52 protein-coding genes and 5 tRNA genes (1 of these 57 running past the window's edge) are annotated in these 56,624 nt (G+C 71.3%); 38 read left to right on the top strand and 19 right to left on the bottom strand.

All coding sequences use genetic code 11. The features are described 5' to 3' along the window. The 7 genes from AOK22_RS39125 to AOK22_RS09460 form a co-directional block, all read right to left on the bottom strand. Window positions 1-178, bottom strand: partial view of a DUF742 domain-containing protein gene (locus AOK22_RS39125; protein WP_063795224.1) — the start only. 413 nt of this gene lie to the left of the window's left edge; 178 of the gene's 591 nt are visible here — the first part of the coding sequence; its start codon is at window positions 176-178; its stop codon lies beyond the left edge, outside the window. Between the two features lie 95 nt (window positions 179-273). Further along, on the bottom strand, window positions 274-687 hold the full coding sequence (locus AOK22_RS09485; RefSeq protein WP_030787419.1) for a roadblock/LC7 domain-containing protein: 414 nt from the start codon (window positions 685-687) through the stop codon (window positions 274-276). 10 nt (window positions 688-697) lie between these two features. After that, window positions 698-3,919, bottom strand: coding sequence for a nitrate- and nitrite sensing domain-containing protein (locus AOK22_RS09480; protein ID WP_055698154.1), 3,222 nt, complete (start codon window positions 3,917-3,919; stop codon window positions 698-700). 339 nt (window positions 3,920-4,258) lie between these two features. Next, on the bottom strand, window positions 4,259-4,843 hold the full coding sequence (locus AOK22_RS09475; protein WP_055698153.1) for a GTP-binding protein: 585 nt from the start codon (window positions 4,841-4,843) through the stop codon (window positions 4,259-4,261). Then, the gene (locus AOK22_RS09470) at window positions 4,824-5,228 is read right to left on the bottom strand and encodes a DUF742 domain-containing protein (RefSeq protein ID WP_055698152.1); all 405 of its coding nucleotides are present in this window, start codon (window positions 5,226-5,228) and stop codon (window positions 4,824-4,826) included. Before AOK22_RS09470 ends, AOK22_RS09475 begins: the two co-directional genes overlap by 20 nt. 143 nt (window positions 5,229-5,371) lie before the next feature. Beyond that, window positions 5,372-5,785, bottom strand: coding sequence for a roadblock/LC7 domain-containing protein (locus AOK22_RS09465; protein ID WP_055698151.1), 414 nt, complete (start codon window positions 5,783-5,785; stop codon window positions 5,372-5,374). 9 nt (window positions 5,786-5,794) lie between these two features. Continuing rightward, complete coding sequence (locus AOK22_RS09460) at window positions 5,795-9,574, bottom strand: sensor histidine kinase (RefSeq protein WP_055698150.1); 3,780 nt, start codon at window positions 9,572-9,574, stop codon at window positions 5,795-5,797. Between the two features lie 597 nt (window positions 9,575-10,171). Between AOK22_RS09460 and AOK22_RS09455 the strand changes: the two genes are divergently transcribed. The 9 genes from AOK22_RS09455 (at window position 10,172) to AOK22_RS09415 (ending at window position 14,145) form a co-directional block, all read left to right on the top strand. After that, the gene (locus AOK22_RS09455; RefSeq protein WP_107101905.1) at window positions 10,172-10,351 is read left to right on the top strand and encodes a hypothetical protein; all 180 of its coding nucleotides are present in this window, start codon (window positions 10,172-10,174) and stop codon (window positions 10,349-10,351) included. Window positions 10,352-10,453: 102 nt separating this feature from the next. Next, window positions 10,454-11,239, top strand: a complete 786-nt coding sequence (locus AOK22_RS09450) for a fumarylacetoacetate hydrolase family protein (RefSeq protein ID WP_055698148.1) — start codon at window positions 10,454-10,456, stop codon at window positions 11,237-11,239. Beyond that, complete coding sequence (gene gltX, locus AOK22_RS09445; RefSeq protein WP_079036454.1) at window positions 11,232-12,704, top strand: glutamate--tRNA ligase; 1,473 nt, start codon at window positions 11,232-11,234, stop codon at window positions 12,702-12,704. Before AOK22_RS09450 ends, gltX begins: the two co-directional genes overlap by 8 nt. A gap of 97 nt (window positions 12,705-12,801) precedes the next feature. Next, on the top strand, window positions 12,802-13,530 hold the full coding sequence (locus tag AOK22_RS09440; RefSeq protein ID WP_055698146.1) for an HAD family hydrolase: 729 nt from the start codon (window positions 12,802-12,804) through the stop codon (window positions 13,528-13,530). An 88-nt stretch (window positions 13,531-13,618) separates the two neighbouring features. Further along, a tRNA-Gln gene (locus tag AOK22_RS09435) sits at window positions 13,619-13,690 on the top strand. A 38-nt stretch (window positions 13,691-13,728) separates the two neighbouring features. Further along, a tRNA-Glu gene (locus AOK22_RS09430) sits at window positions 13,729-13,801 on the top strand. 62 nt (window positions 13,802-13,863) lie between these two features. Next, window positions 13,864-13,936, top strand: a tRNA-Glu gene (locus AOK22_RS09425). Between the two features lie 21 nt (window positions 13,937-13,957). Continuing rightward, window positions 13,958-14,029: transfer RNA gene (locus AOK22_RS09420), tRNA-Gln, on the top strand. Window positions 14,030-14,072: 43 nt separating this feature from the next. Then, window positions 14,073-14,145: transfer RNA gene (locus tag AOK22_RS09415), tRNA-Glu, on the top strand. Between the two features lie 40 nt (window positions 14,146-14,185). On the opposite strand, the gene AOK22_RS09410 is transcribed toward AOK22_RS09415, so the two are convergent. Then, the gene (locus tag AOK22_RS09410) at window positions 14,186-14,878 is read right to left on the bottom strand and encodes a MerR family transcriptional regulator (protein WP_055698145.1); all 693 of its coding nucleotides are present in this window, start codon (window positions 14,876-14,878) and stop codon (window positions 14,186-14,188) included. 106 nt (window positions 14,879-14,984) lie between these two features. Between AOK22_RS09410 and AOK22_RS09405 the strand changes: the two genes are divergently transcribed. Beyond that, on the top strand, window positions 14,985-15,470 hold the full coding sequence (locus AOK22_RS09405) for a DUF4188 domain-containing protein (RefSeq protein ID WP_208606382.1): 486 nt from the start codon (window positions 14,985-14,987) through the stop codon (window positions 15,468-15,470). Window positions 15,471-15,611: 141 nt separating this feature from the next. Here the strand turns inward: AOK22_RS09405 and ndgR are convergent, their stop codons facing one another. Then, window positions 15,612-16,328 carry an IclR family transcriptional regulator NdgR gene (ndgR, locus tag AOK22_RS09400; RefSeq protein ID WP_055698144.1) on the bottom strand — a complete coding sequence of 239 codons (717 nt, stop codon included), beginning with the start codon at window positions 16,326-16,328 and terminating at the stop codon, window positions 15,612-15,614. 179 nt (window positions 16,329-16,507) lie between these two features. Here ndgR and leuC point away from each other — a divergent pair, with 179 nt between their 5' ends. The 4 genes from leuC to AOK22_RS09380 all read left to right on the top strand — a co-directional run bounded on the left by leuC (window position 16,508) and on the right by AOK22_RS09380 (window position 19,888). Beyond that, window positions 16,508-17,932 carry a 3-isopropylmalate dehydratase large subunit gene (leuC, locus tag AOK22_RS09395; protein ID WP_055698143.1) on the top strand — a complete coding sequence of 475 codons (1,425 nt, stop codon included), beginning with the start codon at window positions 16,508-16,510 and terminating at the stop codon, window positions 17,930-17,932. A gap of 5 nt (window positions 17,933-17,937) precedes the next feature. Continuing rightward, window positions 17,938-18,531, top strand: a complete 594-nt coding sequence (leuD, locus tag AOK22_RS09390) for a 3-isopropylmalate dehydratase small subunit (RefSeq protein ID WP_055698142.1) — start codon at window positions 17,938-17,940, stop codon at window positions 18,529-18,531. 250 nt (window positions 18,532-18,781) lie between these two features. Next, window positions 18,782-19,018 carry an SCO5555 family protein gene (locus AOK22_RS09385; protein ID WP_055698141.1) on the top strand — a complete coding sequence of 79 codons (237 nt, stop codon included), beginning with the start codon at window positions 18,782-18,784 and terminating at the stop codon, window positions 19,016-19,018. A gap of 162 nt (window positions 19,019-19,180) precedes the next feature. Next, window positions 19,181-19,888, top strand: coding sequence for an HU family DNA-binding protein (locus tag AOK22_RS09380; protein WP_055698140.1), 708 nt, complete (start codon window positions 19,181-19,183; stop codon window positions 19,886-19,888). Between the two features lie 113 nt (window positions 19,889-20,001). Here AOK22_RS09380 and AOK22_RS42590 read toward each other — a convergent pair whose 3' ends face one another. Beyond that, window positions 20,002-20,205: a hypothetical protein gene (locus AOK22_RS42590; RefSeq protein ID WP_030787468.1), complete on the bottom strand. Its 204-nt coding sequence runs from the start codon at window positions 20,203-20,205 to the stop codon at window positions 20,002-20,004. Window positions 20,206-20,258: 53 nt separating this feature from the next. Next, on the bottom strand, window positions 20,259-20,894 hold the full coding sequence (gene cofC, locus AOK22_RS09370) for a 2-phospho-L-lactate guanylyltransferase (protein ID WP_055698139.1): 636 nt from the start codon (window positions 20,892-20,894) through the stop codon (window positions 20,259-20,261). 142 nt (window positions 20,895-21,036) lie between these two features. On the opposite strand from cofC, the gene AOK22_RS09365 reads away from it, so the two are divergent. Genes AOK22_RS09365 through AOK22_RS09355 form a run of 3 tightly spaced genes read left to right on the top strand, consistent with a single transcriptional unit; the run spans window position 21,037 to window position 24,075 of the window. Beyond that, entirely contained in the window at window positions 21,037-21,822 is a 786-nt protein-coding gene (locus AOK22_RS09365) for a lysophospholipid acyltransferase family protein (RefSeq protein ID WP_055698138.1), read from the top strand. Then, window positions 21,819-22,847, top strand: coding sequence for an NAD(P)H-dependent glycerol-3-phosphate dehydrogenase (locus AOK22_RS09360; protein WP_279617078.1), 1,029 nt, complete (start codon window positions 21,819-21,821; stop codon window positions 22,845-22,847). Before AOK22_RS09365 ends, AOK22_RS09360 begins: the two co-directional genes overlap by 4 nt. 46 nt (window positions 22,848-22,893) lie before the next feature. Then, a complete protein-coding gene (locus AOK22_RS09355) occupies window positions 22,894-24,075 on the top strand; it encodes a D-alanine--D-alanine ligase family protein (RefSeq protein WP_055698137.1) in 1,182 nt (393 codons plus the stop codon). 91 nt (window positions 24,076-24,166) lie between these two features. On the opposite strand, the gene AOK22_RS09350 is transcribed toward AOK22_RS09355, so the two are convergent. Then, entirely contained in the window at window positions 24,167-24,664 is a 498-nt protein-coding gene (locus AOK22_RS09350) for a DUF3515 domain-containing protein (RefSeq protein WP_055698136.1), read from the bottom strand. A 20-nt stretch (window positions 24,665-24,684) separates the two neighbouring features. Beyond that, a complete protein-coding gene (locus AOK22_RS09345; protein ID WP_055698135.1) occupies window positions 24,685-24,918 on the bottom strand; it encodes an Lrp/AsnC family transcriptional regulator in 234 nt (77 codons plus the stop codon). A 211-nt stretch (window positions 24,919-25,129) separates the two neighbouring features. Between AOK22_RS09345 and AOK22_RS09340 the strand changes: the two genes are divergently transcribed. Continuing rightward, on the top strand, window positions 25,130-26,098 hold the full coding sequence (locus AOK22_RS09340) for a thiamine-phosphate kinase (protein WP_055698134.1): 969 nt from the start codon (window positions 25,130-25,132) through the stop codon (window positions 26,096-26,098). Further along, window positions 26,095-26,889: a bifunctional hydroxymethylpyrimidine kinase/phosphomethylpyrimidine kinase gene (gene thiD, locus AOK22_RS09335; protein ID WP_055698133.1), complete on the top strand. Its 795-nt coding sequence runs from the start codon at window positions 26,095-26,097 to the stop codon at window positions 26,887-26,889. Before AOK22_RS09340 ends, thiD begins: the two co-directional genes overlap by 4 nt. A gap of 454 nt (window positions 26,890-27,343) precedes the next feature. On the opposite strand, the gene rpmB is transcribed toward thiD, so the two are convergent. Further along, window positions 27,344-27,529, bottom strand: coding sequence for a 50S ribosomal protein L28 (gene rpmB / locus AOK22_RS09325; protein ID WP_030195073.1), 186 nt, complete (start codon window positions 27,527-27,529; stop codon window positions 27,344-27,346). Window positions 27,530-27,768: 239 nt separating this feature from the next. Between rpmB and AOK22_RS09320 the strand changes: the two genes are divergently transcribed. The 9 genes from AOK22_RS09320 (at window position 27,769) to mutM (ending at window position 36,853) form a co-directional block, all read left to right on the top strand. Continuing rightward, the gene (locus AOK22_RS09320) at window positions 27,769-29,499 is read left to right on the top strand and encodes a DAK2 domain-containing protein (protein WP_063795223.1); all 1,731 of its coding nucleotides are present in this window, start codon (window positions 27,769-27,771) and stop codon (window positions 29,497-29,499) included. A 73-nt stretch (window positions 29,500-29,572) separates the two neighbouring features. Beyond that, entirely contained in the window at window positions 29,573-31,774 is a 2,202-nt protein-coding gene (gene recG / locus AOK22_RS09315) for an ATP-dependent DNA helicase RecG (protein ID WP_055698130.1), read from the top strand. A 67-nt stretch (window positions 31,775-31,841) separates the two neighbouring features. Beyond that, window positions 31,842-32,435, top strand: a complete 594-nt coding sequence (rsmD, locus tag AOK22_RS09310; protein WP_055698129.1) for a 16S rRNA (guanine(966)-N(2))-methyltransferase RsmD — start codon at window positions 31,842-31,844, stop codon at window positions 32,433-32,435. 26 nt (window positions 32,436-32,461) lie between these two features. Beyond that, window positions 32,462-32,941 (top strand): pantetheine-phosphate adenylyltransferase, encoded by a 480-nt coding sequence (gene coaD / locus AOK22_RS09305; RefSeq protein ID WP_193433174.1) that lies wholly within the window; start codon window positions 32,462-32,464, stop codon window positions 32,939-32,941. Between the two features lie 99 nt (window positions 32,942-33,040). Next, window positions 33,041-34,105, top strand: coding sequence for a hypothetical protein (locus AOK22_RS09300; protein WP_055698127.1), 1,065 nt, complete (start codon window positions 33,041-33,043; stop codon window positions 34,103-34,105). A 131-nt stretch (window positions 34,106-34,236) separates the two neighbouring features. After that, a complete protein-coding gene (locus AOK22_RS09295; protein ID WP_055698126.1) occupies window positions 34,237-34,923 on the top strand; it encodes a YceD family protein in 687 nt (228 codons plus the stop codon). Window positions 34,924-34,925: 2 nt separating this feature from the next. Beyond that, complete coding sequence (rpmF, locus tag AOK22_RS09290) at window positions 34,926-35,099, top strand: 50S ribosomal protein L32 (protein WP_026165248.1); 174 nt, start codon at window positions 34,926-34,928, stop codon at window positions 35,097-35,099. A gap of 7 nt (window positions 35,100-35,106) precedes the next feature. Beyond that, window positions 35,107-35,925, top strand: a complete 819-nt coding sequence (rnc, locus tag AOK22_RS09285; protein WP_055698125.1) for a ribonuclease III — start codon at window positions 35,107-35,109, stop codon at window positions 35,923-35,925. A 67-nt stretch (window positions 35,926-35,992) separates the two neighbouring features. Beyond that, window positions 35,993-36,853, top strand: a complete 861-nt coding sequence (gene mutM, locus AOK22_RS09280; RefSeq protein WP_055698162.1) for a bifunctional DNA-formamidopyrimidine glycosylase/DNA-(apurinic or apyrimidinic site) lyase — start codon at window positions 35,993-35,995, stop codon at window positions 36,851-36,853. On the opposite strand, the gene AOK22_RS09275 is transcribed toward mutM, so the two are convergent. Beyond that, window positions 36,826-37,227 (bottom strand): winged helix-turn-helix transcriptional regulator, encoded by a 402-nt coding sequence (locus AOK22_RS09275; RefSeq protein ID WP_055698124.1) that lies wholly within the window; start codon window positions 37,225-37,227, stop codon window positions 36,826-36,828. The genes mutM and AOK22_RS09275 overlap by 28 nt on opposite strands. A 124-nt stretch (window positions 37,228-37,351) precedes the next feature. On the opposite strand from AOK22_RS09275, the gene AOK22_RS09270 reads away from it, so the two are divergent. Then, window positions 37,352-37,942 (top strand): flavodoxin family protein, encoded by a 591-nt coding sequence (locus AOK22_RS09270; protein ID WP_055698123.1) that lies wholly within the window; start codon window positions 37,352-37,354, stop codon window positions 37,940-37,942. Between the two features lie 10 nt (window positions 37,943-37,952). On the opposite strand, the gene AOK22_RS09265 is transcribed toward AOK22_RS09270, so the two are convergent. Continuing rightward, window positions 37,953-38,834 carry a CAP domain-containing protein gene (locus AOK22_RS09265; RefSeq protein WP_055698122.1) on the bottom strand — a complete coding sequence of 294 codons (882 nt, stop codon included), beginning with the start codon at window positions 38,832-38,834 and terminating at the stop codon, window positions 37,953-37,955. Window positions 38,835-38,963: 129 nt separating this feature from the next. Between AOK22_RS09265 and AOK22_RS09260 the strand changes: the two genes are divergently transcribed. From AOK22_RS09260 to AOK22_RS09245, 4 genes are all read left to right on the top strand, one after another. Then, complete coding sequence (locus AOK22_RS09260) at window positions 38,964-39,245, top strand: acylphosphatase (RefSeq protein WP_055698121.1); 282 nt, start codon at window positions 38,964-38,966, stop codon at window positions 39,243-39,245. A gap of 403 nt (window positions 39,246-39,648) precedes the next feature. Then, on the top strand, window positions 39,649-39,852 hold the full coding sequence (locus AOK22_RS09255) for a hypothetical protein (RefSeq protein ID WP_016640148.1): 204 nt from the start codon (window positions 39,649-39,651) through the stop codon (window positions 39,850-39,852). Window positions 39,853-40,099: 247 nt separating this feature from the next. Continuing rightward, the gene (gene smc / locus AOK22_RS09250) at window positions 40,100-43,651 is read left to right on the top strand and encodes a chromosome segregation protein SMC (protein WP_055698120.1); all 3,552 of its coding nucleotides are present in this window, start codon (window positions 40,100-40,102) and stop codon (window positions 43,649-43,651) included. Between the two features lie 242 nt (window positions 43,652-43,893). Beyond that, window positions 43,894-45,318, top strand: coding sequence for a sugar porter family MFS transporter (locus AOK22_RS09245; protein ID WP_055698119.1), 1,425 nt, complete (start codon window positions 43,894-43,896; stop codon window positions 45,316-45,318). 53 nt (window positions 45,319-45,371) lie between these two features. Here the strand turns inward: AOK22_RS09245 and AOK22_RS09240 are convergent, their stop codons facing one another. Both AOK22_RS09240 and AOK22_RS09235 read right to left on the bottom strand, forming a co-directional pair. Then, entirely contained in the window at window positions 45,372-46,412 is a 1,041-nt protein-coding gene (locus tag AOK22_RS09240; protein ID WP_055698118.1) for an LLM class flavin-dependent oxidoreductase, read from the bottom strand. Between the two features lie 117 nt (window positions 46,413-46,529). Continuing rightward, window positions 46,530-47,987, bottom strand: coding sequence for a purine-cytosine permease family protein (locus AOK22_RS09235; protein ID WP_055698117.1), 1,458 nt, complete (start codon window positions 47,985-47,987; stop codon window positions 46,530-46,532). Between the two features lie 199 nt (window positions 47,988-48,186). On the opposite strand from AOK22_RS09235, the gene ftsY reads away from it, so the two are divergent. Next, window positions 48,187-49,413: a signal recognition particle-docking protein FtsY gene (ftsY, locus tag AOK22_RS09230; protein WP_055698116.1), complete on the top strand. Its 1,227-nt coding sequence runs from the start codon at window positions 48,187-48,189 to the stop codon at window positions 49,411-49,413. Between the two features lie 132 nt (window positions 49,414-49,545). Here the strand turns inward: ftsY and AOK22_RS09225 are convergent, their stop codons facing one another. Continuing rightward, window positions 49,546-50,208, bottom strand: a complete 663-nt coding sequence (locus AOK22_RS09225; protein WP_055698115.1) for a bifunctional DNA primase/polymerase — start codon at window positions 50,206-50,208, stop codon at window positions 49,546-49,548. A 422-nt stretch (window positions 50,209-50,630) separates the two neighbouring features. Between AOK22_RS09225 and nsdA the strand changes: the two genes are divergently transcribed. The 4 genes from nsdA to AOK22_RS09205 all read left to right on the top strand — a co-directional run. Continuing rightward, window positions 50,631-52,103, top strand: a complete 1,473-nt coding sequence (gene nsdA, locus AOK22_RS09220) for a transcriptional repressor NsdA (RefSeq protein ID WP_055698114.1) — start codon at window positions 50,631-50,633, stop codon at window positions 52,101-52,103. A 335-nt stretch (window positions 52,104-52,438) separates the two neighbouring features. Further along, window positions 52,439-53,818 (top strand): ammonium transporter, encoded by a 1,380-nt coding sequence (locus AOK22_RS09215; RefSeq protein WP_055698113.1) that lies wholly within the window; start codon window positions 52,439-52,441, stop codon window positions 53,816-53,818. Beyond that, window positions 53,815-54,153: a P-II family nitrogen regulator gene (locus AOK22_RS09210; RefSeq protein ID WP_055698112.1), complete on the top strand. Its 339-nt coding sequence runs from the start codon at window positions 53,815-53,817 to the stop codon at window positions 54,151-54,153. Before AOK22_RS09215 ends, AOK22_RS09210 begins: the two co-directional genes overlap by 4 nt. Before the next feature lie 53 nt (window positions 54,154-54,206). Further along, window positions 54,207-56,624, top strand: a 2,418-nt coding sequence (locus tag AOK22_RS09205) for a [protein-PII] uridylyltransferase (protein ID WP_055698161.1), incomplete at its 3' end; no start/stop codon positions are given.

The following is a 56,624-nucleotide window of genomic DNA, read 5'->3' as shown; positions in this document are numbered from 1 at the left end:
CAGGGGAGCCCTGGTCGTACGGGCGCGGCCCGGGTTGCTGTGGCTGCGCGTACGGCGGACGGCGGTGGCTCGGCGCAGAGGGGAAGTTGTACCGGTTCGGGCCGCCGTCGTGCTGGCCGCCCTGGCCGTGACCAGGGGACCAGTTCGCCGATGACGAACCGTCTGGGGGTGTTGCCACGTCGCTTCCTCCTCCAACTGTGCCGGGCACCATCACTGTGGAGCCGCGTCCCGAAACCTTACGGCCCCGGGACGCGAAAACGCACCGGCTGTCTGTTAGTTGAGAAGGCTCCCCTGGAGCTCTGCGCGCAGGTCCGGAGTGAGAACTGTGCCCGCGCGGTCCACAAGAAGTGCCATCTCGTACCCAATGAGACCGATGTCCGCATCCGGGTGGGCGAGAACGGCGAGCGAGGAGCCGTCGGAGATGGACATGATGAAGAGAAATCCTCGCTCCATCTCCACAACGGTCTGGGTCACGGAGCCGCCCTCGAAGATCCGGGAGGCCCCGGCGGTCAGCGAGGTCAGACCCGAGGCGACGGCCGCGAGCTGGTCGGCACGGTCGCGGGGGAAGCCTTCGGACATCGCCAGAAGGAGTCCGTCGGCGGAGACCACCACCGTGTGGGACACCCCGGGGGTGTTGTCCACGAAGTTGGTGATCAACCAGTTCAGGTTCTGCGCCGCCTGGCTCATCGGGCTCACACTAACGCTCCTGGTTGTAGGTGCTATCAGGGCTGAAGCCCTGGCCATTCGTGTCACTTCCTGCGCTGCGTCCCCGCTGGACGCCGCGGCGCAGGTTGCTCAGCCTGCCCCGTACGTCCTCGGGGTCGCGGGAGACCTGGGGGCCGCCCTGCGGGGTCTGTTCCGCCGTGCCCTCGACCAGATTGGCCTTGGGCACCCGCCGCGGGAGCCCGGACGAGGTGACCCCGCCCGCCTTGGGCTCCTTCAGGCGCTCCGCCCGCTGCCAGCGCTCGTCGTTGGACGAACGCCACGGCTCGTCGCCCTGGCCCTCGTCCGCGGCGGGGGCGGCGTTCCCGTTCCCGTTCGCGGCGGAGGAGCCCCTGCGGGGGAGGCCCGCGTCGGTCATCTCGTGGACGACGGACGGAGTCGGTCCTGGACGGTCGAAGCCTACGCGCTCGGCGTCGGGCGCGTGGGCCGCCGGACCAGATTCCGCTTCCTGCCCGTACTCGGGCCGGTAGCCGTCACCGCTGGGCCAGTCGTCCTGCTGGGAACGCTCCGGATACGCGATCTGCGGGTCCTGGTAGCTGTCCTGGGCCGGGTAGTACTGCTGCTCGGGGGCGTACTGCTCGTTGCCGTAACCGCCCTCGGTGTACTGCGCGTTCGCGTACTGACCGGTCGCGTACGGGTCGCCCTCGTAGCCCTGACCGGCCTGGTTGTCCTGGCCGAGCTGACCGACCTGCCCGATCCGGCCGGTCTGGTCGTACGACGCCTGCGGCTCGTCGTACGCGGCCCGCGGCTCCTCGTACACCGGCGCCTGCGGCTCGTACGCACCCTGCTGGGGCGCCTGGGGGCGCGGCTCGACCTCGTCGCGGAACAGCGGGCGGTCGCCGCCGGGCTGCTGCGCCTGGGCCTCCAGGGCCGCGCGGCGCTCCTCGCGCATCAACGAGCGGCCCACCGGGTCGAGTTGCTCGGGCGCCTCGGCGGCGTCGCCGTGGTAGCGGCTGTCGTCGAAGCCCAGCTCGGCGGCCGTGCGCAGCTGCTCGACCTCCTGGACCTGCTGCTCCGGGATGATCGAGGAGACGGTGAACTCGGGGTCGTTCGGGGCGTGGTCGCCACCGCCGCCGTGCGTGATCCCGTCCGGCAGCATGACCAGCGACGTCGTGCCCGCCTGCTCGCCCGAGGGGCGCAGCTGGACGCGGATGCCGTGCCGGTCGGAGAGCCGGCCGACCACGAACAGGCCCATGCGCTGCGAGATCGCGGCGTCCACGGTCGGCGGGTTGGCCAGCTTGTGGTTGATGTCCGCGAAGTCCTCGGCGGTGAGGCCGATGCCCTTGTCGTGGATCTCGACCATGATGCGGCCGTCGGGCAGCCGGGTCGCGGTGACGCGGACCTTGGTCTGCGGCGAGGAGAACGAGGTGGCGTTCTCCAGGAGCTCGGCGAGCAGGTGCACGAGGTCGGTCACGGCCAGGCCGTGGATCTCGGCCTCCGGCACGCCCTCCAGCTCGATGCGCTCGTACTGCTCCACCTCGGAGGAGGCGGCGCGGAGCACGTCGACCAGCGGCACCGGCTGGTCCCAGCGGCGGCCCGGCTCCTCGCCGGACAGCACGAGGAGGTTCTCGCCGTTGCGGCGCATACGGGTCGCCAGGTGGTCCAGGCGGAAGAGGTTCTCCAGCTGGTCCGGGTCGGCCTCGTTGTTCTCCAGGTCGGTGATCAGGGTCAACTGGCCCTCGATCAGCGACTGGTTGCGGCGCGAGAGGTTGGTGAAGATCGCGTTGATGTTGCCGCGGAGCAGCGCCTGCTCGGCGGCGAGCCGCACGGCCTCGCGGTGCACCTGGTCGAAGGCGCGGGCGACCTCGCCGATCTCGTCCGTGGAGCTGATCGGGATGGGCTGCACACGGGTGTCGACGCGGCCCGGGTCGGTGCGCGAGAGCTGGTCGACCAGCATCGGCAGGCGCTGCTCGGCGATGCCGAAGGCGGCGGTGCGCAGCTGGCGCATCGAGCGGGACATCTGGCGGGCCATGAGCCCGGCCAGGAGGAAGGCGGCGAGCAGCGCGAGGACCACGATGGCGCCGGTGATGTAGGCGTTGCGCTGGGCGTTGGCCGCGATGTCCGAGGCCTCGTCCACGGCCTTGTCGGCGAGGTCCGACTCGATGGTGCGGTAGGCGTCGAACTTGGCGGTGGTCGTCGCCCACCAGGCCTCGCGGGTGATGCCCTTGTCGGCGAGCTCGACGCGCGCGCTCGGCTGGGTGCTCTCCAGCGTGGCGATGGCGGTGACCATCTTGTCCTGCGTGGGCGGCGGGACGAAGGTCTTGCCCTGGGCCTTCGCGGCGGCCGCGGCCTCCTTGGCCTGCTTCTCGCCGGCGGCCGTCAGGTCCTTCTTGGCCTGCTCCAGCTTGGCGACGTCCTCGGCCGTGCCACCGCCGGTGTACTCCTCGATGGCGATGCGCTCGAGGTAGGCGTACGAGGCGAACGAGGTGCGCTGCAGCGTCAGCGAGCCGGTGCCGGGACCGGGCTTGACCAGCAGATGCGTGCCGATGGACCGCTCCAGCGACAGCGCGGCCTTGGAGAGCGAGATCGCGTAGACGGTACGGCCATAGCTGGTGATGTTGCCGGTGCCCAGACCGAGCTCGTTGGCGAACTCCATCAGGGGGTGCTGGATGGCGACGTAGCCCTCTTCGGTCCGCACGCCGCTGAGCTTGGTGGTGTAGGCGTTCTGCCGCAGCGGGGCCAGGTGCGGCTCCACCTTGTGGAAGGCGTCGAGGCGACGCTTGAGGCCTTCCTTGTCCGGCATCTTCTCGGTGGCCGCCTTGAACTCGGCGGCGGCCGCGTCGGTGGCCTTGCGGGCCTTGACCACGGCGTCGTTGTCCCGGTCGCCGCTCAGGAGCGGGGCGGCGGAGATGTCGCGCTCCTCGATGAGGCGGTTGCCGTAGTCGAGGGAGGCCCGCACCAGGCGGGCGGTGTTCTCGGCGTCCTGCGCCTGGGTCCAGGTGTCGATGGAGCCCTTGACCTGGAAGCCGCCCATGACGAGGCCGACGAGCACGGGTATGAGCAGGATCGCGTTCAGCCGGGTGGGCACACGCCAGTTGCGCGGGGACATCCGTCCGCCGGAGGGAGCCTGGGGCTCGGGGCCGGAAGCGGCGGCGACGTCAACGGGGGACGCCGCTGCGCGCGGCGGCGGGGTGAAGTTGCCCCGCGCATCCCCGCTGGTGGGGGGTGCCGCGGGGCTCGGCTTGCTTCGCCTCACTCGACCAACAACCTCTCGGCGGCGGCACACCACTCGTGCCGCTGTCGTCTCCAAGGCCCGTGCTACTGGGCAGTTCAGCGCATTCCAGCACGTCAGGGGCCGCTCTTCCAAACAGTGGGAAGCGGAACTGCCAAGTGGTGTAAGCCTCAGATAAATCGGTCATAAAGAGCGAGCCCCGCCAAAAGGCGGGGCTCTTGTGCGCACAGCGGCACCAGGTGACCGCGATGTGTGGCGGTCACCGGGCAATTCTCTGTCGAAACGTTATGAACACGGAGGGCGGCCGTGTCAAAGGACACAGGCCGCTCCGTGCGATCTACGGCAACTGCCGTATGGCCCCGCCTACTTGAGACGTGCCATCAGTGCGTGCTCGACCAGCGTGATCAGGCCACTCTTTGCGTCCGCACGGTGTCGGGCGTCGGTCGTGATGATCGGCGTACCGCTCCCGATCTGCAGCGCCTCGCGGACCTCGTCGGGCGTGTACGGCTGGTGGCCGTCGAAGCCGTTGAGGGCGATGACGAAGGGCAGGCCGCTGTTCTCGAAGTAGTCGACGGCCGGGAAGCAGTCGGCGAGACGGCGGGTGTCCACCAGCACGACGGCGCCGATCGCGCCGCGCACCAGGTCGTCCCACATGAACCAGAAGCGGTCCTGACCGGGCGTGCCGAAGAGGTACAGGATCAGATCCTGGTCGAGCGTGATACGGCCGAAATCCATCGCGACGGTGGTCGTCGTCTTGTCCCCGGTGTGGGTGAGGTCGTCGATGCCCGCGGACGCGGACGTCATGACGGCCTCGGTGCGCAGCGGGTTGATCTCGGAGACCGCTCCGACGAACGTGGTCTTGCCCACGCCGAAGCCACCCGCCACCACGATCTTCGCGGAGGTGGTGGAACGGCCTGCGCCCGAGCCGTTAGAGCTTTCGAAGTCCACTGAGCACCCTTTCGAGCAGTGTCACGTCAGGCTGGCCGCCGGCGGACTCGTCGCCGCCGGGCTGGTGGATGGCGACGAGCCCGGCCTCGGCCAGGTCGGCCACGAGGATGCGGGCGACGCCGAGCGGCATCGAAAGGAGCGCCGAGACCTCGGCCACCGACTTGACCTCGCGGCACAGGTGGCAGATCCGCTGGTGCTCGGGGAGCAGCCCCATCAGCTGGGCCGGGTCGGCCGTCGTGCTCACCAGCGCCTCGATGGCGAGCTGGTAGCGGGGCCGGGTCCGGCCGCCGGTCATCGCGTAGGGACGCACCAGCGGCTGGTCGCCCTCCATTCCGTACGACGCGTCAGAGCCGTACGGGTTGTGAGAGGCGGTGGGCGGGGTCATGGATCCTCCGGGCGGGACAGCAGGTCATCTGCGTGTGCCGTCTGACAGAGCCGGTGGGGGCAGTGTGGCGGCCGGACGGTTGGTCAGTACGTTCGGTCGGTGGGGCGGCCGAGGGGGCGAGCGCTTGGAAGCCGGCGCGGGGCCTAGTGGAGCAGGCTGCCCTGGAGCTCGGCGCGGAGGTCCGGGGTGAGGACGGCGCCCGCGCGGTCGACGAGGAGCGCCATCTCGTACCCGACGAGGCCGATGTCGCACTCGGGGTGCGCGAGCACGGCCAGGGACGAGCCGTCCGAGACGGACATGATGAAGAGGAACCCCCGCTCCATCTCCACCACCGTCTGGGTCACGGAGCCGCCCTCGAAGATCCGGGAGGCACCGGCGGTCAGCGAGGTCAGCCCGGAGGCGACCGCGGCGAGCTGGTCGGCGCGGTCGCGCGGGAAGCCCTCCGACATGGCCAGAAGGAGGCCGTCGGCGGAGACCACGACCGTGTGGGACACCCCGGGGGTGTTGTCCACGAAGTTGGTGATCAACCAGTTCAGATTCTGTGCCGCCTGGCTCATCGGACTCAACTAACGCTCCTGCTGGTGAGTGGGGCGAGGGAAATTGCCGGTCTGGCCGGTACCGGCCTGGCGACCCTGCTGGATGCCCCGACGGAGATTCGTCAGCCGGCCGCGTACGTCGTCGGGCGCACGCGAGACCTGCGGACCTGTGCTGTCCTGCTGCTGCTGGGCCGTGCCCGCGACCAGATTGGCCCGCGGGACGCGACGCGGCAGTCCGGATGTGGTGACGCCGCCCGCGGACGGCTGCCGGACGCGCTCGGCCTGGCGGCCCAGCTCGTCGTTGGGGGAGGTGCGCCAGGCACTCGGCGTGTTGCCGCCGTTGGTGCCGGTGTCGCCGCCGGGGCCCGCGGGCGCGGCGGCCGGCTCCTGGCGCTGGCCGCGCGAGGGGAGCGGACGGCGCGGCGGCTCGGGGGCGCGGCGCGGCGCGGCCTCGGGGGCCTGGTGGCCCTGCGGCTCCTGCGGCGCGGCCTGCTGGTCGTGCTGCTGGTCGTACTGCTGGGCCTGCCGCTGGGGCGCCTGCTGCTCCGGCTGGGCCGCCTGCTGGTTCTGCTGCTGCTGGAACCAGTTGGTCTCCAGCGTGTCGTACAGCGGCGTGCGCCCGTCGCCGGGACCGGCGGCGGGGAGCAGGTCCTCGGGCTCCGCGGGCCGGTCGGCCTGCTGCGGCTGCTGGGGGATGCCCGGGTGGGGCTCGCCCTGGTCGCGGCGGGGGGCCGGCGGACGCGGCACGGTGTAGTCGGGGTTCTCCCGGCCGCCCTGCGGCGCGAGCCCACCGGCCTGGTCCTGCTGCCGGCCCTGCTGGCCCTGCTGGTTCTGCGGTACGGACGGCAGGTCGGCCCGGGGGCTCTGCTGCGGGCCGCTCTGGCCGCCGAAGACGTCCGAGCGGACGAACTGGCCGGTGGAGCCGCTGGAGTCGGTGTCCCGGGACGGCAGGCCGGGCGGCGGCGCGTTGAAGTCCGGGCGGGCGAACTCGGCGGTGGAGCCGGGACCCTGCCGGTCGTCCGCGCCCGCCGTCGGCTGGGCGAACTGGCCGGTGGACTCGTGCTCCTCGTGACCCCGCGGGGCGTCGAAGGGCTCGCGCGAGACCTGCGGCTGCGCGTTCTCGTCGCTCCAACTGGGCACGCGGGGCTGCGGGTTGCCGCCGGGCAGCTCGGCACGCGGCCCGCCGCGCGGCGGCAGCTGCGGCCTGCGGCCCTGGTCACCGGCGTCGGCCGGCGGGTTCATGGCGTTCGTACGCTGCTGGGGCACCGGAGGCTGCGACGCGTTGCCGCCCAGGCCGCTCTGCGGCGCCGGCGGCTGCTGGCCCTGGCCGGGACCCTGCTGGCCCTGCGGGGCGCCCTGCTGCGGACGCTGCTGTCCCGTGTCCCGCGCGGGCAGCGCGGCCCGCGGACCCGAGCCCGCGACCTGCTGGCGCGGCGCGGCGGCACCGAGCCGCCCGGGACCGCCCTGGCCACCGGCGGCGGGACCGCCGCCGAGCGCCGGACCGCCACGGCCGGGACCGCCGGCGAGACCGGGACCGCCGAGCGAGGGACCGCCGTTGCCCGCGCCGGCACCGCGGCGCGCGGCGGCGGCACCCGCGGCGGCCTGGGCCGCGGCAGGACCGCCGGTCGGGGCGGGGGCACCGGGCTTGCCCGGCGCCTTCTTGCCGCCCTGGGCCACGTCGACGGGGAGCATGACCAGCGCGGTCGTACCACCGGAGTCGGACGGGCGGAGCTGGATGCGGATGCCGTGGCGCTGCGAGAGGCGGCCGACCACGAACAGACCCATGCGGCGGGAGACCGAGACGTCCACGGTGGGCGGCGAGGCGAGCCGCTCGTTGATCGCCGCGAGGTCCTCGGGCGACAGGCCGATGCCGGTGTCGTGGATCTCGATGAGCACGCGGCCGTCGGGCAGCGCGTGACCGGTGACCTTGACCTTGGTCTGCGGCGAGGAGAAGGAGGTCGCGTTCTCCAGCAGCTCGGCGAGGAGGTGCACGAGGTCGTTGACGACGCGTCCGGCGACCTCGGTCGCGGGCACGGCGGAGAGCTCGATGCGCTCGTACTGCTCCACCTCGGACGCGGCGGCGCGCAGCACGTCGACGAGGGGGACGGGCCGGGTCCAGCGGCGGCCGGGCTCTTCACCGGCGAGCACGAGGAGGTTCTCGCCGTTACGGCGCATGCGGGTGGCGAGGTGGTCGAGCTTGAAGAGCGAGGACAGCTGGTCCGGGTCGGCCTCGCGCGACTCCAGCTCGGAGATGAGCGAGAGCTGGCGCTGGATGAGGCCCTGCGAACGGCGCGAGAGGTTGGTGAACATCGCGTTGACGTTGCCCCGGAGGAGGGCCTGCTCGGCGGCGAGGCGGACGGCCTCGCGGTGCACGTCGTCGAAGGCCGCGGCCACCTGGCCGATCTCGTCCCGGGAGTGCACACCGACCGACTCGACGGAGGTGTCGACGTCCTGCGGGTCCGACTCCGAGAGCTGCTTGACCAGCTCGGGCAGACGGTCCTGGGCGACCTTGGTCGCGGTGTCCTGGAGCCGGCGCAGCGAGCGGATCATGGAGCGGGCCACGACGAAGGCGCCGACGAGCGAGACGCCGAGCACCAGCAGGATCAGCGCACCGTTGAGGATGGCCGACTGCTCGGACTCGTTGCGCAGCTCGCGGGCCTTCTGCTCCATCTCGCCGAGCAGCGTCAGCTCGATCTTGGACATCGCGTCGATCTTGGTGGTGTCCGCGTCGATCCAGTCCTTGTAGGACCGCTTCTCCTGGAGCTTGATGCCGCCCTCCTGCTCGAGGACGCGCTTGGCGTACTCGTTGGCGGCCTTGATCCCGGAGTTGCCGCCGTCGATGGGCTGGGTGAGCTCCTCGGCGTTGCCCGCGTAGATCTTGCTGAACGTCTGGAGCTGCGAGCGCTCCTTGTCGTTGGCGCTGAGGCCGAAGGTGCGGTCGGTCTCGGAGATCTTGCCGTACTCGGAGTCGTTGGGCGGCAGGGCCGCGGCGATGATCGCCCGCTGCACCGACGCGTACTCCTTGGCCGAGGAGAACGCGGCCAGGGCGCGGGTGCGCTGGATCATGTCCGGGTTGCTGGTCGCCTGCGCCATGTCCTGCGACAGCGCGAGCAGCTGCTCGACGAGCTGGCTGTAGGCCTCGACGGTCTGCGAGGTGGACTTGCTGTCCTTGAAGGCGTCCTTGCGGACCTTGTTGATGCCCTGGAGCTGCTGGGTGATCTGGACCGCGCTGTGCCGGACGCCGAGGAGGCCCTTCTCGCCGTCGGTGTCGTTGAGGTCCTGCGTGCCCTGCAGGAAGTTCCGGTAGACCCGGTCGGTCTTGTCGCGCGCGCCCTTGACCGTGTAGTCCGAGGCCTTCGCGCCGTGGGCCAGCGGGCCCGCCGACTTGTCGCGCTCCTCCTGGAGCGCCACGGCCAGCTCGGTGGCCTGCTTGGTCATGTCGGTCAGCAGCTTCATGTTGTCGAGCTGCTGGATCTCGTCCATGGACGAGTTGATGCGGAGCGCGCCGAGGGAGGTCGCGGTGATCACGGGGAGCGCGAGCAGCGAGACCAGGCGGGTCGAGATGCGCCAGTTGCGCAGGGCTATTCGGGAGCCGGGACCCGTGGGTGTCTTGGCGCCGGCCGCACCCTTGCCCTTGGCCGCGGCGCCCTGGGGGCCGCTGTCGCCGGGCGTGCCCGGTCCGGGGTTCTGGGCGTGCTGGGGGGAGGAGCCGCGGTCGGTCCCGCCGCGCTCCGGTTCCGCAGCGGCGTCCCCTCGGCCCTGACGGGCCTGGGGAGATCCCGTGCCATCCCTCTTGAAACGTCCCTGCACTAGCGTCGCAACCTCTGGACCAGGCGTCCTTCCGCGTGAACGGTCGGACGGTGTCGGCGTCGTGGGGCGGCAAGCACCCCATGGATGGTCGTGAGTGAGCCGGCGCTGCTCCCCCTTCCCGCCGCCACTCGGCGCTGCGTTGCGCCCCTGCGCGCCGGTTCGATCCCGCGGCGGTCCCGGGAATTCCAGCACAGTGCCGGATCTCCAACAAGGCCCGTGTGTCGCGCCGCGACGTACGTGACGCCGTGTGAGTGCGGAGTCACGAGACGTAGAAAGTGATCTAGGAAAAATCGGACCCAACCCCCTAAAGCTCCTGGGGGCGGGGGGTGTCCCAGTCTTCATGATCAGGAGCGGAATGGTCGCTTCAGTGGCGCAATGTCCGTTTCTGAGTCGTCGTCCATGGGTGCGATTTGGCCCATTTGTCGGCTCGCTCGTGAGCAAACTCACATGAAGATCATGGCCTCTTCTGGACTTTGGCCGGGAATTGGATGTTTAGCCTGACGCTTTACAGGGATGGCGAATCCGACAACCCGCGTCCGTCACATGACGCCTCGACCGACAGGGCCCGAACAGCAGATGAAGACTGTGAAGTCCACGATGTTCCGCAACATAGCCAACCCGCGCCGCACCACTCTCGCGCACCTCAAGGACGCCGACGAGCTGCAGACGGCGCCCGAGCAGCCGGAGCACGCCGTCGAACTGCCGACGCAGACCGCCAACCCCCGGCGCACGGTCCTCATGGTCGCCCCGGAGCCGCAGACCCCCGTCGCGGGCTGATCCGGACCCCCGTCACGGGCCCATAGCGGGAGGTCGGGACGGCTCGCCGCGTTAGCCTGGGGTGTCAGACTTCCTCCATCCCATCAAGGGGCTAGGGCTCTCGTGCGCATCGCCAGATTCTCCATCGACGGCAATGTCGGTTACGGCGCGGTCGAGGGGGAGGGCCCCGACGGGCTCGTCCTCGACATCATCAAGGGCATCCCGTACGCCGACTTCGAGCTCTCCGGCACCAAGGTCCCGCTGAGCAAGGTCCGCCTGCTGCCGCCCGTGCTCCCGAACAAGATCGTGGCGTTCGGCCGCAACTACAGGGAGCACGCGGCGGAGCTCGGCAACGAAGTCCCCGACGCCCCCTTCGCCTTCCTCAAGCCGTCCACCTCGCTGGTCGGCAGCGGCGACGCCGTCACGTACCCCTCGTTCTCGCAGGAGCTGCACCACGAGGCCGAGCTGGCCGTGGTCATCGGCCGCATGTGCCGCGAGGTCCCGCGCGAGCGCGCCAAGGACGTGATCTTCGGCTACACCTGCGCCAACGACGTCACCGCGCGCGACGTCCAGCGCCGCGAGAAGCAGTGGGCCCGCGCCAAGGGCTTCGACGGCGCCTGCCCGCTCGGCCCCTGGGTGGAGACCGGCATCGACCTGGCGGCGGCGAACGACCTCACGGTCCAGTGCACGGTCAACGGCCAGCAGCGCCAGCTCGGCAGCACCAGCGAGATGATCCACCCGATCGAGGACCTGATCGTGAACATCTCCGAGGCCATGACGCTGCTCCCCGGCGACGTCATCCTCACGGGCACCCCGGCAGGGGTCGGCCCCCTCAACGTCGGCGACGAGGTCGCCGTCACCATCGAAGGCATCGGCACTCTCACCAACAAGGTGATCAAGCGTGGCTAACGCGACCCGCGTACGTTTCTGTCCCTCGCCGACCGGCAACCCCCACGTGGGCCTGGTCCGCACCGCCCTCTTCAACTGGGCCTACGCCCGGCACAACGAGGGCACCCTGGTCTTCCGCATCGAGGACACCGACGCGGCCCGCGACTCCGAGGAGTCGTACGAGCAGCTCCTGGACTCGATGCGCTGGCTGGGCTTCGACTGGGACGAGGGCCCCGAGGTCGGCGGCCCGCACGCGCCGTACCGCCAGTCGCAGCGCATGGACATCTACCAGGACGTCGCCACCAAGTTGATCGACGGTGGCTACGCCTACCCCTGCTACTGCACCACCGAGGAGCTGGACGCGCGCCGCGAGGCCGCCCGCGCCGCCGGCAAGCCGTCCGGCTACGACGGCCACTGCCGCGACCTCACCGACGAGCAGAAGCAGGCGTACGAGGCCGAGGGCCGCAGCCACATCGTCCGCTTCCGCATGCCCGACGAGGCCACCACCTTCACCGACCTGGTCCGCGGCGAGATCACGGTCCAGGCGGAGAACGTCACGGACTACGGCATCGTGCGTGCCAACGGCGCCCCGCTGTACACGCTGGTCAACCCGGTCGACGACGCCCTGATGGAGATCACCCACGTCCTGCGCGGCGAGGACCTGCTCTCCTCCACCCCGCGCCAGATCGCCCTCTACAAGGCGCTGATCGAGCTCGGCGTCGCCCAGGCGATCCCCGAGTTCGGCCACCTCCCGTACGTGATGGGCGAGGGCAACAAGAAGCTCTCCAAGCGCGACCCGCAGGCGTCCCTGAACCTCTACCGCGAGCGCGGCTTCCTCCCCGAGGGCCTGCTCAACTACCTGTCCCTCCTGGGCTGGTCGTTCTCCGCGGACCAGGACGTCTTCACGATCCCCGAGATGGTCGCCAAGTTCGACCTCGCGGACGTGAACTCCAACCCGGCCCGCTTCGACCTGAAGAAGGCCGAGGCGATCAACGCCGACCACATCCGCATGCTGGACGTGAAGGCCTTCGCCGAGGCCTGCGCGCCCTGGCTGACGGCCCCGCACGCCAACTGGGCCCCCGAGGACTTCGACGAGGCCGCCTGGCAGGCCATCGCGCCGCACGCGCAGTCCCGCCTGAAGGTCCTCTCGGAGATCACGGCCAACGTCGACTTCCTGTTCCTGCCGGAGCCGGTCTTCGACGAGCCCTCCTGGACGAAGGCCATGAAGGAGGGCTCGGACGCCCTGCTGCGCACCGCCCGCGCCAAGCTGGAAGCGGCCGACTGGACCTCCCCGGAGTCCCTCAAGGAGGCCGTCCTGGCCGCCGGCGAGGAGCACGGCCTCAAGCTCGGCAAGGCCCAGGCCCCGGTCCGCGTCGCCGTCACCGGCCGCACGGTCGGCCTGCCCCTCTTCGAGTCCCTGGAGATCCTGGGCAAGGACAAGACCCTGTCCCGCATCGACGCGGCCCTGGCGAAGCTCGCCGCGTAGGCGCACCCGCACGGCGGGACCGCGCACGACGGCGGTCCGCACGACGAAGGACCCGGAAGCCACCACGGCTCCCGGGTCCTTCGCGTACGTTCGAGGCATGCCGATCAAAGCCGTGGTCTGGGACATCGACGACACGATCTTCGACTACGCGCGTGCCGACAGCGCCGGCATGCACGCGCATCTGACCGCCGAGGGCCTCGTCGAGCGGTACGAGTCGGCCGAGCGGGCGCTGGCCCTGTGGCGGCGGCTCACGGAGCGGCACTGGGCCCGCTTCGGCGCCGGTGAGGTGGACTTCCAGGAGCAGCGCCGCGACCGCGTGCGCGACTTCCTGGACGCCCCGGCCCTCGCCGGCCCGGACGCCGACGCCTGGTTCGCGCGTTACGTCGGTCACTACGAAGCGGCCTGGACCCTCTTCCCGGACACCGTCCCCACCCTGGACGCCCTCGCCGACGGCTACCGCCACGCGGTCCTCTCCAACTCCGCGCTGGCCGTCCAGGACCGCAAGCTGAGCATCCTCGGCATCCGCGACCGCTTCGAGACGGTCCTGTGCGCGGCCGAACTGGGCGTCTCCAAACCCGCGCCCGAGGCCTTCCGAGCTGTGTGTACGGCGCTGGCCCTGGCGCCCGCCGAGATCGCCTACGTCGGCGACCAGCCGGAGATCGACGCCAGGGGCGCCCGGGACGCCGGACTGCTCGGGATCTGGCTCGACCGCAACGGCGGCGTGCGCGAAGGTCCGTCGGGCGTCCACCGCATCACGCGCCTCTCCGAGCTCCCCTCGCTGCTGCGGGCCGATACCCGTTTTGGAGCGCCGTCCACCTTCGGGTAATGTTCTTCCTGCGCCGAGGGGAGCGGGAAGAAAAGCCCCGAACCGGAAGCGCAAGCCAAGCAAGATCCCTTAGGGGATTGAGTTTCGGTGGCCTATGGTGTAATTGGCAGCACGACTGATTCTGGTTCAGTTAGTCTAGGTTCGAGTCCTGGTAGGCCAGCTCGCAGAGCTCATCTGCACCGTGGATCTCATCCACAAGCCCCCGTTGTGTAGCGGCCTAGCACGCTGCCCTCTCAAGGCAGTAGCGCCGGTTCGAATCCGGTCGGGGGTACAGATCCTTCCCGCGGGAACAGATCGGGTCGCACCCACTGTTTCTGATGCAGGATCGCTAGGGCCCCCGTTGTGTAGCGGCCTAGCACGCCGCCCTCTCAAGGCGGTAGCGCCGGTTCGAATCCGGTCGGGGGTACTGAGTTGGTCTAAACCACATTGGTCTATGGTGTAATTGGCAGCACGACTGATTCTGGTTCAGTTAGTCTAGGTTCGAGTCCTGGTAGACCAGCTCGGATCTGCGGCGTTGTTCATTGAGCGCGTGCAAGATCCACGCCCCCGTTGTGTAGCGGCCTAGCACGCCGCCCTCTCAAGGCGGTAGCGCCGGTTCGAATCCGGTCGGGGGTACAGAAGGGCGAGGGGCCTTCCCACTGGGAGGGCCCCTTCGTCATGCCTCCGGGGCTTCTGTTGCCTCCGTGGCCTCGACGGCCTCCGGGGAATCGTGCGCGAAGCGCCGGTTGGACTCCTCGGCCTGGGCGATGCGGCGCAGGCTGAGCAGCACCGGCTCGTACAGCACCGTGAGCGCGACCGCCGCCTCCAGCTGTCGGTCCTGTGACGCGTACCGCTCGATCAAGTCCAGGTCGGAGACCGCCAGTTGGCGGCCGGCATGCGCGTAGGGCGCCAAGTCCTCGACGGCGCACGGGTATCCGAGCCGGGACAGGGCCGCCACCGCGGTCACCAGCATGCGGTACGCCGGTGACTCGTCGCCGTACTCCTGCGCGTGCTCCCAGTCGAGCCGGGCCAGCAGGGCGTCGACCGTGCGGCGCGCCTCCTCGGCCGCCGTGTCCTCCTCCCCGGCCTCCGGCCCGTGCGGCAGCGCCCATACGGCCGTGCCCAGGCGGGAGTTGTGGTCCAGCGACTCGTCCTCCAGGGCCGTCAGGACCTCGCGCGCCGACGCGACCGGGACCCGGCCCACCTGGATCAGCGCCCGCACGAGCCGCAGCCGCTGCAGATGCGACGCGTCGTACTCGGCCTGCGTCGCGCTCACCCGCTGTCCGGGCGGCAGCAGCCCCTCGCGCAAGTAGTACTTGATCGTGGCCGTGGGGACCCCGCTGCGCCGGCTCAGCTCCGCCAGTCTCATCGACTCGTGCCTCCTCTTGCGTCTTCATTTGGAGAGTGGCACTATCCAATCATGGATAGCGGAACTATCCAATGTTCGGCCAGGGCTCTACCAAGGGGGAAACGCCATGAGCAGCAAGCCGATCGAAGGGCGCATGACCGCCGACGCGCGGGACGGTGTGGTCGTCTTCCACATCGGGATGCGCATCAACAACTTCCGTGCCGTGCGCAGCTGGTGGCCCGTCTTCCGGGCGATGCCGCGCATGCTCAAGGAGCTGTCGCGGGACCGGGGGAGCGGCATGCTGGGGTACCGGCTGCTCCTGGGCGGGTCGCGTCTGATGTACGTCGTCCAGTACTGGGAGTCGCAGGAGAAGCTGCTGGCCTACTCGGCCGCGCCGGACAAGGAGCACCGGCCCGCGTGGGCGGCCTTCAACCGCCGCATCCGGGAGGGCAGGGGCAAGGTCGGCTTCTGGCACGAGACGTACGTCGTGCCGGCCGGTGCCCATGAGGCGGTGTACGTGAACATGCCCGCGTTCGGCCTGGGCGCGGCCACCGGTGTGATCCCGGTGGGGCGGCGCGGGGACCGGGCGGCCGACCGCCTCAGGACGGCCTGAGGGGCCGAGGGGCGCGGGCCCGGGAGAAGCGGGGAACGGAAAAGCGCCGGAAGGAGCCGCCGCGGCGTTGAGGCGGCTCCTTCCGGCGCTCTGTGCGTGCTCCGGTGTGTCACGGCGCGGGTGCGGGCCGCGCCGGGGGCGTCAGCCCGCGCGGCGCAGGGCCTCGGAGAGGCGTCCCGCCGCGTCGATGACCGCCTGCGCGTGCATGCGGCCGGGGTGCCGGGTCAGGCGCTCGATCGGTCCGGAGACCGAGACGGCGGCGACCACGCGGTTCGAGGGCCCGCGCACCGGCGCGGAGACGGATGCCACACCCGGCTCGCGCTCGCCGATCGACTGGGCCCAGCCCCGGCGGCGTACGCCCGAGAGGGCCGTGGCCGTGAAGCGGGCGCCCTGGAGGCCGCGGTGCAGGCGCTCCGGCTCCTCCCAGGCCATCAGGATCTGGGCCGACGAGCCCGCCTTCATCGTGAGCGTCGAGCCGACCGGGACGGTGTCCCTGAGGCCCGAGAGGCGCTCGGCGGCGGCCACGCAGATGCGCATGTCGCCCTGACGGCGGTAGAGCTGCGCGCTCTCGCCCGTGACGTCGCGCAGGTGCGTGAGCACCGGGCCCGCCGTGGCGAGCAGGCGGTCCTCGCCCGCCGCCGCCGCGAGTTCGGCGAGGCGCGGGCCGAGAATGAAACGGCCCTGCATGTCACGGGCCACCATCCGGTGGTGTTCCAGTGCCACGGCCAGTCGGTGGGCCGTGGGTCGTGCGAGCCCCGTGGCCGCGACCAAGCCCGCGAGGGTGGCCGGACCGGACTCCAGGGCGCTCAAGACAAGGGCCGCCTTGTCGAGAACGCCGACGCCGCTAGAGTTGTCCATGCGTCGATACTCCCGTCTCACTCTGTGAAACGCAAGTTCACATTCCCGTGGAACGCGCCACTCTGTACGAGCGATCCGCGGACCAACGGATCGGCGGCCGACGCGCGGCACGAGGGGTACGCGCGTCGGCGAACGGATTCTCTAGTTGGGCCGGCGAACAGCCGGTCGGAGGGAAAGCGATGGGTAGGACACTCGCGGAGAAGGTCTGGGACGACCACGTCGTCCGGCGCGCCGAGGGCGAGCCCGACCTCCTCTTCATCGATCTGCACCTGCTGCACGAGGTGACCAGCCCCCAGGCCTTCGACGGCCTCCGTCAGGCCGGGCGCCAGGTGCGGCGGCTCGACCTCACCATCGCGACCGAGGATCACAACACCCCGACCCTCGACATCGACAAGCCCATCGCCGACCCGGTCTCGCGGGCGCAGCTGGAGACGCTGCGCAAGAACTGCGCGGAGTTCGGCGTGCGCCTGCACCCGCTGGGCGACGTCGAGCAGGGCGTCGTCCACGTGGTGGGACCGCAGCTGGGACTGACCCAGCCGGGCACCACGGTGGTCTGCGGCGACTCGCACACCTCCACCCACGGCGCCTTCGGCGCGCTGGCGTTCGGCATCGGCACCTCGCAGGTCGAGCACGTGCTCGCCACCCAGACGCTGCCGATGGCCCGCCCGAAGACCATGGCCATCACCGTCGAGGGCGAACTGCCCGACGGCGTCACGGCCAAGGACCTGATCCTCGCGATCATCGCGAAGATCGGCACCGGCGGCGGCCAGGGCTACGTCCTGGAGTACCGCGGCTCGGCCATCGAGAAGCTCTCGATGGAGGCCCGCATGACCATCTGCAACATGTCCATCGAGGCGGGTGCCCGCGCCGGGATGATCGCCCCGGACCAGACCACCTTCGACTACATCGAGGGCCGTGCCCACGCCCCGCAGGGCGAGGACTGGGACGCGGCGGTCGCGTACTGGAAGACGCTGCGCACCGACGACGACGCGGTCTTCGACGCCGAGGTCTACATCGACGCCGCCTCGCTCGCGCCGTTCGTCACCTGGGGCACCAACCCGGGTCAGGGCGCGCCGCTGTCGGCGAACGTCCCCGATCCCGCTTCGTACGAAGACGCCTCGGAGCGGCACGCCGCCGAAAAGGCCCTGGAATACATGGGGTTGACCGCCGGGCAGGCGCTGCGCGACATCAAGGTCGACACCGTCTTCGTAGGTTCCTGCACCAACGGCCGCATCGAGGACCTGCGCGCGGCCGCGTCGGTCGTCGAGGGCCGCAAAGTCGCCGACGGCGTACGGATGCTGGTCGTCCCGGGCTCGGTCCGGGTCGCGCTGCAGGCCGTCGAGGAGGGCCTGGACAAGGTCTTCACCGCCGCCGGCGCCGAATGGCGGCACGCGGGCTGCTCGATGTGCCTGGGCATGAACCCCGACCAACTGGCCCCCGGCGAGCGTTCGGCGTCCACGTCGAACCGCAACTTCGAGGGCAGGCAGGGCAAGGGCGGCCGCACCCATCTGGTCTCCCCGCAGGTCGCCGCCGCCACCGCGGTCACCGGCCACCTCGCCTCGCCCGCCGACCTGTCCGACGCCCCCGTGACCGCCGGAGTCTGAGAACCATGGAAGCTTTCACCACGCACACCGGCCGGGCCGTCCCGCTGCGCCGCAGCAACGTCGACACCGACCAGATCATCCCCGCCCACTGGCTGAAGAAGGTCACCAGGGACGGCTTCGAGGACGGGCTCTTCGAGGCCTGGCGCAAGGACCCCGAGTTCGTCCTCAACCGCCCCGAGCGCCAGGGCGCCACGGTCCTGGTCGCCGGACCCGACTTCGGCACCGGCTCCTCCCGCGAGCACGCGGTGTGGGCGCTGCAGAACTACGGCTTCAAGACCGTCATCTCCTCGCGCTTCGCCGACATCTTCCGCGGCAACTCGCTGAAGAACGGCCTGCTCACCGTGGTGCTCGACCAGAAGGTCGTGGACGCGCTGTGGGAGCTGGTCGAGCGTGACCCGCAGGCCGAGATCACCGTCGACCTCCAGGACCGCCAGGTCCGCGCGGAGGGTGTCACGGCCGACTTCGAGCTCGACGAGAACGCCCGCTGGCGGCTCCTGAACGGCCTGGACGACATCAGCATCACGCTCCAGAACGAGGCGGACATCGCCGCCTATGAGAGCGTGCGGCCCTCCTACAAGCCGCGGACCGTTCAGGTCTGACGTCCCCGCACCACCCCGCAACAACCCTGATGTACCCCCAATCGTGGACGGTTGGGGGTACTTCTGTGTGCGCCGGGCGGGGGCACGGCGATGACCTGAACGGGTGGTCTCAACTCCCTTGCTCCGGAAGGAAGAAGAGGCCGGAAATCCCCTTGTACTTGGCCTGTCGGGGTACCCTCAGGAGGGCCGTGGATGGCGGTAGTTACCCCCTGCGGAGGCGACAACTCGCCCCAGATGGCACAATCGGTGCATGGGACGTGACAGCCAACTCGAGCTCTACGGGCTCGTCGCGGACCAACTGAAGGAAGCGCACTCTCGGGTGCGTGCACTGCAAGTCCCGGAGGGCGTACGGATGGCGCTGACCCGGAAGCTGCTGGTCATTACGGCTGCGGCCAAACACGATCTCGCCGATGCGGCAAGGCGTCTGGAGCGATTGATGGCGTCCCTCGACGAAGTTGACGAGGGCCGATTCCCCGAGGACACCTGAGCATCGCGCCTCAACGGACCTTCGAGGAACTCCGAGATGGGCCAGTTCGTTGCGGCACAAGGGTGATTAGCCCGTTTCGTGTTTGATTTGCGGTATATATCTGCCTAACGTGCGAAAAAGCCGGAGTATTTCGCTCCCGGCAATGTCTCCGAAGGGGAAGACGTGAACAAGGCGCAGCTCGTAGAAGCGATTGCCGACAAGGTCGGTGGCCGTCAGCAGGCCGCCGACGCCGTGGACGCGGTCCTGGACGCCATCGTCCGTGCCGTCGTCAGCGGGGACCGTGTTTCGGTCACCGGCTTCGGCTCGTTCGAGAAGGTCGACCGCCCGGCCCGTTACGCCCGCAACCCGCAGACCGGGGAGCGCGTGCGGGTCAAGAAGACCTCCGTTCCGCGCTTCCGTGCGGGCCAGGGCTTCAAGGACCTGGTCAGCGGCTCGAAGAAGCTCCCGAAGAACGACGTCGCGGTCAAGAAGGCGCCCAAGGGCAGCCTGACCGGCGGTGCTTCGGCGACGGTCAAGAAGGCCGCGGCCAAGAAGGCCACCGCGACCAAGGCGGCGGCGAAGAAGACCACCGCCAAGAAGGCCACCGCCAAGAAGACGACCGCCAAGAAGACCACGGCGGCCGCGAAGAAGGCCACGGCGAAGAAGACCACCGCCAAGAAGGCCACGGCGACGGCGACGGCGAAGAAGACGACCGCCAAGAAGGCCACGGCGACGGCGAAGAAGACCACCGCCAAGAAGGCCGCTCCGGCGAAGAAGGCGACGGCCAAGAAGACCGCTCCGGCGAAGAAGGCCACCGCCAAGAAGGCGCCCGCCAAGAAGTCGACGGCGCGCAAGACGACCGCGAAGAAGGCCACCGCCCGCAAGAAGTAAGGGCACCAGGGCACTCACGCGCCGGGCCGGGCTCCCACGGGGGAGCCCGGCCCGCGTCGTGCTGTCCGCGCGAGGCCCCGCGGGGCGGCCCGAAGGGGCGCCGGCGGGGTGTCTCAGAACGTCTGCAGGGTCACCAGGGTGATGCGTCGGGCCTCGCCCTCGCCGTCGACCTCGATGCGCACGCGCTGTCCGGGCCGCAGCAGCCGCAGCCCGCCCGCGTCGAACGCGGGGGCCTCGAAGGGCACCGGGGTGCCGTCGTCGAGCAGCACGCTGCCGCTGCGGGTCTCGGAGTCGTACGTGTACGCGGTCGCCTGCATGGGGAGCAGCGTACTCAGCCCGCGCGCGGCGTACCCGGCCGGAGGCGGCGTACTCAGTCGGAGATGAGCAGCCGGGCGGCGGCCGCCGCGGTGCGTGCTCCCACCCCGAGCGAGAGAGCGGCCATCAGGTCCTCTCCGGTGTCCACGTCCTGGCGCACGGAATCGACGCCGTCGAGCGAGAGTTCCACGGCGCCGGACGCCGCGTGCCGGGCCCGCGAGCCGGGGCCGAACGCGGGGCGCGGGTCCTCTCCCGCCGCCGCGGTCAGCAGGGTCGTGCCGATTCCGGCGGCGTCGGGCACGAAGGCGCGGGCGAAGGGGGTGGCGCCGTCGAGGGCGCGGGCCAATTCCTGGGGGCGCAGGGCCGGCAGATCGGCGTTCAGGGCCGCGACGGCGATATCGGGGCGTTCGGCGCGTACGGCGGCCGTTCCGTGCCGCAGGGCGGCGTTGAGGCCCTTTCCCGGCAGATCGGGCACGATGCGCGCGCCGAGGGCCGTCAGCTCGCGCCCGGCGAGCGTGTCGTCCGTGACGACCGCCACATCCCGCACCGCCGGGCACGCGAGCGCGGCGGCCACGGTGTCCTGCGCGAAAGCGAGCGCGAGACCCGGGCGGAGGCCGTCACCGGTGGTGGCGCCGAGCCTGCTCTTGGCGAGCGCCAGCGGTTTCAGGGGTATCACCAGGGTCCACTGCACGGGCGCTCCGTCCTTCTCGTCGCGCCCATTGTGACCTGCCGGGGGGCTCGGGCACTTGGGCGGGCGTACGGTGTTCTCGACAGACCGGCAGCCTGGGGCGACACTTGTGCGGCCGACCAGGTTCTTGGAGGAAGGTGTCCGCGTGTCCCGCCGCAGAATCGGCTTCTGGTACCGCCTTGCGGCGGTCATCGCAAAACCGCCGCTGGTGGTTCTGTTCAAGCGGGACTGGCGTGGAATGGAACACATTCCGGCCGACGGAGGATTCATCACCGCGGTGAATCACAACTCCCATATCGACCCGTTCTCGTACGCGCACTTCCAGTACAACACCGGCCGGGTGCCGCGATTCCTGGCAAAGGACGGGCTTTTCAAAGGCGGCTTTGTCGCCAAAGTGATGAAGGGCACGGGCCAGATCCCGGTCTACCGCGAGACCACGAACGCGCTCGACGCCTTCCGCGCCGCGGTCGACGCCATCGAGCGCGGCGAGTGCGTCGCCTTCTACCCCGAGGGCACCCTCACCAGGGACCCCGACATGTGGCCGATGACCGCCAAGTCCGGTGCCGCGCGGGTCGCCCTGAAGACCAAGTGCCCGGTGGTCCCGGTCGCGCAGTGGGGCGCCAACCTCGCCCTGCCGCCGTACAGCAAGAAGCCCGCCTTCTTCCCGCGCAAGACCCTCCAGGTGAAGGCCGGCGCGCCCGTCGACCTGTCGCGCTTCTACGACCAGGAGCCGACGCCCGAGGTGCTGCGCGAGGTGACCGAGACCATCATGGCCGCGGTCACCGAACTCCTGGAGGAGATCCGGGGCGAGAAGGCCCCCGATACGCCGTACGACCCGCGCAGGGCGCGGCTGGAGCAGCGACGCAAGGCAGCGGGCCGCGGCGGCGTCCCGCGGAGCACCGCAGAGAGCACCTCGGAGGACAGCAAGTGACGAACCCCGTGAACTCGGCAGGCGCTGTGAAGGCCGCCGTCTTCGGAACGGGCTCCTGGGGTACGGCCTTCGGCATGGTGCTCGCCGACGCGGGGTGCGACGTCACCCTGTGGGGCCGCCGCGCCGAACTCGCCGACGCCGTCAACTCCACGCGGACCAACCCGGACTACCTGCCCGGCGTCGAGCTCCCCGAGAACCTCAGGGCGACCACCGACCCGGCCGAGGCCGCCGCGGACGCCGACTTCACGGTGCTCGCCGTGCCCTCGCAGACGCTGCGCGACAACCTCGCCGCGTGGGCGCCGCTGCTCGCCCCCGACACCGTCCTCGTCTCCCTCATGAAGGGCGTCGAGCTGGGCTCCACGATGCGGATGAGCGAGGTCGTCGAGGACGTCACGAAGGTGCCCTCCGACCGGATCGCCGTCGTCACCGGGCCCAACCTCGCCCGTGAGATCGCCGCGCGGCAGCCCGCCGCCGCCGTGGTCGCCTGCCGCGACGAGGCCGTCGCGCAGCGCCTGCAGACGGCCTGCCACACGCCCTACTTCCGCCCGTACACGAACACCGACGTGGTCGGCTGCGAGCTCGGCGGCGCCGTCAAGAACGTCATCGGCCTCGCCGTCGGCATCGCCGACGGCATGGGCCTGGGCGACAACACCAAGGGCTCGCTCATCACGCGCGGCCTCGCGGAGACCACCCGGCTCGGGCTCGCCATGGGCGCCGACCCGCTGACGTTCTCCGGGCTCGCCGGGCTCGGTGACCTGGTGGCCACCTGCTCCTCGCCGCTGTCGCGCAACCACACCTTCGGCACCAACCTCGGCAAGGGCATGACCCTGGAGGAGACCATCGCGGTCACCAAGCAGACCGCCGAGGGCGTCAAGTCCTGTGAGTCCGTGCTGGATCTGGCCCGCAGGCACGGCGTCGACATGCCGATCACGGAGACGGTCGTGGGCATCGTGCACGAGGGCACGCCCCCGCTGGTCGCCCTCAAGGAGCTCATGTCGCGCAGCGCCAAACCCGAGCGTCGCTGACGGCACGCCTGACTACTTCTGGACCAGCGGGTACTCTCAACGCGATATGAGCAGCGAGAACCTCCCCCAGAGCCCTGAGCAGCGTTCCGAGCCGAGCTCTGAGCAGCCGCTCCGCAAGCCGCGTGTGGCCGTCGTCTTCGGCGGCCGCAGCTCGGAGCACGGCATCTCCGTCGTCACGGCCGGCGCCGTGCTGCGCGCGATCGACCGCTCCAAGTACGACGTCCTGCCGATCGGCATCACCACGGACGGCCGTTGGGCGCTGACCGCGGACGAGCCCGACCGGATGGCCATCGCCGACCGCAGGATGCCGAACGTCGCCGAGCTGGCCGACTCCGTGGCGGGCGACGTCGTGCTCCCGCTCGACCCGAGCAACCGCGAGGTCGTCTACAGCGAGCCCGGCTCCGTGCCCAAGGCGCTGGGCGAGGTCGACGTCGTCTTCCCGATGCTGCACGGTCCCTACGGAGAGGACGGCACGCTCCAGGGGCTGCTCGAACTCTCCGGAGTGCCCTACGTCGGCTCCGGTGTCCTGTCCTCGGCCGTCGGCCAGGACAAGGACTACATGAAGCGGGTGTTCACCTCCTTCGGCCTCGACGTCGGCCCCTACCTGGTGATCCGCCCCCGCGAGTGGCGGCAGGACGAGGCCGGCGCGCGCCAGCGCATCGCGGACTTCGCCGGCGAGCACGGCTGGCCGCTGTTCATCAAGCCCGCGCGCGCGGGCTCCTCGATCGGCATCACGAAGGTCGACTCCTTCGAGGGACTCGACGAGGCCATCGCCGAGGCACAGCGCCACGACCCCAAGATCCTCGTCGAGGCGCTGCTGCGCGGCCGCGAGATCGAGTGCGGCGTCCTGGAGTTCGAGGACGGCCCGCGCGCGAGCGTCCCGGCCGAGATCCCGCCGGTGCAGACGCACGACTACTACGACTTCGAGGCGAAGTACATCGACTCGACGCCCGGCATCGTGCCGGCGCCGCTGACGCCCGAGCAGACCGCCCGGATCCAGCGGCTCGCGGTCGAGGCGTTCGAGGCGGCGTCCTGCGAGGGCCTGGTGCGCGCGGACTTCTTCCTCACCGAGGACGACCGGTTCGTGATCAACGAGATCAACACGATGCCCGGCTTCACGCCCATCTCGATGTTCCCGCAGATGTGGGAGAAGACGGGTGTCGGCTACGCGGAGCTGGTGGACCGCCTCATCCAGGCGGCCCTGAAGCGCTCGACGGGCCTGCGCTAGCGGCTCCCCTCGGGGGCGCGCCCATGGGGCGGGCCCCCAGGGACGGTCGGCCGATCTCTCCGTAGACGGTCGGGCGACCTCTCCTAAGAGGTCAGGCGATCCCCACGGGCACCGTCTTCTTGATGGGCGCGGCGAAGTCCGTGAGCGGCCCCAGGCCGTCCCCCGTCCGCTCCTTGGGCAGCGTCACCTCGACGTACGCGAGCCGCGCCCCCGTGGTGAAGGTGTAGGAACCGTCGTCGTTCTTCTGCAGGAGCCAGGCGACGCCGTTCACCTTGACGCCGTTCTTCTCGGCGTACGCGGGATCGATCATCTCGGGCGGCCGTTCCACACCGCAGCGCAGTATGATCGCCGGGTCTCCCCACCCCGCGGTCAGCTCGGACCGGGGGCCGGGGTCGGTGCGCTCCAGCCCGTCGATGCTCTCGGGGAGCTGTTCGTGCAGGTCCCGGCAGAGTCCCGCGGCCTTCGCGGCCGGGGACGGAACCACCACTGACGCCTCGTCGTCCGTAGCTGAGCAGGCCGCCGTCGCGACCAGCAGGGCGAGGACGGACGTTCCTATGAGGCAGCGGCGCCGGAGGCGGGGGATGTTCACCGGGCCAGGGTAGACGGGGGCTACAAGTGCACGACCGGGCAGGTCAGGGTTCGGGTGATGCCATCCACCTGCTGGACTCTGGCGACCACCATGCGGCCGAGTTCGTCCACCGTGTCCGCCTGGGCGCGCACGATGACGTCGTAGGGTCCGGTCACGTCCTCGGCCTGGATCACTCCCGGGATCTTGCCGATCAGCTCGGCGACGGTCGACGCCTTGCCGACCTCAGTTTGGATCAGGATGTACGCCTGTACCACGGAACCTCCAGGGCGGCCACGAGGATCATGTGGGGGAGAAAGGGACGCCACGGTACCGCGTCGCCGCTCGCCGCGGGGAGACCCGGGCGACCTGTGGCGCGCACATGGTGGTGGACGGACAACAGAAGTTGACGGTCACGTCGACCGTACCGATGACAGAGACGGCTCGCGACCGGGGGCCGGGCAGCGTGAAAGGGCATGGTGAGACTCGGTGAAGGGATCCGTGGGCGAGTTGGGGGAGTTCGGGCTCATCAGAGAGCTCACCTCCCGGCTCACCTCCACTCCGGCCGTACGGCTCGGCCCTGGCGATGACGCCGCGGTCGTGTCCGCCCCGGACCGCAGGGTCGTGGCGAGCACCGACGTCCTCCTGGAGGGGCGCCACTTCCGCCGGGACTGGTCCACGGCGTACGACGTGGGCCGCAAGGCCGCCGCGCAGAACCTCGCCGACATCGCGGCCATGGGCGCCGTGCCGACCGCGCTGCTGCTCGGCCTGGTCGTCCCCGCCGAGCTGCCCGCGAGCTGGCCCACCGAGCTGATGGACGGCCTGCGGGACGAGTGCCAGGTCGCCGGCGCGGCCGTCGTCGGCGGCGACGTCGTCCGCGGTGACACGATCACCGTCGCGATCACCGCGCTCGGTGACCTGCGCAACCACGAACCCGTCACCCGCGCGGGTGCCCAGCCCGGCGACGTCGTCGCCGTCACCGGCTGGCTCGGCTGGTCCGCCGCCGGGCACGCCGTGCTCTCCCGCGGCTTCCGCTCGCCCCGCGCCTTCGTGGAGGCCCACCGCAGGCCCGAGCCGCCGTACCACGCGGGCCCCGCCGCCGCCGGGCTCGGCGCGACCTCGATGACGGACGTGAGCGACGGCCTCATCGCCGACCTCGGCCACATCGCCGAGTCCAGCAAGGTGCGCATCGACATCCGCTCCGGGGACGTCGACGTGCCCTCGCAGATGAACGACATCGGCCAGGCCGTCGGCGTCGACCCGCTGCAGTGGGTGCTCAACGGCGGCGAGGACCACGCGATCGTGGCGACGTTCCCGCCTGACGTGAAGCTGCCCGCCCGCTGGAAGGTCATCGGCGAGGTCCTCAACCCCTCGGCGCTGCCCCAGGTGACCGTGGACGGCGCCCCGTGGACCAGCAAGGGCTGGGACCACTTCGGGGACAACGGGGACGCCGAGTGAGCGCGCCGCCGCGGGTGCTCACCGTCGCCGGCTCCGACTCCGGGGGCGGCGCCGGCATCCAGGCCGACCTCAAGACGATGCTCGCCCTCGGCACGCACGGCATGAGCGTCGTCACCGCCGTCACCGCGCAGAACTCCCTGGGCGTACAGGGGTTCTGGGAGCTTCCTGCGGACGCGGTGCGGGCCCAGTACCGCAGCGTCGTCGACGACATCGGCGTGCAGGCCGTGAAGACCGGCATGCTCGCCTCGGCCGAACTGGTCGAGACGGTCGCCGACTTGCTCGCGGGCACGGACGCGCCCGCCGTCGTCGACCCGGTCGGCGTCTCCAAGCACGGCGACTCCCTGCTCGCCGCCTCCGCGCTGGACTCCGTGCGCACGAAGCTGCTGCCGGTCGCCACGGTCGCGACGCCCAACCTCGACGAGGTCGCCCAACTCACCGGCGTCGAGGTCGACTCCGAGGACGGCCTGCGGCGCGCCGCGGCCGCCGTCCTCGCGTACGGGCCGCGGTGGGTGCTGATCAAGGGCGGACACCTCAAGGGCGACGCCGTGGACCTGCTCACCGACGGCTCCGAGGAGCACGTGCTGCGCGCCCCGCGCCACGACAACCGCCACACGCACGGCACGGGCTGCACCCTCGCCGGCGCGATCGCCGCGCAGCTGGCGAAGGGACAGGGCGTGCCGGAGGCGGTCGCCGCGGCCAAGGAGTACGTCACCGGGGCGATCGCCGCCGGCTTCGCGCTCGGCGGCGGGATCGGTCCGGTGGATCACGGCTGGAGGTTCAGGGGCGCGTAGTCCTTGAGCGTCAGATCGCTCGCGGCCTTCTCCGCCAGCCTCTTGAAGAAGCCCGCGAGCAGGCGCGAACTGAGTACGCGGTACGCGCGGTCGCGGCTGCGGAGCCTGCGCTCGGTCGGCGGGGCGAGGAACGGGCCGGCGTCGCCCGGGATCTTCTGGCAGCCCTTGGCGTAGGCGCGGACCTCCGCCTCGTACGCGGCGAAGGCGACCCGGTGATCGCCCCGCGCGGCCGCGAGCCGTTCGAACCGGTGCAGGTCGACGTCCTCGGGGGGGGCAGGAGTGCGCGGGGGCGCGGTCCGCCGGGGTCCAGCGGGGTGCCGTCGGGGGAGCGGACGTCGAGAGGTCCGAGCACGCGCAGAGGTCCGAGCACGCGCAGACGTCCGGGCACACGAAAAAGCCGGTTCCCCAAGGGGAACCGGCTGATTCAGCAACCAGCTAGGTGGCCGCGCTGGCGTCAGCGCGAGACCTTGCCGGCCTTGATGCACGAGGTGCAGGCGTTGAGGCGCTTCGGCGTCCCGCCGACCACGGCACGCACACGCTGGATGTTCGGGTTCCAGCGACGGGGCGTACGGCGGTGCGAGTGCGAGATGTTGTTGCCGAAGCCCGGCCCCTTGCCGCAGACGTCGCAGTTGGCAGCCACGGGTCACTCCAAAGACTTCAGATGCACTTACGGTTAAACCCGGCATGCCGGGATCAGTGCAATGATCGGAGTGGCGTTGCCAGGAGGAATGGCCCGATGCGTATCGGGCAACCGGAGCAGCATACAACGACTGCTTCGGTACAACGAAACTACCATGGCTCGCCCGGCCCCCGCCCCGGGACCTCTGTTCACCCTGGGTCTACGCTGCGTCCATTCCGGATGGTCAAGGAGGCGAACAGGTGCCGCAGAACCTCGACGCGGTCGCGGTGCGCGCCTGGTGCCGACTGACACTGGACGCCCTCGGCAGGGCCCGCGAGGAGATCGACTCCATCAACGTCTACCCGGTCGCCGACGGCGACACGGGCACGAACCTCTATCTGACCGTGGAATCCGCCTCCCAGGCGGTCGACGCCGCGTTCACGGGCCATGAGCCGGCCCTTCCCTCGCTGGCCGAGACGGTGCGCGCGATGGCGCACGGAGCGCTCATAGGGGCCCGGGGGAACTCGGGCACGATCCTGTCGCAGCTGCTGCGGGGGATGGCGCAGGTCCTCGGCGGCCCCGAGGACGACCCGTACCGGGACGGGGACGACCTCCACCAGGCCCCGGAGCGCCGCACGGGACGTGAGGGGGATCACGCCGACGGGCAGGCCCTGGCGCTCGCGCTGCGGCGGGCCGCCGACTCCGCGTACCAGGCCGTCGCGCACCCGGTCGAGGGCACGGTCCTGACGGTGGCGACCGCGGCGGCGGCGTCGGCGGCCGCCGACGCCGGTGCCGACGCCGACTGCGGAACCGTCGCGCGGGCCGCGTACGACGGAGCGCGGGCCGCCCTGGACGCGACGCCAGGACAGCTCGCGGTGCTGGGGCGCGCGGGAGTGGTGGACGCGGGCGGGCGCGGACTCGTGGCGGTGCTCGGGGCGCTCGTGGGCGCGCTGTCGGGGGAGACGGTGGTGGCCAGGAGCTCCGAGGTCTCCCACGCGCGGGTGGGCGCCGAGGCTCCCCACGCGCGCGTGGCCCCCGTCGTCGCGTGCGAGGACCCCGAGGCGGACACCGGCGGCCCCGCCTTCGAGGTGATCTACCTCCTGGAGGCGGACGACGAAGCCGTCGCCCGGCTGCGGACCCGGCTCGACCGGCTCGGCGACTCCCTCGTCGTGGTCGGCGGCGACGGCCTCTGGAACGTCCACGTCCATGTCGACGACGCGGGAGCGGCCGTCGAGGCGGGCGTGGAGGCGGGCCGCCCCCACCGCATCCGCATCACCCACTTCGGGGCGGGCGACGCCCACACCGCCACGCAGCCCCCGCAGGAACGGGCGCAGCGCGCCGTCGTCGCCGTCGTGCCCGGCGAGGGGCTCGCCGGGCTCTACGCCGAGGCCGGGGCGACCACCGTGCCCGCGCGCGTGGGAGAGCCGCCCGCCAGCGGCGAGCTCGTCGACGCGATCCGGCGCGCCCACGCCCGCGAGGTGGTGCTCCTGCCGAACGACGCCGAGCTGCGCCACACCGCGGCCGCCGCGGCGGAACAGGCCAGGACCGAGGGCGTGCGCGTCGCGCTGATCCCCACCCGCTCCGCGGTCCAGGGCATCGCGGCGCTCGCCGTGCACGAGCCGGACCGGCGCTTCGACGAGGACGTCGTCGCCATGACGTCGGCGGCCGGCGCGACCCGGTACGGCGAACTGTCCGTCGCCGAGCGCCAGTCCTGGACCATGGCGGGCATCTGCCAGGCCGGGGACGTCCTCGGCCTGATCGACGGGGACGTCGCGGTGATCGGGTCCGAGGTGGCCCGCACGGCCGTCGCGGTCCTGGACCGCATGCTCTCGGCGGGCGGCGAGATGGTCACGCTCGTGCTCGGCGAGTCCGTGCCCGACACCGTCGCGGAGCTGCTGGAGAAGCATGTGCGCGACGCGTATCTGGCGGTCGACACGGTCGTGTATCGGGGCGGGAGGCAGGCGGCGCTGCTGCTGATCGGCGTGGAGTAGGGCCGGGCATCGTGGGGACGTGCCCTCCCGACATCAGGGGACGTGGCCCGCATTGTCAGTGCCGTGGTGTGCAATGGATCTCGTGCCTGCGCTCGAAGAACCCCTGAAGAAAGTGGTCGGCCCCGCCACCGCGAAGGTGATGGCCGAGCACCTCGACCTGCACACGGTCGGCGACCTCCTGCACCACTACCCCCGGCGGTACGCCGAGCGCGGCGAGCTCACCCGCCTCGCCGACCTCCCGCTGGACGAGCACGTCACGGTGGTCGCCCAGGTCGCGAGCGCCCGCATCCTGAAGTTCAACGGCGGCAAGGGCCAGCGCCTGGAGGTGACGATCACCGACGGCGGCGGGCAGGTCCAGCTCGTCTTCTTCGGCCGCGGCATCCACAAGCCGCACAAGGACCTGCTGCCCGGCACCCGCGCGATGTTCGCCGGCAAGGTGTCGGTCTTCAACCGCAAGATGCAGCTGGCCCACCCGGCGTACGAACTGCTCAGGGGCGACGCCGACGAGGCCGGCGAGACCGTCGGCTCCTGGGCCGGGGCGCTCCTGCCGATCTACCCGGCCACCGCCAAGCTGGAGTCCTGGAAGATCGCCAAGTCGGTCGACATGGTCCTGCCCAGCGCCCAGGAGGCCGTGGACCCGCTGCCGCCCTCCCTGCGCGACGGCCGCGGCCTCGTCCCGCTCACCGAGGCGCTCCTGAAGATCCACCGGCCGCACACGAAGGCGGACATCGCCGCCGCCCGCGACCGCCTGAAGTGGGACGAGGCCTTCGTTCTCCAGGTCGCCCTGGCCCGCCGGCGGTACGCGGACGCCCAGCTGCCCGCCGTCGCCCGCAGGCCCAAGGAGGGCGGCCTCCTCGACGCCTTCGACGCCAAGCTCCCCTTCACCCTCACCGAGGGCCAGCAGAAGGTCTCCAAGGAGATCTTCGACGACCTGGCCACCGAACACCCGATGCACCGCCTCCTCCAGGGAGAGGTCGGTTCCGGAAAGACGATGGTCGCCCTGCGCGCCATGCTCGCCGTCGTGGACGCGGGCGGGCAGGCCGCGATGCTGGCGCCCACCGAAGTCCTCGCGCAGCAGCACCACCGGTCGATCGTGGAGATGATGGGCGAACTGGCCGAGGGCGGCATGCTCGGGGGCGCCGACCAGGCCACCAAGGTCACGCTGCTCACCGGCTCCATGGGCGCCGCCGCCCGCCGCCAGGCCCTGCTCGACCTGGTCACCGGCGAGGCGGGCATCGTCATCGGCACGCACGCGCTGATCGAGGACAAGGTCCAGTTCCACGACCTCGGCCTGGTCGTCGTCGACGAGCAGCACCGCTTCGGTGTCGAGCAGCGCGACGCCCTGCGCGGCAAGGGCAAGCAGCCCCCGCACCTCCTGGTCATGACGGCCACGCCGATCCCGCGCACGGTCGCGATGACCGTCTTCGGCGACCTGGAGACGTCCGTGCTCGACCAGCTGCCCGCCGGGCGCTCGCCGATCGCCAGCCATGTCGTCCCCGCCCAGGACAAGCCGCACTTCCTCGCCCGCGCCTGGGAGCGCGTGCGCGAGGAGGTGGAGAACGGCCACCAGGCGTACGTGGTCTGCCCCCGCATCGGCGACGAGGAGGAGGACCCGAAGAAGGCCAAGAAGAAGGCCGAGGACGAGGCCACCGCCGAGAAGCGCCCGCCGCTCGCCGTCCTCGACGTCGCCGAGCAGCTCGCCCGTGGCCCCCTCCAGGGCCTGAGGGTCGAGGTCCTGCACGGCCGCATGCAGCCCGAGGACAAGGACGCGGTGATGCGCCGCTTCGCCGCGGGCGAGACCCAGGTCCTGGTCGCGACGACGGTCATCGAGGTCGGGGTGAACGTGCCGAACGCCACCGCCATGGTGATCATGGACGCGGACCGCTTCGGCGTCTCCCAGCTGCACCAGCTGCGCGGCCGCGTCGGCCGTGGCTCCGCCCCCGGGCTCTGCCTCCTGGTCACCGACATGCCCGAGGCCAGCCCCGCCCGCGGGCGCCTGGGCGCCGTCGCCTCCACGCTCGACGGCTTCGAGCTCTCCCGCATCGACCTGGAGCAGCGCCGCGAGGGCGACGTGCTCGGCCAGGCCCAGTCCGGCGTCCGCTCCAGCCTGCGGATGCTCGCGGTCATCGAGGACGAGGAGGTCATCGCGGCCGCCCGCGAGGAAGCGGTCGCGGTCGTCACCGACGACCCGGACCTGGAGCGGCTGCCCGCGCTGCGCACCGCCCTGGACGCCCTGCTCGACGCCGAGCGTGAGCAGTACCTCGACAAGGGCTGACGGGCCGGTACGCCATATCGTGGAGTGAGCCCACCACCGTGGCGCACTCCCGGCCAGAAGGACTCAGATGACCCGCGTGATCGCCGGCACGGCCGGCGGACGCCGCCTCGCCGTTCCCCCGGGGAACGGCACCCGCCCCACGTCCGACCGCGCGCGCGAGGGACTGTTCTCCACCTGGCAGGCCCTGCAGGGCACGCTCGACGGGGCGCGCGTGCTCGATCTGTACGCGGGGTCCGGGGCCGTCGGCCTGGAGGCGCTGTCGCGCGGCGCCGGGCACACCCTGCTGGTCGAGGCCGACGCCAGGGCGGCCCGCACCATCAGGGAGAACGTGAAGGCGGTCGGCCTGCCCGGCGCCGAGGTCAGAGCGGGCAAAGCCGCCCAGATCGTCCAGGCGGGGTCGCCCGCGGCCCCGTACGACCTGGTCTTCCTGGACCCTCCGTACGCCGTCGGAGATGACGATCTTCGGGAGATCCTCCTCACACTCCGCTCGGAAAGCTGGCTCACGGACGACGCGCTCGTCACCGTTGAACGCAGTACAAGAGGCGGAGAATTCGGGTGGCCGGAGGGTTTTGAACCCCTCAGGTCCCGTCGCTACGGCGAAGGGACGTTTTGGTACGGTCGCGCCGCCTCTGCGTGCGACGACTCAGTGATCGCGCCATGACCGGACCGGAGAGCGAGGGACTCACGTTGCGCCGCGCCGTCTGTCCGGGGTCGTTCGACCCCATCACCAATGGACACCTCGACATCATCGCCCGCGCCTCCAAGCTGTACGACGTGGTGCACGTCGCGGTGATGATCAACCAGTCGAAGAAGGGCCTGTTCGAGATCGAGGAGCGGATCGAACTGATCCGCCAGGTCACCGCCGACTTCGGCAACGTCGAGGTCGAGTCCTTCCACGGCCTCCTCGTCGACTTCTGCAAGCAGCGCGACATCCCGGCCATCGTCAAGGGCCTGCGCGCGGTCAGCGACTTCGACTACGAACTCCAGATGGCCCAGATGAACAACGGCCTCTCGGGCGTCGAGACCCTCTTCGTCCCGACCAACCCCACCTACAGCTTCCTCTCCTCCTCGCTGGTCAAGGAGGTCGCGGCCTGGGGCGGCGACGTCGCGCACCTGCTGCCGCCGCTCGTCCACGAGGCCCTCGTCGAACGTCTGGGCAAGAAGTGACCCCCTGACAGTTCGTCACCCGGTGTCGGGCGGGCGGCCACTGGCCTTACAGTCGTCCCGTCCGTCTCCCAACCAGCTGTAGAGAGTGGCGAGCACACGGTGGACGTGCAGAAGAAGCTCGACGAGATCGTCGACGCGATCGGCAGCGCCCGGTCCATGCCCATGTCGGCCTCGTGCGTGGTCAACCGCGCCGATCTGCTCTCGATGCTCGAAGAGGTGCGCCAGGCCCTGCCGGGCTCGCTCGCCCAGGCCCAGGAGCTGATCGGCGGCCGCGAGCAGATGGTCCAGCAGGCCCGCCAGGAGGCGGAGCGGATCATCGAGACCGCGCACGCCGAGCGCGGCTCCCTGATCTCCGACACGGAGGTCGCCCGCCGTTCCCAGGGCGAGGCCGAGCGCATCCTCGCCGAGGCCCGCCAGGCCGCCGAGGACGTCCGCGTCGAGGCCGACGACTACGTGGACAGCAAGCTCGCCAACTTCGAGGTCGTCCTCACCAAGACCCTCGGCTCGGTCGGCCGCGGCCGCGAGAAGCTCCTCGGCACCGGCCCCGGCCTCGACGAGCAGGGCTACGAGGACGAGGACGCCCCCGAGCGCAGCCACGACCCCGAGACCCTGCGCCGCAACGCCGACGCGTACGTCGACGCCAAGCTCGGCGCCTTCGAGGCGGTGCTCGCCAAGACCCTGGAGGCCGTCGGACGCGGCCGCCAGACCCTGCACGGCCGGGCCCCCGCCGACGAGCTCGGCACCCTCGGCGAGGGCGGCGGCCCCCAGGGCCACACCACCGACGCCGAGTACCTGGCGGACCTCGCGGGCCCCGTGGCCGCCCCGGAGAGCGTCCCGCAGCAGCCGGCCCAGGCCCCGCCGATCCCGGCCCAGCAGCCCTACGCGCCGCCGCAGCAGCAGCCCGACCCGTACGGGTACCCGCAGCAGGACCAGTACGCGTACCAGCAGCAGGGCTACGCGCAGCCCGACCCGTACGCCGCGTACCCGCAGCAGGACCAGTACGCCGCCTACCAGCAGCAGGGCCATGAGCAGCACGGGCAGCCCGGACAGCACGGCTACGAGCAGCCCCGGTACGAGGCGCCGCCCGCGCTGGAGGAGACCAGCCTCTTCGACACGACCATGATCAGCGCCGAGCAGCTGCGCCAGTACGAGCAGGGGCGTTAGCGGGGCTCCGGGACCGGATTGGGCCGAGAGCGAATGGTCCAGTATCCTGGCTCTTCGGTCGCGCATACGTCCGCGACTTCGGCTGCCCAGCCGGGCCTCAGTTCTGAGGCATCAGTGCGGCGGCCCCTCCTATGGACTTCCAGGATTCGAAAGCAGGAAAAGCCCTGAGCACGCGCCTCGACCACCGCAACCCCCTCGTGTTCGACACACACGAGCTGGGTCGGCGTCCCGGTGCCATGCAGCGGCTGACCCGCGAGATCGAGGCGCCCGCGTCGCCGGGCACCTTCGGTATCGAAGGGGTCATCGGAGTGCCGCAGGGCGCCCCGGTCGAGCTGGAGATCCGTCTCGAGTCGGTCATGGAAGGGGTGCTTGTCACAGGCACCGCCCGTGCGTCGGCCGAGGGGGAGTGCGTAAGGTGTCTGGAGCCGCTCGAGCTGGAGCTCGACGCGGACTTCCAGGAGATGTACTCGTACCCTGACGCCGACGACCGGGGCCGCACCGCGGAACCGGCCGACGACGCCGAGGAAGACGAGGACAGGCTCTTTCTCGAGGACGGCATGTTCGACCTCGAGCCTGTGCTGCGTGATGCGGTGGTGCTCGCACTGCCGATGCAGCCGGTGTGCCAGGACGACTGTCCGGGCCTGTGTTCCCAGTGCGGGGCACGGCTCGCGGACGACCCGGACCACCACCACGACGCCGTCGACATCCGTTGGGCGGCACTGCAGGGACTCGCTGATTCCATCCAGGACGGCGAGAAGGACGAGATGAGCGGCGAAGCGCCTCGATCAGCACGCGCCGCCGAGAAGCAGGAGAAGTAGCCGTGGCTGTTCCGAAGCGGAAGATGTCGCGCAGCAACACGCGCCACCGCCGGTCGCAGTGGAAGGCTGCGGTCCCCACCCTGGTTTCGTGTGAGCGTTGCCAGGAGCCCAAGCAGCAGCACATCGCGTGCCCGAGCTGCGGCACCTACAACAAGCGCCAGGTCCTCGAGGTCTGAGCGGCTGGTGAGAGGCACCGTGTCTAGCCCCAAGAAGGCGGAAGACGCCAAGAAACTGGCGGAGACAACGGCCTCGTCCCACACGCTTCTGGAAGGGCGGCTCGGGTACAAGCTCGAGTCCGCCCTTCTGGTGCGTGCGCTGACCCACCGTTCGTACGCGTACGAGAACGGCGGCCTGCCGACGAACGAGCGCCTGGAGTTCCTCGGGGACTCCGTGCTCGGTCTCGTCGTCACGGACACGCTGTACCGCACCCACCCCGATCTGCCCGAAGGCCAGCTGGCCAAGCTGCGGGCCGCGGTGGTCAATTCGCGTGCGCTGGCGGAGGTCAGCCGCGGCCTCGAACTGGGCTCCTTCATCCGGCTCGGCCGGGGTGAAGAGGGCACGGGAGGCCGGGACAAGGCATCCATCCTCGCCGACACCCTGGAAGCGGTGATCGGCGCGGTCTATCTGGACCAGGGTCTGGACGCGGCGGGCGAGCTGGTGCACCGGCTCTTCGACCCGCTGATCGAGAAGTCCTCGAACCTGGGTGCGGGCCTGGACTGGAAGACCAGTCTCCAGGAGCTCACCGCGACGGAGACCCTCGGCGTGCCCGAGTACCTCGTCACGGAGAGCGGTCCCGACCACGAGAAGACCTTTACTGCTGCCGCCCGCGTCGGAGGCGTCTCGTACGGCACCGGCACCGGCCGCAGCAAGAAGGAAGCGGAGCAGCAGGCCGCTGAGTCCGCGTGGCGCGCCATTCGCGCCGCCGCGGACGAGCGCAAGAAGGCGGCCGAGGCCGCCGCTGCCGCGCAGTCCGAGGGAAGCGCCGACACTCCCTCGGCCTGACGGCCGCCCATCCTTTTGTTGCCGGTCGCCCCTGACGGGGGCGGCCGGCATCGTGCTGGAGGAGACCATGCCCGAGTTGCCCGAAGTCGAAGTCGTCCGGCGCGGTCTGGAGCGCTGGGTCAGCGGGCGCGTCGTCGCCGACGTGCAGGTGCTGCACCCGCGTGCCGTGCGGCGGCACATCGCGGGCGGCGCGGACTTCGGGGCACGGCTCACGGGACACCGGATCGGGCTCGCCCAGCGCCGCGGCAAGTATCTGTGGCTGCCGCTCGCCGACTCCGCGCAGTCCGTCCTCGCCCATCTCGGCATGAGCGGTCAGCTCCTCGTGCAGCCCCAGGGGGCGCCCGACGAGAAGCATCTGCGGATCCGGGTGCGGTTCGCGGACGACCAGGGCACCGAGCTGCGCTTCGTCGACCAGCGCACCTTCGGCGGGCTCTCCCTCCACGACATCACCGCCGACGGGCTCCCGGACGTCATCGCGCACATCGCGCGCGACCCGCTCGACGAGGCCTTCGACGACGCGGCCTTCCACACCGCGCTGCGCGCCCGGCGTACGACGATCAAGCGCGCCCTGCTCGACCAGTCGCTGATCAGCGGGGTCGGCAACATCTACGCGGACGAGGCGCTGTGGCGCTCGAAGCTGCACTACGAGCGCGCCACCGGCACCTTCACGCGCCCGCGCACGGCCGAACTGCTCGGCCATGTCCGGGACGTGATGAACGCGGCGCTCGCCGTCGGCGGCACCAGCTTCGACAGTCTCTACGTCAATGTGAACGGCGAATCGGGCTATTTCGACCGGTCGTTGGACGCCTACGGCCGTGAGGGCGAGCCGTGCCGCCGCTGCGGCACCCCGATCCGCCGGCGCCCCTGGATGAACCGGTCCAGCTATTTCTGCCCGCGCTGTCAGAGGGTGCCGCGCGCCTCGTCGTAGCGCTCCTGCGCCTTCTGCACGTCGTCCTGCCGGGCCTCCACGAAGTGGATCAGCGTCAGCAGGCGCTCGGCGATCTCGTGCCCCAGCGGGGTGAGGCGGTAGTCCACGCGCGGCGGGTTGGTCGGCTGCGCGTCGCGGTGCACCAGACCGTCGCGCTCCAGCGCGTGCAGCGTCTGGGACAGCATCTTCTCGCTCACGCCGTCGACGCGACGGCGCAGTTCGTTGAAGCGGAACGTGCCCTCGTGCAGTGCGCCGAGGGTGAGCGCCCCCCATCGTCCGGTGACGTGCTCCAGCGTGCTCCGCGACGGACATCGCTTGGAGAACACGTTGTACGCCAGGTCGGCGAAGTCGTCGGCAGGGGCGAGGTCATCCATACCACCAGCATACTCCCGCGCAGCGCTAACCCATGGGTTGCGCTAACCAAAAGTTAGTGCTTTCCTTCTGTCGTCGCTCACCGAGGGACGTCACACGCATCTGCCGAACGAGGAGTACCCCGTCATGACCAGCCCCGTCGTCGCGATCGCCTACCACTCCGGCTACGGCCACACCGCCGTCGTCGCCGAGGCCGTCCGCGCCGGTGCCGCCGAGGCCGGCGCCACCGTCCACCTGATCAAGGTCGACGAGATCACCGAGGCCCAGTGGGAACAGCTCGACGGCGCGGACGCGATCGTCTTCGGCTCGCCCACCTACATGGGCACGGCGTCCGGCGCCTTCCACGTCTTCGCGGAGGCCACGTCCAAGCGCTGGTTCGGCAGGACCTGGCACGACAAGCTGGCCGCCGGATTCACCAACTCCGGTTCCAAGAGCGGCGACAAGCTGCACACCCTGCAGTTCTTCCAGACGCTCGCGGCGCAGCACGCGATGCACTGGGTCAACCTCGGCCTGCTCCCCGGCTGGAACTCCAGCACAGGTTCGGAGAACGACCTCAACCGCCTCGGCTTCTTCGCCGGCGCGGCCGCCCAGAGCAACTCCGACGAGGGTCCGGAGGCCGTCCACAAGGCGGACATCGCCACGGCGGAGCACCTGGGGCGCCGCGTGACGGAGACGGCCCGCGTCTTCGCGGCGGGCCGCGCGGCGGTCGCCGCCTGACCCGCGGGGGTCAGAAGCCGAAGTCCTGCGTCCACCAGGGGCCGCCCGGCGCGAAGTGCGCGCCGACGCCCATGGTCGTGTAGTCGCAGTTCAGGATGTTGGCGCGGTGGCCCTCGCTGTTCATCCAGGCGTCCATCACCGACTGGGCGTCGGCCTGGCCGCGGGCGATGTTCTCGCCGCCCAGGTCCGTGATGCCGGCCTTCTCGGCGCGGTCCCACGGCGTCGCGCCGTCCGGGTCGGTGTGGTCGAAGAAGTCGCGCTCGGCCATGTCGGCGCTGAACCGCCCGGCCAGCGCGGCGAGCCGGTCGTCGGCCCGCACCGGCCGGCAGCCCGCCTTGGCCCGCTCCTGGTTGACCAGGGTGAGCACCGCGGCCTCGGCCGCGCTCTCGTCGGACGGCGACGGCGTGGCCGCCGGGGGAGCCTTCGGCTTCTCCTCGGGCGTACGGGAAGGAGTCGGCGTCGCCTTCTCCTTGTCGGCCTCCGGCTTCGGGGCCTGGGAGGTCGGCCGCTCGGACGGCGTCCTCGAGGGCTTCGGGTCGGCCTTGGACGGGGTGGGCGCGGGCGCCTCGGAGCGGCCGGTGCCCCGGCTCGGCGAGGGCTCGGCGCGGTCCTCGGCACTGCCCTTCGTGCCGCCCTGCGGGTCCAGCTGGCTCGGCGAACCCGCCGAGCGGACCTGGCCGGGGTCGCTGCCGCCCAGCCGGTAGTTGTCGGCGCCGGGCACCAGGCCCGAGGCGACCGCGACGGCGCCCATCGCGACGGCGGCGGAGACGCCGAGCAGACCCGTGCGCACCGGGGCGGCGGCCCTGCCCTTGCGGCGGTGCGACGCCGTCCCCCGGGGGACCTCAGGGGTGGCGGCGGCCGGTCCAGCGCCGGAGCGTCGGTGGCGTCCCATCTCCTGGCCTTTCGTCCTTATGATCAACGTGACTCACCCATATGAGTGAGGCTCATCGATTCGCGACTGTACGCGATGGCGCATGGGGGCGAAGTGCTCAGAGAGCAATTGGCCGGTTAGCGTGCAGCCATGAACGATGACGTACGACTCACCGCCTGGGTGCGCGGACGCGTGCAGGCTGTGGGTTTCCGCTGGTTCACGCGGGCCAAGGCCCTCGAGATCGGCGGCCTGAGTGGTTTTGCTCTCAATCTGGACGACGGCCGGGTGCAGGTCGTCGCCGAGGGCCCCCGAGCCGGCTGCCAGAAACTGCTCGACTGGCTGCGCGAGGGCGACACACCCGGCCGCGTCGACGGCGTCACCGAGATCTGGGACACACCGCGCGGCATATACGACACCTTCGCCATTCGCTGACCGTGACCCGGGCGGACGCGGCGGAAGGGGTGGCGCCGCGTCCGGGGGAGAGTGTCCACGGCAACTGCCTGAGGCAGAAAAGACCTGGTGGTTGCCAAGAACGGCTTGCCGTGGCAGGCTCCGCAGGTAAGGATGATCTCCACGCCCCCAGGGCCCCGAAGGAGAAGCAGCGCCGCCCGTTCGAAGGCCGCGCGCCCCCGGGTCGCCCGCCAATGCGGGGTGTGATCGTGTTGACCGTCAAACTTTTTGGTGAGACTCTGGAAGCCCCGCGCACCTTAGCTGTTTGGCATGTGAGAACGGCCAGCAAGACCCAGCGACACAAAGAGTGCCAAGCACCGCGGGTGCGATTCCCTCACGACCCACACCGCTTCGGTCGGTCACTCAGTGTGGAGGACCATCCATCATGGCAAAGGCGCTTCTCGGTTACGTCGGCGGCAGCGACCCGCGACTCCTCGCCGAGATGCGACGGCTCCAGCAGCGCGTCCAGGACCTGGAATCCGAGCTCGTTCGGATCCAGGCCGAGAACGACGCGCTCGCGGCTGCCGCTTCTCACGACTCGCTCCTGGAGAGCATCGACGTACCCCAGGCGGAGCCTGCGCTCACCTGACCCCTATGTGATCGAGTACGGACCAGGGCCTTCCCGCAAAGGCCCCTCGTCGGCAACGAGCGTTTGCAGTAAGTCGTCTCGTTAAACAAGTGGTCGGGCTGTCCGTGTCAGCCGCTTGTCCTCAGATCTGCAAGGGACGCTTCGGCGTCCCTTCTTTCTTTCCCCCGCGTACGCTGCTGTCTTTACCGTCTGATGTGCCCTGCATCTTCATGGGTGAAACGGTCAGTGAAAGGTAGAGTCCGACGGCGTGCATCTCAAGGCCCTGACCCTGCGCGGTTTCAAGTCCTTCGCGTCCGCCACGACGCTGAAGTTCGAACCGGGCATCACCTGCGTCGTCGGACCGAACGGTTCCGGCAAGTCCAACGTCGTGGACGCGCTCAGCTGGGTCATGGGTGAACAGGGCGCCAAGTCGCTGCGCGGCGGCAAGATGGAGGACGTCATCTTCGCCGGCACCACCGGGCGGCCCCCGCTCGGCCGCGCCGAGGTGTCCCTCACCATCGACAACTCCGACGGCGCCCTGCCCATCGAGTACGCCGAAGTCACCATCACGCGGATCATGTTCCGCAACGGCGGCAGCGAGTACCAGATCAACGGCGACACCTGCCGGCTCCTCGACATCCAGGAACTGCTCTCCGACTCCGGCATCGGCCGCGAGATGCACGTCATCGTCGGCCAGGGACAGCTCGACGGGGTGCTGCACGCCGACCCGATGGGGCGCCGCGCGTTCATCGAGGAGGCCGCGGGCGTCCTCAAGCACCGCAAGCGCAAGGAGAAGGCGCTGCGCAAGCTGGACGCGATGCAGGCCAACCTCGCCCGCGTCCAGGACCTCACCGACGAACTGCGCCGCCAGCTCAAGCCGCTGGGCCGGCAGGCCGCCGTGGCGCGCCGGGCCGCCGTCATCCAGGCCGATCTGCGCGACGCCCGCCTGCGGCTGCTCGCCGACGATCTCGTACGGCTGCGCGAGGCGCTGAACGCGGAGGTCGCCGACGAGGCCGCGCTCAAGGAGCGCAAGGAGAGCGCCGAGGCCGAACTGCGGGCCGCCCAGCAGCTGGAGTCGCGCCTGGAGGAGGAGGTGCGGCGCCTCACGCCGCGCCTGCAGCGCGCCCAGCAGACCTGGTACGAGCTGTCGCAGCTCGCCGAGCGGGTGCGCGGCACCGTCTCGCTGGCCGACGCCCGGGTGAAGAGCGCCACCACCGCGCCCCCCGAGGAGCGGCGCGGGCGCGACCCCGAGGACATGGAGCGCGAGGCCGCCCGGATCCGGGAGCAGGAGGCCGAGCTGGCGGCCGCCCTGGAGGCCGCCGAGCACGCGCTGGAGGACACGGTCGCCCACCGGGCCGATCTCGAGCGGCAGTTGGCCGTCGAGGAGCGGCGGCTCAAGGACGTGGCGCGGGCCATCGCCGACCGGCGCGAGGGGCTCGCGCGCCTGGGCGGACAGGTCAACGCGGCCCGGTCGCGCGCCGCCTCCGCCCAGGCCGAGATCGACCGCCTCGCCCTCGCCCGCGACGAGGCCGCCGAACGCGCGGTCGCGGCCCAGGAGGAGTACGAGCAGCTCAAGGCCGAGGTCGACGGGCTCGACGCGGACGACGCGGAGCTCGGCGAGCGGCACGACGCGGCCAGGCGGGACCTCGCCGAGGCCGAGGCCGCGCTCACCGCGGCGCGGGAGGCGGCCACCGCCGCCGAGCGCAAGCGGGCCGCCGTCGCCGCCCGGCACGAGGCGCTCGCGCTCGGCCTGCGGCGCAAGGACGGCACCGGGGCGCTGCTCGCCGCCAAGGACCAGCTCACCGGGCTCCTCGGACCGGCCGCCGCCCTGCTCACCGTCGCCCCCGGCTACGAGGTCCCGGTCGCCGCGGCGCTCGGCGCGGGCGCCGACGCCATCGCCGTCAGCGGTCCCGGCACCGCCGCCGAGGCCATCCGGCTGCTGCGCAAGCAGGACGCGGGCCGCGCGGCGCTGCTGCTGGGCGGCGCCCCCGAGGACGCACAGCCGGAACGTTCCGACGGGCCGCCCCACGTCGCCGACCTGGTGCGGGGGCCCGACGAGCTGATGCCCGCCGTGCGGCGGCTGCTGCGCGGGTACGTCGCCGTGGGGACGCTGGAGGACGCCGAGGACCTCGTCCACGCCCGCCCGGAGCTGACCGCGGTCACCGCCGAGGGGGACCTGCTCGGGGCGCATTTCGCGCAGGGCGGGTCCGCCGGCGCGCCGAGCCTGCTCGAAGTGCAGGCGTCCGTCGACGAGGCGGCCGCCGAGCTGGAGCAACTGGCCGCGCAGTGCGAGGAGTTGGCCGAGGCCCAGCGGGCCGCGACCCAACGGCGCGGGAGCAGCGCCGCACTCGTCGAGGAGCTGGGGGAGCGGCGCAGGGCCGCCGACCGGGAGAAGTCGTCCGTCGCCCAGCAGCTGGGGCGGCTCGCCGGACAGGCGCGCGGCGCCACGGGCGAGGCGGAACGGTCCGCGGCCGCCGCTGCCAAGGCGCAGGACGCCCTGGACCGGGCCGTCGCGGAGGCCGAGGAGCTGGCCGAGCGGCTCGCCGTCGCGGAGGAGACGCCGGCCGAGGAGGAGCCCGACACCTCCGTGCGCGACCGGCTCGCAGCCGACGGGGCCAACGCGCGGCAGACCGAGATGGAGGCCCGCCTCCAGGCGCGTACGCACGAGGAGCGCGTGAAGGGGCTCGCGGGCCGTGCCGACTCCCTCGACCGGGCCGCCCGCGCCGAACGCGAGGCACGCGCGCGTGCCGAGCAGCGCAGGGCGTGCCTGCGCCACGAGGCGGCGGTCGCCGAGGCCGTCGCGTCCGGCGGGCGCCAGCTGCTCGCCCACGTCGAGGTCTCCCTCGTCCGCGCCGACGAGGAGCGCACCGCCGCCGAGCGGGCCAAGGAGGTGCGCGAGCGCGACCTGACCGCCGCGCGCGCCCGGGGCCGCGATCTGAAGGCCGAGCTCGACAAGCTGACGGATTCGGTTCACCGCGGCGAGGTACTCGGTGCCGAGAAGCGGCTGCGGATCGAGCAGCTGGAGGCCAAGGCGCTGGAGGAGCTCGGTGTGGAACCGGCGGGACTCGTGGCCGACTACGGCCCCGACCAGCCCGTGCCGCCCTCGCTCCCCGCCGAGGGCGAGGAGCTGCCCGAGGACCCGGAGCACCCCCGCAACAAGCCGGTCCCGTTCGTCCGCGCCGAGCAGGAGAAGCGGCTCACGTCAGCCGAACGGGCGTACCAGCAGCTCGGAAAAGTGAACCCGCTGGCCCTTGAGGAGTTCGCGGCGCTGGAGGAACGCCACAAGTTCCTCAGTGAGCAGCTGGAGGACCTGAAGAAGACGCGGGCCGACCTGCTGCAGGTGGTGAAGGAGGTCGACGAGCGCGTCGAGCAGGTCTTCACCGAGGCGTACCACGACACGGCCCGGGAGTTCGAGGGCGTCTTCTCGCGGCTCTTCCCCGGCGGCGAGGGGCGGCTCATCCTGACCGATCCCGACAACATGCTGACCACCGGTGTCGACGTGGAGGCGCGGCCGCCGGGCAAGAAGGTCAAGCGGCTCTCGCTGCTCTCGGGTGGTGAGCGGTCGCTGACGGCCGTGGCGCTGCTCGTCTCCATCTTCAAGGCGCGGCCCAGCCCGTTCTACGTGATGGACGAGGTCGAGGCGGCGCTCGACGACACGAACCTGCAGCGGCTCATCCGCATCATGCAGGAGCTCCAGGAAGCCTCGCAGCTCATCGTGATCACGCACCAGAAGCGCACGATGGAGGTCGCGGACGCGCTGTACGGCGTCTCGATGCAGGGCGACGGCGTCTCGAAGGTCATCAGCCAGCGGCTTCGGTAGCCGGTCCGGGCAGCCACGTCGACAGCCGGTGCGACGCCCACTTCAAGGGTTCAAGTCTTGAACGTACATAGACTCACGCTGCCCTTAAATTCACAGCAGCCCACCTATTGACTTCGAAACTTGAAGGCATAGTCTCTGCAACGTTGCTTTTACCTTCAGGTGGTGGGCGGCGTGAAGTTGTGCGCCACTTGAAGAGCTCGCCCCCACCCCCGGCAACGCTGCCGGTGGCCCGAGGAGTACACGTGACCAGCACATCGCAGGCGCCACAGTCCGGAGCCAGAGAGGCCCAGCCGGACCATCTCGGCCATGTCATCTTCATTACGGCGGCCGCCGCGATGGGTGGCTTCCTCTTCGGCTACGACAGTTCGGTGATCAACGGCGCGACCGTCGCCATCCAGCACCGCTTCGACGTCGACGCCAACATGCTCGGCTGGATCATCGCCACCGCGCTGCTCGGCTGTGCCGTCGGTGCCGCCGTCGCCGGCCGCATCGCCGACCGCATCGGCCGCATCCGCTGCATGCAGATCGCCGCCGTCCTCTTCGCGGCCAGCGCCGTCGGCTCGGCCCTGCCCTTCGCGGCCTGGGACCTGACGGTGTGGCGCCTCATCGGCGGCATCGGCATCGGCATGGCCTCCGTGATCGGCCCGGCCTACATCGCCGAGGTCGCGCCGCCCGCCTACCGCGGCCGGCTCGCCTCCTTCCAGCAGGCCGCCATCGTCATCGGCATCGCCGTCTCCCAGCTGGTCAACTGGGGCATCCTGAACATGGCCGACGGCGACCAGCGCGGCAAGCTGATGGGCCTGGAGGCCTGGCAGTGGATGCTCGGCGTCATGGTCGTCCCGGCCGTCCTCTACGGCCTGCTGTCCTTCGTCATCCCCGAGTCGCCGCGCTTCTTGATCTCGGTCGGCCGGGACACCGAGGCCCGCAAGGTGCTCGGCGAGGTCGAGGGCACATCGATCGACCTGGACGCGCGCGTCGCCGAGATCGAGGGCGGCATGCGCAGCGAGCACCAGCCGTCGTTCAAGGACCTGCTGGGCAAGGTCGGCTTCCTGCCGATCGTCTGGATCGGCATCGGCCTGTCGGTCTTCCAGCAGCTCGTCGGCATCAACGTGATCTTCTACTACTCGAACCAGCTGTGGCAGTCGATCGGCAAGGACCCGTCCAGCTCGTTCCTGTACTCGTTCGAGACGTCGATCGTGAACATCATCGGTACGGTCATCGCGATGATCTTCGTCGACCGGATCGGCCGCAAGCCGCTGGCGATCATCGGCTCCGCGGGCATGGCGGCAGCCCTCTTCACCATGGCATGGGCGTTCTCGTACAAGACCGGCTCCGGTGACACCGTCTCGCTGCCGAACGCGCAGGGCCTGACCGCGATCATCGCCGCCAACGCCTTCGTGCTCTTCTTCGCCCTCTCCTGGGGCGTGGTGGTCTGGGTGCTGCTCGGCGAGATCTTCCCGAACCGGATCCGCGCCGCCGCGCTCGGTGTGGCCGCGGCCGCCCAGTGGCTCGCCAACTTCGCGATCACCAAGACCTTCCCGAGCATGTCCGAGTGGTCCCTGACCGGCTCGTACATCATCTACGGCGCCTTCGCGGCGCTCTCGATCCCCTTCGTCATGAAGTTCGTCAAGGAGACGAAGGGCAAGGCCCTGGAGGAGATGGGCTAAAACCCCGCTGCCCCCTCCTCATCAGGAAGCTGCCCCGGCTGAAGGACTCGTGCTCACTTGTCCTTGAGCCGGGGCAGTACGTTTTCGCAGAAGTGGTGCAGGCTGCGCCAGCCCTCGTCGACGGGCATGCCGCCGACCAGCGGGTGCAGGACGAGGCTGCCGACGTCCCCCTTGGCGTACGCCACGCACTCCTCGGGCGTCAGGACGCGGTAGACGCCCTCGGCGCGCAGCTCGGCGACCGTCGTGGCCGCCGACTTCACCGCCGAGCGGATGTCCTTGGACTGCCAGGAGGCGTACGTGCGGGCCTCGTGCAGGAAGTGCTCGCCGTGCTCGGCCCAGGTGCGGTCCGGGTCGTCGGCGATGTGCAGCAGCGGGGTCACGGCGGCGGGCATCATCGTCCAGCCCTCGGTGCCGTGCGCCGCGAGCTGCTCGGTGTAGTACGCCTCCAGCTCCGGCAGGTGCGCGCTGGGGAAGAAGGGCAGGCCGAAGCGGGCCGCGCGCCGCGCCGCCGCCTTCGAGGAGCCGCCGACGAGCAGCATCGGATGGGGCTGGGTGAAGGGGCGCGGGGTGATGCGCACCGTGCGGCCGCGGTAGGTGAAGGGCTCGCCGGTCCAGGCCGCGAGCAGCGTCTCCAGGAGCTCGTCCTGCAGCGTGCCGCGCCGCTTCCAGTCGACGCCCGACTGCTCGTACTCCTCGGGCCGGTAGCCGATGCCCGCCACGGTGACCAGACGGCCGCCGCTCAGCAGGTCGAGCACGGCGATGTCCTCGGCGAGGCGCAGCGGATCGTGCAGCGGGCCGATGATCGCGGAGACCGTCACCGCGATGCGCCCGCCCGTCTCCCGGCCACCGCCCCTCAACGAGGCGCTGCGCGCCGCCGAATGCCCTTGCGTCGCGCCGAAGACGGCGCCCGCGAACGTGAAGGGCGAGGAGATCCAGCTGTTCTCCGCGCCGTGGTGCTCCTCCGTCTGGACGGTGGCGATGCCGCGGTCGTCCGCGTAGGCGGCCATCTCCAGGGCGGCCCGGTAGCGCTCGCTCAGCGAGGCGGGTGTCGCCGCGGGATCGACGAGATTGAAACGTACGACTGTGGTGGGCATGGGAACGTCCCCCTTCACCGTGCGTGGGCGGCGGCGAAGGGGGACGTTAGTTGACGTCGTGTCAGATGGGTAGCCTCGTACGAAAGTTGGAGTGCTCCCTGCTGAACTTGGCGCGGATCAGGCGGAGACCAGCTCGGTCTCGCCCTCGCCCTTGCCGTCCGTGGCCACCGCGTCCTTCTCGACGAGCGGGGCCTTCGGCAGGATCGCGTACAGCGCGGCCGCGACGACGATCGTGGTCAGCCAGCCCAGGCCGTGCCGGCCGATCCAGGACGAGGCCAGCGGGCCGCTGAACCAGTCGACCTTGGTGAAGAGCAGGCCCACCAGCAGGGCGATCGCCCAGGCGGTCATGGCCTGCCAGGCGAAGCCGGCCTTGTACCAGTAGGCGCTGGTGCGCTTGGTGTCCATCAGGGCCTCGCCGTCGTACGTCTTGCGGCGCAGCATGTCGATGCCGAAGACGCCGATCCAGGCGGAGAAGGCGACCGCGAGCAGGGTGAGGAAGGAGATGAACGAGCCCATGAAGCTCGTCGCCACGTTCATCAGGATGTAGCCGAAGATCAGGCTGATGATCGCGTTCACGCTGACCGCCCACGCGCGCGGGACCTTGATGCCGAGCGTCATGGCGGTGAAGCCCGCGGAGTACATCGACATCGAGTTGATCAGCAGCATGCCGATGAGGGCCATCAGCAGGTACGGCACCGCGATCCACATCGGGAGCAGTTCGCCGAGGAAGGAGACCGGGTCCTGCGCCGAGGAGAGCTTCGGGTCGGAGACCGCCATGACGGCGCCCATCAGGACCATCGGGACGACGACGATGCCGGCGCCGCCGATGGCGTGGCCGATGATCGGCTTGTTGGAGGCGGTGCGCGGGAGGTAGCGGGTGAAGTCGGGTCCGGTGGGGACCCAGCTGATGCCGCCCGCGGCGATCGTGCCGACGCCCGCGACCATCATCGCGGTGGAGCCCGCGGGCTTGTCGAAGACGGCCGACCAGTCGGTCTCGGCGAGGAGGTAGACCAGCACGAGCACGCTGAACGCGCCGAAGGCGTACGTCGACCAGGTGCTGCAGATGTGCAGGATCTTGCGGCCGAGGCCACTGATCAGGAAGGTGCACGCGACGAAGGCGACCAGCGTGACGACGGTCAGCCAGGTGCTCGACTCGATGCCGAAGCAGATGTTCAGGACCGTGATGATCGCGTACGCGCCGGTGACCGCGTTGATCGTCTCCCAGCCCCAGCGGGCGACCCAGATCAGCGCGCCCGGGAAGAGGTTGCCGCGCTGGCCGAAGACCGCGCGCGAGAGCGTCATGCCCGGGGAGCCGCCGCGCTTGCCGGCGATGGAGATGAGGCCGACCATGCCGTAGCTCAGCAGGGGCGAGACGAGCGCGACGACCAGGACCTGCCAGAAGTTCAGGCGGTTGGAGACGACCAGGCCCGCGCCCATGGTGAGCAGCAGGACGCTGATGTTGGCCGCGACCCAGGTGGGGAACAACTCTCGGGTCTTGCCCGTGCGCTCGCTGTCCGGGACGGGCTCAAGGCCGCGCGTCTCGAGGGCGCCTTCGGATTCGGCGGTGGTGCTCATGGGGGTGGGTCCGTGCCTCTCGCTCGGCTCGCAACGTCGCGATCCGTCGGTGGGGGTTGATCGCGATGGACTCTACGCGCGTTGATGCGGCGAGCTCCATCGTACTTTAGTCCGAGTAGTGACCTCCTGACGCATATGTTCTTTGGAGGAAACCACAATCTGGGCCTCTCCAGGGGCCATGGCCGATACTGGGAGCGTTATGGAAATCGTCATCCTTGCTGTAGTCATCGCCGTGGTCGTGATCGGCGCGCTCGGCGGGCTCGTGATCGGCAGCCGCAAGAAGAAGCAGCTGCCCCCGCAGGCCCCGTCCAGCACGCCCACCATCACCGCTCCTCCCGCCGAGCCGAAGGTCGGCGAGGAGGCCGAGACGGCGCGCGACGAACCGCGCCGCACGATCGAGGAGGTGGAACTCCCGGTCGCGGAACCCTCGATGTCGGCCCCTGTCGTCGTCGAGGAGGAGCCGGCCGCCGCGGAGCCGGCCGCGCCGGAGATCGAGACCCCCGAGCCCACGGCCGGACGCCTGGTCCGGCTGCGCGCCCGCCTCTCCCGCTCGCAGAACGCGCTCGGCAAGGGACTGCTCACGCTGCTGTCCCGCGAGCACCTCGACGACGACACCTGGGAGGAGATCGAGGACACGCTGCTCACCGCGGACGTCGGCGTCGCGCCCACCCAGGAGCTCGTGGAGCGGCTGCGCGAGCGCGTCAAGGTGCTCGGCACCCGCACCCCGGACGAGCTGCGCGCCCTGCTGCGCGAGGAGCTCCTCACGCTGGTGGGCACGGACTTCGACCGTGCCGTGAAGACCGAGTCCGGCCTGGAGACCCCGGGCATCGTGATGGTCGTCGGGGTCAACGGCACCGGCAAGACCACCACGACGGGCAAGCTCGCGCGCGTCCTCGTCGCCGACGGCCGCTCGGTCGTCCTCGGCGCCGCCGACACCTTCCGCGCCGCCGCCGCCGACCAGCTGCAGACCTGGGGCGAGCGCGTCGGCGCCCGCACGGTCCGCGGCCCCGAGGGCGGCGACCCGGCGTCGATCGCCTTCGACGCGGTCAAGGAGGGCATCGCGGACGGCGCGGACGTCGTCCTCATCGACACCGCGGGCCGGCTGCACACCAAGACGGGCCTGATGGACGAGCTCGGCAAGGTCAAGCGCGTCGTCGAGAAGCACGCGCCGCTGGACGAGGTCCTCCTCGTCCTCGACGCCACCACGGGACAGAACGGCCTGGTGCAGGCGCGGGTCTTCGCCGAGGTCGTCGACATCACGGGCATCGTCCTCACCAAGCTCGACGGCACCGCCAAGGGCGGCATCGTCGTCGCCGTCCAGCGCGAGCTGGGCGTGCCGGTCAAGCTGGTGGGCCTCGGCGAGGGCGCGGACGACCTGGCGCCGTTCGAGCCGGAGGCGTTCGTGGACGCGCTCATCGGAGACTAGGGCTCCGCCGGGCCGCACGCGTCCGCCCCGGGTGCGTCGTGGCGTGTCGCGCGCGTCGTACGCGTCGTACGAAAGGAAGGGCCTCCCCGCATGGTGCAGATGCGGGGAGGCCCTTCCGTCTGTCGTGGCGGCTCAGGCCGGGGACCGGTGCGCCACGTACGCCAGCGTCCCCAGCAGCAGCCGCGCCTGCGGCGGGTTCGTCGCCGAGTCGAGCGCGGGGGCGCGCAGCCAGCGGACCGGGCCGAGGCCGCCGCGGTCGGAGGGCGGCGCCGTGATGTGGTCGCCCGCGCCCAGGCCGTGCAGGTCGAGGGCGGCGTCGTCCCAGCCCATGCGGTAGAGCAGCTGGGGGAGTTCCGTCGCGGCGCCCGGGGCGACGAAGAACTGCGCCCGGCCGTCCGGCGTCACCGCCACGGGGCCCAGGGGAAGGCCCATCCGCTCCAGCCGGACCAGGGCGCGCCGCCCCGCCGTCTCCGCCACCTCCAGCACGTCGAAGGCCCGGCCGACCGGCAGCAGCACGGCGGCGCCGGGGAACTGCGCCCACGCGTCCGCCACGTCGTCGAGCGTGGCCCCGGCGGGTACCTCCGGGGCGAAGTCCAGCGGATGGGCGCCCGGGGCGGCGCAGTCGGCCGCGCCGCACGAGCAGGCGCCGTCCAGGGCGCGGGCGCCGGGCACCGCGGCCCAGCCCCACAGGCCCGTGTACTCCGCCACCGTGGTGCAGTCGGATGCGCGGCCGCGCCGCCGAGATCCGGTCCGGGGCTTTTCGGTCCCCCGGGTGCCGCCGATCGTGAAGCCCATGCCCCCTCCAACGGGTCGAGCGTGCCGCGGTTACGTGACGGAATCGGATCGTGACCCTCTGCTTTCGCGACGGCGCCCGGTGGGTTCGCGGGTGGTGCGCCCGGTGGCATACGCCCCGGCGCACTCCGCTCCGCCCACTTTCCGGCGTCCTATGTCAAGTGAATCGCTTGTGGCGGCCCGGGAGTTCATTCGAAGGGGTGGCGAATGGTGGCGTTTCCGGGATCGCCCTCGCCGGAGGGGTGATCGTAGGATTACTTTCAGTGCACGGCCCGGGGAGAACGAGCACTCGCGGGTATGCCGGAGGCAAGTCGGTTTCCTGTTCGATGGGTGACGTTCTCCGGACGGGCGGCCGCAAGACGCGGCATTCTGTTAGGGCTTGGCGTGGACGACGCACAAATGTCTTGAGGGATGGGGGCGTTCCAGTGGGCGGCAATGGCGGAGGCGGTACGAACGCTGAGAAGCGCCCCAATGAGATGCTCACGTCGTGGTTCGTGCGCAGCGGCTGGTCCAAGGGTGAGCTGGCGCGCCAGGTGAACCGCAGGGCACGGCAGTTGGGCGCCCACCACATCTCCACGGACACCTCGCGGGTGCGCCGCTGGCTGGACGGCGAGAATCCGCGCGAGCCGATTCCCCGCATCCTCTCCGAGCTGTTCTCCGAGCGGTTCGGCTGTGTCGTCGCCGTCGAGGACCTCGGCCTGCGCGCCGCCCACCGCACGCCCGCGACCTCCGGCGTGGACCTGCCCTGGACCGGCCCGCAGACGGTCGCGCTCATCAGTGAGTTCTCGCGCAGCGACCTGATGCTCGCCCGCCGCGGCTTCCTCGGCACCTCGCTCGCTCTCTCCGCGGGACCCGCCCTCATCGAGCCCATGCAGCGCTGGCTGGTGCCCTCGCCGGCCGCGCCGCCCGAGGACCCCGAGCCCGCCGCATCGCGCCGCCCGGCGCGCCTGTCCAAGCCCGAGCTCGACCTGCTGGAGTCCACCACGGTGATGTTCCGCCAGTGGGACGCCCAGTGCGGGGGAGGGCTCCGGCGCAAGGCCGTCGTGGGGCAACTGCACGAAGTGACCGACCTGTTGCAGGAGCCCCAGCCCGAGGCCACCTCCCGGCGCCTGTTCAAGGTCGCGGGCGAACTGGCCGAGCTGGCGGGCTGGATGAGCTACGACGTGGGCCTCCAGCCCACCGCCCAGAAGTACTTCGTCCTCGCCCTGCACGCCGCCAAGGAAGCGGGCGAGAAGCCGCTGGGGTCGTACATCCTCTCCAGCATGAGCCGCCAGATGATCCACCTCGGCCGGCCCGACGACGCCCTCGAACTGATCCACCTCGCGCAGTACGGCAGCCGGGACTGCGCCAGCCCGCGCACCCAGGCGATGCTGTATGCGATGGAGGCCCGCGCGTACGCCAGCATGGGCCAGCCCGGCAAGTGCAAGCGGGCCGTGCGGATGGCCGAGGACACCTTCGCCGACGCCGAGGACTTCAACGAGCCGGAGCCCGACTGGATCCGCTTCTTCTCCGAGGCCGAGCTCAACGGGGAGAACGCCCACTCGTTCCGCGACCTCGCCTACGTCGCGGGCCGCAGCCCCACGTACGCCTCGCTCGCCGAGCCCGTCATGGACCGCGCCGTGGAGCTCTTCGAGAAGGACACCGAACACCAGCGTTCGTACGCGCTGAACCTCATCGGCAAGGCCACCGTCCACCTGCTCCAGCGCGAGCCCGAGCAGAGCACGGTACTCGCCGGACAGGCCCTCGACATCGCCAAGAAGGTCCGCTCCGAGCGGGTCAACACCCGCCTGCGCAAGACCGTCGACACCGCCGTGCGGGACTTCGGGGACGTCGCCGAGGTCCTCCAGATCACCGAACGGCTCGCCATCGAGATGCCGGAAACCGCGGAGGCGGTCTGACGACCGGCACGACCGGCTCCGGCCGCGGCAGGACCATCCCGAACAGCCCGACTCGGCTCCCCCACGCCAGGTCAGCCGGATGGCCGCCGCGGCCGGTTCGCATGCCCCGCCCGAGGGAGGAAAGTCCACCCCGCGCGACCCGGCAGTTCATGGCCGCGTAACACGCACGACCTCTTCGTCACTGCGGCGAAACACCGAGGGGCCCCCGCCGAAACGGCGCTGCGCCAGTCTCTGGCGCATAACCGGCCCACCGCCCCGCTCCCCAGGAGCAAGGGCCCCTCGGCACCGCACAGGCTTCGCCCGCACGGGCCGCATACGACGACGAGGAGACGCCGATGCCCCCAGGCATCACGATCGCCGCAGACGCCCCCGAGCTGTCTGCCGCCAACACCGGGTTCATGCTCATCTGTTCCGCCCTGGTGATGCTCATGACGCCGGGACTCGCCTTCTTCTACGGAGGCATGGTCCGGGTCAAGAGCACCCTGAACATGCTGATGATGAGCTTCATCAGCCTGGGGATCGTCACCATCCTGTGGGTGCTGTACGGCTTCTCCGTCGCGTTCGGCACCGACCACGGCAGCCTCTTCGGGTGGGAGAGCGACTACGTCGGGCTCAGCGGCCTCGGCATCAACCAGCTCTGGGACGGCTACACCATCCCCGTCTACGTCTTCGCCGTCTTCCAGCTGATGTTCGCGATCATCACCCCCGCGCTGATCAGCGGCGCCCTGGCGGACCGCGTGAAGTTCACGGCCTGGGCGCTGTTCATCGCCCTGTGGGCCACGGTCGTGTACTTCCCCGTGGCGCACTGGGTGTGGGGCGCCGGCGGCTGGGCCTTCGAGCTCGGCGTCATCGACTTCGCGGGCGGCACGGCCGTGCACATCAACGCCGGTGCCGCGGCGCTCGGCGTCATCCTCGTCATCGGCAAGCGCGTCGGCTTCAAGAAGGACCCGATGCGGCCGCACTCCCTGCCGCTCGTCATGCTCGGCGCGGCCCTGCTGTGGTTCGGCTGGTTCGGCTTCAACGCCGGATCGTGGCTCGGCAACGACGACGGCGTCGGCGCGCTCATGTTCGTCAACACGCAGGTCGCCACCGCCGCGGCCATGCTCGCCTGGCTCCTCTACGAGAAGATTCGCCACGGCGCGTTCACCACGCTGGGTGCCGCCTCGGGCGCCGTCGCCGGTCTCGTCGCCATCACCCCCTCCGGCGGCTCCTGCTCGCCGCTCGGCGCCATCGCCATCGGCGCCATCGCCGGTCTGCTGTGCGCCATGGCCGTCGGCCTGAAGTTCCGGTTCGGCTACGACGACTCCCTCGACGTCGTCGGCGTCCACCTGGTCGGCGGCATCGCCGGATCGGTCCTCGTCGGCTTCTTCGCCACCGGCGGCGGGCAGTCGGAGGCGAAGGGCCTCTTCTACGGCGGCGGCCTCGACCAGCTGTGGAAGCAGCTCGCCGGTGTGGGCGCCGTCCTCGCGTACTCCCTCGTCGCCTCCGCGCTCCTCGCCCTCGTCATCGACAAGACGATCGGGATGCGGGTCCCCGAGGACGACGAGGTCGCGGGCATCGACCAGGTCGAACACGCCGAGACCGCGTACGACTTCAGCGGCGCGGGCGGCGGTACGGCGCCGCGGACGGCGGCGGTACCGGGGCCGGTGGCCTCGGCGACGGGCGGCGGTCAGGGCACGGCTCAGGCTCAGAAGAACAAGAAGGTGGACGCATGAAGCTCATCACCGCGGTCGTCAAGCCGCACCGGCTCGACGAGATCAAGGAGGCGCTGCAGGCCTTCGGCGTCCAGGGGCTGACCGTCACCGAGGCCAGCGGATACGGCCGGCAGCGCGGCCACACCGAGGTCTATCGCGGCGCCGAGTACACGGTCGACCTCGTGCCGAAGATCCGCATCGAGGTGCTGGTCGAGGACGACGACGCCGAACAGCTCCTCGAAGTCGTGGTGAAGGCCGCGCGCACCGGCAAGATCGGCGATGGCAAGGTCTGGAGCGTCCCGGTCGACACGGCCGTCCGGGTACGGACCGGCGAGCGCGGGCCCGACGCGCTGTGACGCGGCGGGGACCGGGCACGGGCAACTGAGCGGGACAGGACAGGAGCTGCTGGGTGACGAGTGTGGACGTACGTACTGAATCGGAAGACCCCGGACCCAGCGGTTACGCGGCGGCCCGGCTGCGGCTCCTCCAGGAGGAGCCGCGGTCCGGGCCGCCGCGCCGTTCCGCCCTCGCGGATCTCACGGACGACTGGCTCGCCGGGCTCTTCCGGGCGGGCGGCGACGACGTCCCCCGCGGCGCCGCGCTGATCGCCGTCGGCGGATACGGCCGCGGCGAGCTGTCGCCGCGCAGCGACCTCGACCTGCTGCTCCTGCACGACGGCAGTGCGGACGGCGCCGAGGTGGCCGCCCTCGCCGACCGCCTCTGGTACCCCGTCTGGGACCTCGGACTCGCCCTCGACCACTCCGTCCGCACCCCGGCCGAGGCCCGCAGGACCGCGGGCGAGGACCTCAAGGTGCACCTCGGACTCCTCGACGCGCGGCACGTCGCCGGGGACCTGGGGCTGACCACGGCCCTGCGCACCACCGTGCTCGCCGACTGGCGCAACCAGGCGCCGAAGCGGCTCCCCGAGCTGCGCGAGCTGTGCGAGGAACGGGCCGTCCGGCACGGCGAGCTGGGCCACCTTCTGGAGCCCGACCTGAAGGAGGCCCGCGGCGGGCTGCGGGACGCGACGGCGCTGCGGGCCGTCGCCGCCTCCTGGCTCGCGGACGCGCCTCGCGAAGGGCTCGCCGACGCCCGGCGCCGGCTGCTCGACGTGCGCGACGCGCTGCACCTGACCACCGGGCGCGCCACCGACCGGCTCGCCCTCCAGGAGCAGGACCAGGTCGCCGCCGCGCTGGACCTCCTGGACGCGGACACCCTGCTGCGCCAGGTGTACGAGGCCGCCCGCGTCGTCTCCTACGCCAGCGACGTCACCTGGCGCGAGGTCGGGCGCGTGCTGCGGGCGCGGGCCGGGCGGCCGAGGCTGCGGTCCCTGCTGGGCGGGCGGGGTGGTGGCGGGCGCGGGGCCGCCGCGGCCGAGCGGTCGCCGCTGGCCGAGGGCGTGGTGGAACAGGACGGCGAAGCCGTGCTCGCGCGGGCCGCCCGGCCGGAACGGGACCCCGTCCTTCCGCTGCGGGCCGCCGCGGCCGCCGCGCAGGCCGGGCTTCCGCTGTCCCTGCACGCCGTACGGCGCCTGGCCGCCACGGCGCGGCCCCTGCCGACGCCGTGGCCCGCCGAGGCGCGCGAGCAGCTCGTCACGCTGCTCGGCGCGGGGCGGCCGACCGTCGAGGTGTGGGAGGCGCTGGAGGCCGAGGGCCTCGTCACACGGATGCTGCCCGACTGGGAGCGGGTGCGGTGCCGGCCCCAGCGGAACGCCGTCCACACGTGGACGGTCGACCGCCATCTCGTCGAGACGGCGGTGCGGGCCGCCGCGCTCACGCGGCGGGTCGGGCGCCCGGACCTGCTCCTGGTGGCCGCGCTGCTCCACGACATCGGGAAGGGCTGGCCCGGGGACCACTCCGCCGCCGGGGAGATCATCGCCCGGGACGTCGCCGCGCGCGTCGGCTTCGACCCGGCCGACGTGGCCGTCCTCGCCCGCCTCGTCCGCCACCATCTGCTGCTCGTGGAGACCGCGACCCGGCGCGACCTCGACGATCCCGCCACGGTGCGGGGGGTCGCGGAGGCGGTCGGGTCCGTGGGGACGCTGGAGCTGCTGCACGCCCTGACCGAGGCGGACGCGCTGGCCACAGGGCCCGCGGCGTGGTCCGCCTGGCGCGGGGCGCTGGTCGCCGACCTGGTGAAGCGGGTGGCGGCGGTGCTCTCCGGGGACGAGCCCGCGGAGCCGGAGGACGCGGCGCCGACGGCCGAGCAGGAGCGGCTCGCGGTGGAGGCGGTGCGGACCGGTGGGCCGGTGGTGGCGCTGCGGGCGGGCGCCGAGGAGCCGTTGGGCGCGGAGCTCCTGGTGGCCGTGCCGGAGCAGGACGGGGTGCTGTCCGTGGTGGCGGGCGTGCTGGCGATGCACCGGCTGACGGTGCGGACGGCGGAGCTGCGGGCCGTGACGCTGCGGTCCGGTGTGGAGGACCTCGACGGGCCGGTGCTGCTGCTGAACTGGCGGGTCGCCGCGGAGTACGGGTCGCTGCCGCAGGCCGCGCGGTTGCGGGCCGATCTGGTGCGGGCGCTGGACGGGTCGCTGGACATCGCGGCGCGGCTGGCGGAGCGGGATGCGGCGTATCCGCGCCGGCGGGGGACGGTGGCGCCGCCTGCGCGGGTGACGGTGGCCTCGGCGGGGTCGCGGCGCGCGACGGTGATCGAGGTACGGGCCCAGGACGCGCCGGGCCTCCTGCACCGGATCGGGCGGGCGCTGGAGGCGGCGGGGGTGACGGTGCGCAGCGCCCACGTCTCGACGCTGGGCTCGAACGCGGTGGACGCGTTCTACGTGACGGATCCGAAGGGCGAGTTGCTGCCGGGGGAGTCGGCGGCGGGGGTGGCC

The sequence above is a fragment of the Streptomyces silaceus genome, from assembly GCF_001419745.1.
Taxonomy (GTDB): Bacteria; Actinomycetota; Actinomycetes; order Streptomycetales; family Streptomycetaceae; genus Streptomyces; species Streptomyces silaceus.
The sequence above is the reverse complement of the archived record's forward strand: the minus strand, read 5'-3'. Positions and strand labels throughout refer to the sequence as shown.

Coding starts and splice junctions, on each gene's coding strand:
- AOK22_RS09485 (WP_030787419.1), bottom strand. CDS start 687: ATGAGCCAGGCGGCGCAGAACCTGAACTGGTTGATCACCAACTTCGTG.
- AOK22_RS09470 (WP_055698152.1), bottom strand. CDS start 5,228: ATGACCCCGCCCACCGCCTCTCACAACCCGTACGGCTCTGACGCGTCG.
- AOK22_RS09465 (WP_055698151.1), bottom strand. CDS start 5,785: ATGAGCCAGGCGGCACAGAATCTGAACTGGTTGATCACCAACTTCGTG.
- AOK22_RS09455 (WP_107101905.1), top strand. CDS start 10,172: ATGTTCCGCAACATAGCCAACCCGCGCCGCACCACTCTCGCGCACCTC.
- AOK22_RS09440 (WP_055698146.1), top strand. CDS start 12,802: ATGCCGATCAAAGCCGTGGTCTGGGACATCGACGACACGATCTTCGAC.
- AOK22_RS09410 (WP_055698145.1), bottom strand. CDS start 14,878: ATGAGACTGGCGGAGCTGAGCCGGCGCAGCGGGGTCCCCACGGCCACG.
- AOK22_RS09405 (WP_208606382.1), top strand. CDS start 14,985: ATGAGCAGCAAGCCGATCGAAGGGCGCATGACCGCCGACGCGCGGGAC.
- ndgR (WP_055698144.1), bottom strand. CDS start 16,328: ATGGACAACTCTAGCGGCGTCGGCGTTCTCGACAAGGCGGCCCTTGTC.
- leuC (WP_055698143.1), top strand. CDS start 16,508: ATGGGTAGGACACTCGCGGAGAAGGTCTGGGACGACCACGTCGTCCGG.
- leuD (WP_055698142.1), top strand. CDS start 17,938: ATGGAAGCTTTCACCACGCACACCGGCCGGGCCGTCCCGCTGCGCCGC.
- AOK22_RS09385 (WP_055698141.1), top strand. CDS start 18,782: ATGGGACGTGACAGCCAACTCGAGCTCTACGGGCTCGTCGCGGACCAA.
- AOK22_RS42590 (WP_030787468.1), bottom strand. CDS start 20,205: ATGCAGGCGACCGCGTACACGTACGACTCCGAGACCCGCAGCGGCAGC.
- AOK22_RS09355 (WP_055698137.1), top strand. CDS start 22,894: ATGAGCAGCGAGAACCTCCCCCAGAGCCCTGAGCAGCGTTCCGAGCCG.
- recG (WP_055698130.1), top strand. CDS start 29,573: ATGGATCTCGTGCCTGCGCTCGAAGAACCCCTGAAGAAAGTGGTCGGC.
- rsmD (WP_055698129.1), top strand. CDS start 31,842: ATGACCCGCGTGATCGCCGGCACGGCCGGCGGACGCCGCCTCGCCGTT.
- AOK22_RS09295 (WP_055698126.1), top strand. CDS start 34,237: ATGGACTTCCAGGATTCGAAAGCAGGAAAAGCCCTGAGCACGCGCCTC.
- mutM (WP_055698162.1), top strand. CDS start 35,993: ATGCCCGAGTTGCCCGAAGTCGAAGTCGTCCGGCGCGGTCTGGAGCGC.
- AOK22_RS09275 (WP_055698124.1), bottom strand. CDS start 37,227: ATGGATGACCTCGCCCCTGCCGACGACTTCGCCGACCTGGCGTACAAC.
- AOK22_RS09270 (WP_055698123.1), top strand. CDS start 37,352: ATGACCAGCCCCGTCGTCGCGATCGCCTACCACTCCGGCTACGGCCAC.
- AOK22_RS09265 (WP_055698122.1), bottom strand. CDS start 38,834: ATGGGACGCCACCGACGCTCCGGCGCTGGACCGGCCGCCGCCACCCCT.
- AOK22_RS09260 (WP_055698121.1), top strand. CDS start 38,964: ATGAACGATGACGTACGACTCACCGCCTGGGTGCGCGGACGCGTGCAG.
- AOK22_RS09255 (WP_016640148.1), top strand. CDS start 39,649: ATGGCAAAGGCGCTTCTCGGTTACGTCGGCGGCAGCGACCCGCGACTC.
- AOK22_RS09240 (WP_055698118.1), bottom strand. CDS start 46,412: ATGCCCACCACAGTCGTACGTTTCAATCTCGTCGATCCCGCGGCGACA.
- AOK22_RS09235 (WP_055698117.1), bottom strand. CDS start 47,987: ATGAGCACCACCGCCGAATCCGAAGGCGCCCTCGAGACGCGCGGCCTT.
- ftsY (WP_055698116.1), top strand. CDS start 48,187: ATGGAAATCGTCATCCTTGCTGTAGTCATCGCCGTGGTCGTGATCGGC.
- AOK22_RS09225 (WP_055698115.1), bottom strand. CDS start 50,208: ATGGGCTTCACGATCGGCGGCACCCGGGGGACCGAAAAGCCCCGGACC.
- AOK22_RS09215 (WP_055698113.1), top strand. CDS start 52,439: ATGCCCCCAGGCATCACGATCGCCGCAGACGCCCCCGAGCTGTCTGCC.
- AOK22_RS09210 (WP_055698112.1), top strand. CDS start 53,815: ATGAAGCTCATCACCGCGGTCGTCAAGCCGCACCGGCTCGACGAGATC.